This window comes from Aliiglaciecola sp. CAU 1673 (genome assembly GCF_029223185.1).
GTDB lineage: Bacteria > Pseudomonadota > Gammaproteobacteria > Enterobacterales > Alteromonadaceae > Bowmanella.
On record NZ_JARHUG010000026.1, the window covers coordinates 1 to 53227 of the forward strand.

At 50.3% G+C, this 53227-nt stretch carries 60 protein-coding genes; 36 read left to right on the top strand and 24 right to left on the bottom strand.

Going from position 1 to position 53227, the window contains the following annotated elements:
- Positions 1-756: 756 nt before the first annotated feature.
- Both P2G88_RS18650 and P2G88_RS18655 read right to left on the bottom strand, forming a co-directional pair.
- Entirely contained in the window at positions 757-1233 is a 477-nt protein-coding gene (locus P2G88_RS18650) for an Lrp/AsnC family transcriptional regulator (RefSeq protein ID WP_275798865.1), read from the bottom strand.
- Positions 1234-1363: 130 nt separating this feature from the next.
- On the bottom strand, positions 1364-1768 hold the full coding sequence (locus tag P2G88_RS18655; protein WP_275798869.1) for a hypothetical protein: 405 nt from the start codon (positions 1766-1768) through the stop codon (positions 1364-1366).
- Positions 1769-1945: 177 nt separating this feature from the next.
- Here P2G88_RS18655 and P2G88_RS18660 point away from each other — a divergent pair, with 177 nt between their 5' ends.
- The 7 genes from P2G88_RS18660 to P2G88_RS18690 all read left to right on the top strand — a co-directional run bounded on the left by P2G88_RS18660 (position 1946) and on the right by P2G88_RS18690 (position 7833).
- On the top strand, positions 1946-2632 hold the full coding sequence (locus P2G88_RS18660; protein ID WP_275798873.1) for a response regulator transcription factor: 687 nt from the start codon (positions 1946-1948) through the stop codon (positions 2630-2632).
- On the top strand, positions 2629-3924 hold the full coding sequence (locus P2G88_RS18665) for an ATP-binding protein (protein WP_275798876.1): 1296 nt from the start codon (positions 2629-2631) through the stop codon (positions 3922-3924). Before P2G88_RS18660 ends, P2G88_RS18665 begins: the two co-directional genes overlap by 4 nt.
- Positions 3925-3933: 9 nt before the next feature.
- Complete coding sequence (locus P2G88_RS18670) at positions 3934-4458, top strand: GNAT family protein (protein WP_275798879.1); 525 nt, start codon at positions 3934-3936, stop codon at positions 4456-4458.
- Positions 4459-4524: 66 nt separating this feature from the next.
- On the top strand, positions 4525-4986 hold the full coding sequence (locus tag P2G88_RS18675; RefSeq protein WP_275798882.1) for a Rid family detoxifying hydrolase: 462 nt from the start codon (positions 4525-4527) through the stop codon (positions 4984-4986).
- A gap of 101 nt (positions 4987-5087) precedes the next feature.
- On the top strand, positions 5088-5771 hold the full coding sequence (locus P2G88_RS18680) for a DUF4386 family protein (protein ID WP_275798884.1): 684 nt from the start codon (positions 5088-5090) through the stop codon (positions 5769-5771).
- Positions 5768-6445: a hypothetical protein gene (locus P2G88_RS18685; protein WP_275798887.1), complete on the top strand. Its 678-nt coding sequence runs from the start codon at positions 5768-5770 to the stop codon at positions 6443-6445. Before P2G88_RS18680 ends, P2G88_RS18685 begins: the two co-directional genes overlap by 4 nt.
- Positions 6446-6585: 140 nt before the next feature.
- On the top strand, positions 6586-7833 hold the full coding sequence (locus P2G88_RS18690) for a hypothetical protein (RefSeq protein WP_275798890.1): 1248 nt from the start codon (positions 6586-6588) through the stop codon (positions 7831-7833).
- A gap of 12 nt (positions 7834-7845) precedes the next feature.
- Here the strand turns inward: P2G88_RS18690 and P2G88_RS18695 are convergent, their stop codons facing one another.
- The 6 genes from P2G88_RS18695 to P2G88_RS18720 form a co-directional block, all read right to left on the bottom strand.
- Positions 7846-8760 carry an alpha/beta fold hydrolase gene (locus P2G88_RS18695; protein WP_275798893.1) on the bottom strand — a complete coding sequence of 305 codons (915 nt, stop codon included), beginning with the start codon at positions 8758-8760 and terminating at the stop codon, positions 7846-7848.
- Between the two features lie 259 nt (positions 8761-9019).
- Positions 9020-9793 (bottom strand): transporter substrate-binding domain-containing protein, encoded by a 774-nt coding sequence (locus P2G88_RS18700; RefSeq protein ID WP_275798896.1) that lies wholly within the window; start codon positions 9791-9793, stop codon positions 9020-9022.
- 181 nt (positions 9794-9974) lie between these two features.
- Positions 9975-10529: a hypothetical protein gene (locus P2G88_RS18705; RefSeq protein ID WP_275798900.1), complete on the bottom strand. Its 555-nt coding sequence runs from the start codon at positions 10527-10529 to the stop codon at positions 9975-9977.
- A gap of 68 nt (positions 10530-10597) precedes the next feature.
- The gene (locus tag P2G88_RS18710; RefSeq protein WP_275798903.1) at positions 10598-11848 is read right to left on the bottom strand and encodes a mechanosensitive ion channel family protein; all 1251 of its coding nucleotides are present in this window, start codon (positions 11846-11848) and stop codon (positions 10598-10600) included.
- Positions 11849-11851: 3 nt separating this feature from the next.
- Entirely contained in the window at positions 11852-12748 is an 897-nt protein-coding gene (locus P2G88_RS18715; RefSeq protein ID WP_275798906.1) for an acyltransferase, read from the bottom strand.
- A 3-nt stretch (positions 12749-12751) separates the two neighbouring features.
- Positions 12752-13630, bottom strand: a complete 879-nt coding sequence (locus P2G88_RS18720; RefSeq protein ID WP_275798910.1) for an acyltransferase — start codon at positions 13628-13630, stop codon at positions 12752-12754.
- 81 nt (positions 13631-13711) lie between these two features.
- Here P2G88_RS18720 and proB point away from each other — a divergent pair, with 81 nt between their 5' ends.
- Positions 13712-14833: a glutamate 5-kinase gene (proB, locus tag P2G88_RS18725; RefSeq protein ID WP_275798913.1), complete on the top strand. Its 1122-nt coding sequence runs from the start codon at positions 13712-13714 to the stop codon at positions 14831-14833.
- On the opposite strand, the gene P2G88_RS18730 is transcribed toward proB, so the two are convergent.
- Both P2G88_RS18730 and P2G88_RS18735 read right to left on the bottom strand, forming a co-directional pair.
- Positions 14826-16028, bottom strand: a complete 1203-nt coding sequence (locus tag P2G88_RS18730) for an Nramp family divalent metal transporter (protein WP_275798916.1) — start codon at positions 16026-16028, stop codon at positions 14826-14828. The two genes, proB and P2G88_RS18730, sit on opposite strands and share 8 nt — an antisense overlap.
- An 84-nt stretch (positions 16029-16112) precedes the next feature.
- On the bottom strand, positions 16113-16280 hold the full coding sequence (locus P2G88_RS18735; protein WP_275798919.1) for a hypothetical protein: 168 nt from the start codon (positions 16278-16280) through the stop codon (positions 16113-16115).
- A gap of 280 nt (positions 16281-16560) precedes the next feature.
- Here P2G88_RS18735 and P2G88_RS18740 point away from each other — a divergent pair, with 280 nt between their 5' ends.
- Positions 16561-17358 carry a transporter substrate-binding domain-containing protein gene (locus tag P2G88_RS18740; protein WP_275798922.1) on the top strand — a complete coding sequence of 266 codons (798 nt, stop codon included), beginning with the start codon at positions 16561-16563 and terminating at the stop codon, positions 17356-17358.
- On the opposite strand, the gene P2G88_RS18745 is transcribed toward P2G88_RS18740, so the two are convergent.
- From P2G88_RS18745 to P2G88_RS18760, 4 genes are all read right to left on the bottom strand, one after another.
- Positions 17355-17780, bottom strand: a complete 426-nt coding sequence (locus tag P2G88_RS18745; RefSeq protein WP_275798924.1) for a YqaA family protein — start codon at positions 17778-17780, stop codon at positions 17355-17357. The two genes, P2G88_RS18740 and P2G88_RS18745, sit on opposite strands and share 4 nt — an antisense overlap.
- Complete coding sequence (locus P2G88_RS18750) at positions 17780-18478, bottom strand: gamma-glutamyl-gamma-aminobutyrate hydrolase family protein (protein ID WP_275798927.1); 699 nt, start codon at positions 18476-18478, stop codon at positions 17780-17782. Before P2G88_RS18750 ends, P2G88_RS18745 begins: the two co-directional genes overlap by 1 nt.
- Complete coding sequence (locus P2G88_RS18755; RefSeq protein WP_275798930.1) at positions 18436-19428, bottom strand: amidoligase family protein; 993 nt, start codon at positions 19426-19428, stop codon at positions 18436-18438. The genes P2G88_RS18750 and P2G88_RS18755 overlap by 43 nt, the downstream gene beginning before the upstream one ends.
- Positions 19429-19496: 68 nt before the next feature.
- Positions 19497-20402, bottom strand: a complete 906-nt coding sequence (locus P2G88_RS18760) for a sensor domain-containing diguanylate cyclase (RefSeq protein ID WP_275798933.1) — start codon at positions 20400-20402, stop codon at positions 19497-19499.
- A 127-nt stretch (positions 20403-20529) separates the two neighbouring features.
- On the opposite strand from P2G88_RS18760, the gene P2G88_RS18765 reads away from it, so the two are divergent.
- The 4 genes from P2G88_RS18765 (at position 20530) to rplI (ending at position 22665) form a co-directional block, all read left to right on the top strand.
- Positions 20530-21411, top strand: a complete 882-nt coding sequence (locus P2G88_RS18765; protein ID WP_345798889.1) for a DMT family transporter — start codon at positions 20530-20532, stop codon at positions 21409-21411.
- A 158-nt stretch (positions 21412-21569) separates the two neighbouring features.
- Positions 21570-21938: a 30S ribosomal protein S6 gene (gene rpsF, locus P2G88_RS18770; RefSeq protein ID WP_275798936.1), complete on the top strand. Its 369-nt coding sequence runs from the start codon at positions 21570-21572 to the stop codon at positions 21936-21938.
- Positions 21939-21957: 19 nt separating this feature from the next.
- Positions 21958-22185: a 30S ribosomal protein S18 gene (gene rpsR / locus P2G88_RS18775; RefSeq protein ID WP_275798939.1), complete on the top strand. Its 228-nt coding sequence runs from the start codon at positions 21958-21960 to the stop codon at positions 22183-22185.
- A 27-nt stretch (positions 22186-22212) separates the two neighbouring features.
- Entirely contained in the window at positions 22213-22665 is a 453-nt protein-coding gene (rplI, locus tag P2G88_RS18780) for a 50S ribosomal protein L9 (protein WP_275798942.1), read from the top strand.
- Positions 22666-23034: 369 nt separating this feature from the next.
- Here the strand turns inward: rplI and P2G88_RS18785 are convergent, their stop codons facing one another.
- Complete coding sequence (locus P2G88_RS18785) at positions 23035-23553, bottom strand: DUF2244 domain-containing protein (protein WP_275798946.1); 519 nt, start codon at positions 23551-23553, stop codon at positions 23035-23037.
- 67 nt (positions 23554-23620) lie between these two features.
- Between P2G88_RS18785 and P2G88_RS18790 the strand changes: the two genes are divergently transcribed.
- Positions 23621-24034 carry an ACT domain-containing protein gene (locus tag P2G88_RS18790; RefSeq protein WP_275798949.1) on the top strand — a complete coding sequence of 138 codons (414 nt, stop codon included), beginning with the start codon at positions 23621-23623 and terminating at the stop codon, positions 24032-24034.
- Here P2G88_RS18790 and P2G88_RS18795 read toward each other — a convergent pair.
- A complete protein-coding gene (locus tag P2G88_RS18795; RefSeq protein ID WP_275798952.1) occupies positions 24031-25719 on the bottom strand; it encodes an NAD-dependent malic enzyme in 1689 nt (562 codons plus the stop codon). The two genes, P2G88_RS18790 and P2G88_RS18795, sit on opposite strands and share 4 nt — an antisense overlap.
- Positions 25720-26000: 281 nt before the next feature.
- Between P2G88_RS18795 and P2G88_RS18800 the strand changes: the two genes are divergently transcribed.
- The 4 genes from P2G88_RS18800 to dnaB all read left to right on the top strand — a co-directional run bounded on the left by P2G88_RS18800 (position 26001) and on the right by dnaB (position 29513).
- Entirely contained in the window at positions 26001-26555 is a 555-nt protein-coding gene (locus P2G88_RS18800) for an RNA polymerase sigma factor (protein ID WP_275799034.1), read from the top strand.
- Positions 26542-27030, top strand: a complete 489-nt coding sequence (locus P2G88_RS18805) for a hypothetical protein (RefSeq protein WP_275798954.1) — start codon at positions 26542-26544, stop codon at positions 27028-27030. The genes P2G88_RS18800 and P2G88_RS18805 overlap by 14 nt, the downstream gene beginning before the upstream one ends.
- 18 nt (positions 27031-27048) lie before the next feature.
- On the top strand, positions 27049-27996 hold the full coding sequence (locus tag P2G88_RS18810) for a DUF4097 family beta strand repeat-containing protein (RefSeq protein WP_275798958.1): 948 nt from the start codon (positions 27049-27051) through the stop codon (positions 27994-27996).
- 125 nt (positions 27997-28121) lie between these two features.
- Positions 28122-29513 (top strand): replicative DNA helicase, encoded by a 1392-nt coding sequence (gene dnaB, locus P2G88_RS18815; protein WP_275798960.1) that lies wholly within the window; start codon positions 28122-28124, stop codon positions 29511-29513.
- Between the two features lie 69 nt (positions 29514-29582).
- Here dnaB and P2G88_RS18820 read toward each other — a convergent pair whose 3' ends face one another.
- The 3 genes from P2G88_RS18820 to P2G88_RS18830 all read right to left on the bottom strand — a co-directional run bounded on the left by P2G88_RS18820 (position 29583) and on the right by P2G88_RS18830 (position 31845).
- Positions 29583-30611, bottom strand: a complete 1029-nt coding sequence (locus tag P2G88_RS18820; protein WP_275798962.1) for an OmpA family protein — start codon at positions 30609-30611, stop codon at positions 29583-29585.
- A 212-nt stretch (positions 30612-30823) separates the two neighbouring features.
- Positions 30824-31294: a chemotaxis protein CheX gene (locus tag P2G88_RS18825; RefSeq protein ID WP_275798964.1), complete on the bottom strand. Its 471-nt coding sequence runs from the start codon at positions 31292-31294 to the stop codon at positions 30824-30826.
- Between the two features lie 116 nt (positions 31295-31410).
- On the bottom strand, positions 31411-31845 hold the full coding sequence (locus P2G88_RS18830) for a transcriptional repressor (RefSeq protein WP_275798966.1): 435 nt from the start codon (positions 31843-31845) through the stop codon (positions 31411-31413).
- Positions 31846-32002: 157 nt separating this feature from the next.
- On the opposite strand from P2G88_RS18830, the gene dusA reads away from it, so the two are divergent.
- The 14 genes from dusA to P2G88_RS18900 all read left to right on the top strand — a co-directional run bounded on the left by dusA (position 32003) and on the right by P2G88_RS18900 (position 42731).
- Positions 32003-33031 (top strand): tRNA dihydrouridine(20/20a) synthase DusA, encoded by a 1029-nt coding sequence (dusA, locus tag P2G88_RS18835; protein ID WP_275798969.1) that lies wholly within the window; start codon positions 32003-32005, stop codon positions 33029-33031.
- 182 nt (positions 33032-33213) lie between these two features.
- Positions 33214-33474: a hypothetical protein gene (locus P2G88_RS18840; protein ID WP_275798972.1), complete on the top strand. Its 261-nt coding sequence runs from the start codon at positions 33214-33216 to the stop codon at positions 33472-33474.
- A gap of 5 nt (positions 33475-33479) precedes the next feature.
- Positions 33480-33611: a hypothetical protein gene (locus tag P2G88_RS18845; protein ID WP_275798974.1), complete on the top strand. Its 132-nt coding sequence runs from the start codon at positions 33480-33482 to the stop codon at positions 33609-33611.
- Between the two features lie 336 nt (positions 33612-33947).
- The gene (locus P2G88_RS18850) at positions 33948-34214 is read left to right on the top strand and encodes a hypothetical protein (protein WP_275798977.1); all 267 of its coding nucleotides are present in this window, start codon (positions 33948-33950) and stop codon (positions 34212-34214) included.
- Positions 34211-34354 carry a hypothetical protein gene (locus P2G88_RS18855; protein ID WP_275798980.1) on the top strand — a complete coding sequence of 48 codons (144 nt, stop codon included), beginning with the start codon at positions 34211-34213 and terminating at the stop codon, positions 34352-34354. Before P2G88_RS18850 ends, P2G88_RS18855 begins: the two co-directional genes overlap by 4 nt.
- 346 nt (positions 34355-34700) lie before the next feature.
- Entirely contained in the window at positions 34701-35378 is a 678-nt protein-coding gene (gene pspA / locus P2G88_RS18860; RefSeq protein WP_275798983.1) for a phage shock protein PspA, read from the top strand.
- A gap of 77 nt (positions 35379-35455) precedes the next feature.
- The gene (locus P2G88_RS18865; protein ID WP_275798986.1) at positions 35456-35656 is read left to right on the top strand and encodes a PspC domain-containing protein; all 201 of its coding nucleotides are present in this window, start codon (positions 35456-35458) and stop codon (positions 35654-35656) included.
- A gap of 8 nt (positions 35657-35664) precedes the next feature.
- A complete protein-coding gene (locus tag P2G88_RS18870) occupies positions 35665-35997 on the top strand; it encodes a hypothetical protein (RefSeq protein ID WP_275798989.1) in 333 nt (110 codons plus the stop codon).
- Positions 35998-36120: 123 nt separating this feature from the next.
- Positions 36121-36561: a copper chaperone PCu(A)C gene (locus tag P2G88_RS18875; protein WP_275798992.1), complete on the top strand. Its 441-nt coding sequence runs from the start codon at positions 36121-36123 to the stop codon at positions 36559-36561.
- 23 nt (positions 36562-36584) lie between these two features.
- On the top strand, positions 36585-37577 hold the full coding sequence (locus tag P2G88_RS18880) for a DUF2333 family protein (protein WP_275798995.1): 993 nt from the start codon (positions 36585-36587) through the stop codon (positions 37575-37577).
- Between the two features lie 3 nt (positions 37578-37580).
- The gene (locus P2G88_RS18885; RefSeq protein WP_275798998.1) at positions 37581-38339 is read left to right on the top strand and encodes a TIGR04219 family outer membrane beta-barrel protein; all 759 of its coding nucleotides are present in this window, start codon (positions 37581-37583) and stop codon (positions 38337-38339) included.
- 156 nt (positions 38340-38495) lie between these two features.
- Positions 38496-40307 carry an assimilatory sulfite reductase (NADPH) flavoprotein subunit gene (locus P2G88_RS18890; RefSeq protein WP_275799001.1) on the top strand — a complete coding sequence of 604 codons (1812 nt, stop codon included), beginning with the start codon at positions 38496-38498 and terminating at the stop codon, positions 40305-40307.
- Positions 40307-42004 (top strand): assimilatory sulfite reductase (NADPH) hemoprotein subunit, encoded by a 1698-nt coding sequence (gene cysI, locus P2G88_RS18895; RefSeq protein WP_275799003.1) that lies wholly within the window; start codon positions 40307-40309, stop codon positions 42002-42004. Before P2G88_RS18890 ends, cysI begins: the two co-directional genes overlap by 1 nt.
- On the top strand, positions 41997-42731 hold the full coding sequence (locus P2G88_RS18900; protein WP_275799005.1) for a phosphoadenylyl-sulfate reductase: 735 nt from the start codon (positions 41997-41999) through the stop codon (positions 42729-42731). The genes cysI and P2G88_RS18900 overlap by 8 nt, the downstream gene beginning before the upstream one ends.
- Here P2G88_RS18900 and P2G88_RS18905 read toward each other — a convergent pair.
- Complete coding sequence (locus tag P2G88_RS18905) at positions 42728-43627, bottom strand: TIGR03899 family protein (protein ID WP_275799009.1); 900 nt, start codon at positions 43625-43627, stop codon at positions 42728-42730. The genes P2G88_RS18900 and P2G88_RS18905 overlap by 4 nt on opposite strands.
- A 173-nt stretch (positions 43628-43800) precedes the next feature.
- On the opposite strand from P2G88_RS18905, the gene P2G88_RS18910 reads away from it, so the two are divergent.
- Positions 43801-46041 (top strand): EAL domain-containing protein, encoded by a 2241-nt coding sequence (locus P2G88_RS18910; RefSeq protein ID WP_275799013.1) that lies wholly within the window; start codon positions 43801-43803, stop codon positions 46039-46041.
- Here the strand turns inward: P2G88_RS18910 and P2G88_RS18915 are convergent.
- Positions 46031-46618 (bottom strand): uracil-DNA glycosylase family protein, encoded by a 588-nt coding sequence (locus P2G88_RS18915; RefSeq protein WP_275799037.1) that lies wholly within the window; start codon positions 46616-46618, stop codon positions 46031-46033. The two genes, P2G88_RS18910 and P2G88_RS18915, sit on opposite strands and share 11 nt — an antisense overlap.
- A gap of 198 nt (positions 46619-46816) precedes the next feature.
- Between P2G88_RS18915 and P2G88_RS18920 the strand changes: the two genes are divergently transcribed.
- On the top strand, positions 46817-47125 hold the full coding sequence (locus tag P2G88_RS18920) for a hypothetical protein (RefSeq protein ID WP_275799017.1): 309 nt from the start codon (positions 46817-46819) through the stop codon (positions 47123-47125).
- A gap of 46 nt (positions 47126-47171) precedes the next feature.
- On the opposite strand, the gene sthA is transcribed toward P2G88_RS18920, so the two are convergent.
- Positions 47172-48602, bottom strand: coding sequence for a Si-specific NAD(P)(+) transhydrogenase (gene sthA / locus P2G88_RS18925; RefSeq protein ID WP_275799021.1), 1431 nt, complete (start codon positions 48600-48602; stop codon positions 47172-47174).
- 79 nt (positions 48603-48681) lie between these two features.
- Entirely contained in the window at positions 48682-49803 is a 1122-nt protein-coding gene (locus tag P2G88_RS18930) for a fatty acid desaturase (protein WP_275799023.1), read from the bottom strand.
- Positions 49804-49941: 138 nt separating this feature from the next.
- Here P2G88_RS18930 and fabR point away from each other — a divergent pair, with 138 nt between their 5' ends.
- Positions 49942-50547, top strand: a complete 606-nt coding sequence (gene fabR, locus P2G88_RS18935) for an HTH-type transcriptional repressor FabR (protein ID WP_275799039.1) — start codon at positions 49942-49944, stop codon at positions 50545-50547.
- Here the strand turns inward: fabR and trmA are convergent, their stop codons facing one another.
- Entirely contained in the window at positions 50548-51645 is a 1098-nt protein-coding gene (gene trmA, locus P2G88_RS18940; protein WP_275799026.1) for a tRNA (uridine(54)-C5)-methyltransferase TrmA, read from the bottom strand.
- Between the two features lie 165 nt (positions 51646-51810).
- On the opposite strand from trmA, the gene P2G88_RS18945 reads away from it, so the two are divergent.
- A complete protein-coding gene (locus P2G88_RS18945; RefSeq protein ID WP_275799029.1) occupies positions 51811-53076 on the top strand; it encodes a DUF5610 domain-containing protein in 1266 nt (421 codons plus the stop codon).
- Positions 53077-53227 lie beyond the last annotated feature (151 nt).

Consider the following 53227-nt stretch of genomic DNA (forward strand, 5'->3'; position numbering starts at 1 on the left):
AGAGCGGCAGTCCCAACCCAACATCAAAATAAAGTGTAGCTATTGTTTTGACAAACGGGGGAGTCCATGTAGCTTAGTATACGGCAGGTGTCGGGCTAAGGGAGATAGGTAGCGGGTGTCGGTATATGCGCTATATGGCATAAAAAGCGACAGCTGTCGTCTATGTTCCCTGACCGGATTCTTGCCTGCCTTGGTCAAATCTCTGAATCTCAACTGTATTTCAGGGGTTGTCTGTTTTCCAGTTTTTTCAGCGACAGCTAATAAAAGCCTCATTTCAAAGGCCCGACAGCCTAGCACCTGCATTTATATACAGTTATATTCTGCGAAGTGATAAGAATAGATAAATGCTGTCTAAAAAGTGTTTTTATCACATCCTATTCAACGTCCGCAGTTCGCTCAAACCGGCCTACCAAACTGCCATAAGAAACTGCTTTCTCTTAGTGCACGGTCAATTTTGTAGCAGGCTTTGACCGCTGTAAATCGGTAAAGAGCCAAGTTTCAGCGGCCATCGGTGAAGCAGATGGTCCGTCTGGAAACCTTTTTCTTACAGATAGAGAAATGGGTGGGAGGTAGTGTCGGGTGGGCCTTCACAGACTCTCTGAGACAGGGACGTCGAAGAGAAGACCCCACGGACGGGTTCACGGCGTGTCTGTGAAGGTCTGCCCGGCGCTATCTTATCTCTTCTTTATTTGATTCAAATGGCTTTGGCAAAATGCAGCCTAGTTGCAGAAAGAGACATTCACTCCCGCCAAGTCCCTACTTCTTCTCAGAATTAAACAGCGGTAGCACCTTACTCTTATGGTGCTCAAAAACCACGGCGGTTTCGACATTGGCCACTTCTTCGCGGGAGGTGAGGGCGCGGAACACAAATTTGCGCAGGTGGTTGGTGTCGGACACCAGCACATGGATATAGAAGTCGTTTTCGCCGCCCATATGAAACAGGTTAATCACCTCGGGGATTTCCAGCATCTCGTCCCGGAAGGTATTCATCGTTTCTTCTTTGTGCTTATTGAGTTTGACTGCGCACATGGCTTCCAGGTGGGAGCCTAAGGCGGAGGCATCGAGTTCGTAGAAGGCGGTCTTTAAGACATTGGAGGCCTGCATTTTCTTGACCCGTTCCAGGGTCGTGGAGGGGGCAACCCCTACCTGCTCGGCCAGGGCTTTATTGTGAATGGTGGCATTGCTATACAAAATATTGAGGATTTTAATATCCAATTCATCCAACGGCTTCATCCTACCTTCCCTATTGACTGGTTGATGCTATTGCAAGGAACAATACAGTAAAGCATCAATCTGTCTAGCATAGGCAAAGGCAATACGCCCCGCGACATCTGCCGCTGGGCGCATTGGTTGTTTTACGCACTTACTTCGAACGCATTTTTTGGAAGGTTTCCATCAGCTCCTGGCGTTGCTCTTTGCTTAATTGCGAATGCAGTTTGGCCAGGGATTGCAGCGAGGCCAACACCTTTTCGTCTACCCCTGCTTGCCAGCTTTTGTAAGCTAGCATCATGGCCTCCACATCCAGTTGATCTTTCTCAATCAGCTCGGCCACATAGGCCTTTAACTCTTCCTTGGGCCTTTTAATCTCTGCGGCCAGGGCGCGGCCCGAGGCCAGCAGTTCAAACGCCAGCTCTTGCTGATATTCGGTGAAGTCATGGGCATCCATAATAAATTCAATCATGCGGTCATTGGCCGATGCTGTGGTGGCGCCCAGGCTGGCGAAGGTGACTGCGCTTGCGATTACTACGTTACGGATAATGTTTCTCATAGCCTTGTCCTCTTTGGTTGAACTTGCCTGTGCAAGTGATGAGTAGGTTATCCAAGGCGTTGCCCTCGTACTTTTCAGCCAGGCAACCGAACGTAACGAAAGGTAACTTTTGCTCCCTGTTGATTGCTATTGCTTGTCCCGCCCAGGCAAACTAAACATGGGCATTGAGGAGGGCAGATGAAAAACGTATTAATGATTGATGATGACCGTGATTTAAGTGCACGGCTTCAGCAGTACTTTTCCCAGTTTGATATCAAACTGCAATGTGCTGAGACTCCCTCTTTGGGCCTGAGTCTGTTGGCCAAGGGCCACTTCGATTTACTGCTTTTGGATGTGATGCTGCCGGAAAAAGACGGCTTTACTTTGTGTAAGGAAATCCGCCAACAGCATGATCTGCCTATTATTATGCTGACCGCCCGTGGCGAGCTGACCGACAAGGTCCTGGGCCTGGAAATCGGCGCCGATGATTATCTGCCCAAACCTTTTGAACCCCGCGAGTTGGTGGCCCGCATCGACGTGTTGCTGCGCCGCAATCGCGCCGCGCCCACGCAGGAGGAATGCTGGCGTTTTGATGAACTTTGCCTTTATCCGCAACAACATAAGGTGGAGCTAAATGGCGAGGAGATTAGCCTGACCGGCATGGAGTTTCGCTGCCTGCGGCTTTTAGCCGAACATCCCGGCCAGGTATTTAACCGTGATGAACTATTAAATGAACTGCGCGGTATTGATGCCGATGTGTACAGCCGCTCTATCGATATCCTGCTCAGCCGCCTGCGCCAAAAGCTTGGTGATGATGCCAATGCGCCCAAATACATTAAAACCCTGCGTAATGTGGGCTACTGCTTTGTAGGCAAGCGCCAATGAAGTTGCCCAAATTGGGCCTGTTTGCCCGGCTGTTTTTCCTTTTTGGCCTGACTACCATTTTGCTGGGGATGTGTTTTGCCGCAGCCAAAGCGGTATTTAGCGAAGACAAAGCCAAGGCCCTGGTGGAAGAGCGCCAGGACAAGCTGGTGAAGATGCTGGTCAGGATTGAAGAAAAATCTGCTAACCCCGAAGACGTGGAAAAGGTGGCCGATGAAATCAAGGGCGATATTCTGATTGCCCATGGCAATGAGCGCTTTAGCACCGATGCCGATTTCCCGGATCTGTCTGAACTGCTATCCAGGGCCGAGCCGGTCGGCAAGCCCATCGGTGAGCTGTATTTTGTCAAACACAGCAGCGGTTACTATCTGCTGCACCAATCGGACAAGGGCTGGGTGGCCATCACCTCCAATCCGCTTAATTACGCCATCTATCCCTGGTGGGCGGTGTATTGGCCCTGGATAGCCATGCTGCTGGTGATTGCCTGCAGTTATCTGATTTTAAGGCGATTGATGGCGCCAATCTTTGCGGCGGTCAATAGCGTCAGGGCCATCAGCACCGGTGATTTCAGCCGTAAGATTGCCCGTCACCCGCGCAATGAGCTGGCGGAGTTGACCCGCGGCATCAATCAAATGTCTGACGAGCTTAAGGCCATGTTTGATGCCAAAAACGAACTGCTACTGGCCATTAGCCATGAGCTGCGCACGCCGCTGGCACGCATGAAAATCTCCCTGGCCATGCTCGAATCCGACGAGGCCGCCAAAGAAATAGAACGGGATCTGCATCAGATGGATGTGCTGATTGGTCAGTTGCTGGAAGGCGAGCGGCTGGAGGCGGGGCACAAGGCCTTGCATCTGAAAACCCTGTATCTACCCAGTTTGATCGAGGAAATCCTGGCGGAGCCCCAGCTTGATGGGCGCATTCAACTGACCGCCAGTGTCCCTGAGCTAGCGCTGCCATTGGATGCAGGGCGAATTAAGTTCCTGCTACGCAATCTGCTGCTAAACAGCCTTAAGCATAATCCTGAGGGCACCACCGTCAGTTTACAGGTAAGCGAACAGGGCGAGCAGATTGAATTGGTGGTAGAAGATAAAGGAAAGGGCATTCCCAAAGAGGCGCTGCCCAGGCTGTTTGAGCCCTTCTTTTGTGTGGAAAACAGTAGCCATCGTGGCACCAAGGGCACCGGGCTTGGACTGTATCTGTGTCGTAAAATTGCCCTGGCCCATGGTGGCGATTTAGCGGTTCAGAGTGAGCTTGGCAAAGGCAGCCGTTTTATTTTGACCTTACCCCATTAGGAGAATGTGGTGATAGACGGAAAATTAGTCAGGATCCGCACGGTAAAAGAGGCTGATGTGGATGAGCTCTACAGTTTGTCCTGCGATTATCAGGATGCCGGTGAATATATGCCACTGAGTTTGGTGTCCGAGAGCGCCTTTAAGGCCGAGCACCGGCAAACCGGCTTTTGGCAGGACCATTGTGGCAAGTTGCTGGTGGAGGATTTGTCCGGGCGCATGGTCGGCGAAGCCGGCTTTTTTAAAACGGCCCACTATCTGGATGGCAGAGAAGTCTACTACCGGATCTTCAGTGGTTACCGGGGGCAGGGCTATGCCAGTGACACCCTGGCGTTGCTGGTGCAGCTATTTTTTGAGTCAACTTCGTTTAATCGTCTGCAGGCGGTGACTATTGAAGGCAACCAGGCCTCTGAGCATATTCTCAAGAAATCCGGCTTTGTGCTTGAGGGCACAGTGCGCCAGGCGCGCTATTTCAAAGGCCGTATTGTTGACCTTAACCTTTTCTCCTTGCTGCGCGGTGAGTATCAGGAAAGCTAGCGATAAACATCTGGTTTTATCACCTTGTGCTAGGCTTTTGCATATTGTCAGCTGCGGCCTATCACCATGAAAAACCCATGCATCGCGCTACTTTGTTCTTTGCTGTCTGCCGGCGTGTTTGCCGACGCACCCAAGCCCGTAGAACATTTGAATTCGCCACAACATGACGCGAATCTGCCCTTTTCAGAAGCGGTCAGGGTCGGCGACCTGTTATTTCTGGCCGGCCAAATGGGCTTTGATCCCAAAACCGGCAAGCTGGCCCCAGGGGGGATGAAAGCAGAAGCGCAGCAAACCATGAATAACATCAAAGCCACAATGGAAGGTTTCGGCTACACGATGAAAGACATCGTTAAGTGCACGGTGATGCTTAAAGACATTGGCCTTTGGGGGGAATTTAATCAGGTATATGTGACCTATTTTGACAAACCCTATCCGGCCCGTAGCGCCTTTGGCGCCAGTGGTTTGGCCGAGGGTGGGGCGGTGGAAGTGGAGTGCATCGCTTATGTCGGGGATAAGTCCAAAGACTAGCCCGTTACACTTTGTTACCTAGCGTTACCGCCGTTAAACCCGCTGTTTTTTGTGGCCTGTAGGATGGCGTTCATAGCAATCACCTACAGAGCGAAAAGCAAATGAACCCAGCAAACCCAGGCAAACTTATCGGCGGGCTGTTTTTACTGCAGCTGGTCGGCGGTATCTTCCTGAATTTCTTCTTTTTGGCGCCCTTTAAAACAGACTATGCCAGTGTGGATGTTGCGGTGCTTACCAGCACCCTGGGCATCGCCACATTATTGTCGTTGGGCTTAGTCTCCATCAACCTGCTGGTTGGCGCTATTGCTTACCAGATGCTGAAAACCTCATATCCCGTTCATAGCTTGTTGCTGCTGGCCGTTTCCATACTGGCGGTGGGGATGACAGCGGTGGAATCTAATGAACTGGGGCAATATGTGTCGCTGGTGACACACTTAAAAGCCCAGGGCATACAAGAGCTGGATGCCGGCATGGAGATTTTGCGCAAGAGTCTGGCTTTTAGCCGCAATGAAGCCCATTTTATGGCCATTGCCCTTTCAAGCTTCAGTTTGTTGTTGCTGTATACCCTGTTGTATCGCGCCACGCATTTGTCTCGCTGGTTGATGGGCTTTGCCATTGGCGCCTGTGTGTTGCAACTGATTGCCCTGGGTAACACCCTATTCCAGGGACCGGTGTTGGTGATGTTGCAATTGCCGCTGGTACTGACACAGCTTGTCCTGCCCCTTGTCTTTGTCTTCAAGGGCCTGGCTTTGACCAATGACAGTGACGTTAAGGAAAAGCCATGAGCCTGTTAATGTACTTTCATATTCTGGCCGGCATTGTCGGTGTGCTATCCGGCTTTGCCGTGCTACCGCTTAAAAAGGGTAGCGCCATCCATCGGCTGTTGGGCAAGACGTTTCTGATCTCCATGCTATGCCTGGGTTTTAGTGGCGCCATAGTGGCCTGGATTAGGGATATCCCCTTGTCTTTTCTTAACGGTTTGTTGATCAGTTACCTGGTGCTGACGGCCTATCAGGTCATCAAATCAGCAAACCACCAGGTCACAGCAAAGGACTGGTTACTGTCAGGCTTTGGCGTCGGTATTTTACTGGGCTATGGCTACTACATCGGGCTGCTGATAAGCAGCGGCGAGGCACAGTTGGGCGGCTTTGATGTGGGGACCTATAGTTTCTTTGCCCTGGTTACCGGCGGCGCCTTGCTGGGAGATGTTCGCTACTTGCTGGTAGGTGGCCTTGCCGGCAAAGCACGCCTGATCAGGCACCTGTGGCGGATGCTATTGCCACTTTTTATGGCCACCGCCGCGGTTTTCCTTGGCCAGGCCAAATTGTTCCCGATAGCCTTGCAGCAAAGCGGCCTGTTGTTTGTGCCGGTATTAACGGTGCTACTGGCACTGGCCTACTGGTTGTACCGCTCGCGGCAAATGCCGCAATCGCTAACAAAGGAGTTTGGCCAAAGCTGAAAAGAGCATGGACAGCCGTTGCTTTACCTGGATTGCCCGGCGGCACCGTTGTTTACATTAGGTATTCAGCGCTATCTCCCCGGGCGGTAAAGGCGCATACTGGTATGGTCAAACATTAACCACTGCGAGTCGTCAAACCCTTGAAAAACCCTCTTAAGCTCAAGCACGAAAAAACGGCGCCGACCCTGACTAGGGATATTTTGGCCATGGCGCGTTTGGGGGTGGATGCGGTCGAAGGGGTCACCGATATGGTTGAAGCCTTGCACCGCACTATCGTTACACTGGCCGGGTTAACGCGTCATGTGGGGCTGGCGGGTGAGCGACGGCCCAGCTCGCTGGTATACGGCACTATCCGCAAGGTAAATCGCCTGGTCGGAAAAGGCCTGGATGCGCAGTTGAACAACTACCTGGATGACACCGGGATAATGGCACGACCCCTGGCCCGCCATGCGGTGGTGTCTGCGTTAAACGGGGTTATAGGCGATCGTTTACATGCCCAGGGTAGTCCGCTGGCGATCAGGATGTCATTACGATACGCAGGACAATCTTTGCGCCCTGATGACATCGCCCCTTTGTTGCATCAGAGCAAAGGTAAAGTGCTGCTTATGTTGCATGGTTTGTGTATGAATGACATGCAGTGGCAACGACAAGGCCAAGACCATGGCAAGCAACTGGCTGATACCCTTGGCTATGTGCCCCTGTACCTGCATTACAACACCGGCTTGCATATCTCGCAAAACGGCCGTGAGCTGGCTGCATTGCTGGAATCGCTGTTCCCCGCCCAGGGGCCGCTGACTGAATTGCATATGCTCTGTCACAGTATGGGCGGACTGGTCGCGCGAAGCGCTTGTCATTATGCCGGGCATGCCGGTCAGGCGTGGGCCAACTCTCTGGAAAATATTGTTTTTCTGGGCAGCCCTCATCAGGGCGCCCCTCTTGAAAAAGGCGGTAACTGGCTGGGGCAATTGCTGACCATCAGCCCCTACAGTGCGCCTTTTGTGCCCCTGGCAACACTACGTAGCGCCGGGATCACGGATTTACGCCATGGCAGTCTTTGTGATGAAGATTGGCAGGGAAAAGATCGCTTTGCCGAGGATAAAAAGCCGCACCCGTTGCCACTGCCATCTGCGGCCCGTTGTTTTACGCTGGCCGGGGAGGCCGGTGAAAGCGGCGGCACACTGGCCCGTCATGTGATCGGAGATGGACTGGTGCCTGTGAAAAGTGCCTTGGGATGGCATAGTGACAATCGCCGGAATTTGAATTTTGCCAATGAAAATCAAAGGGTTATTAAGAAAATCAATCATATGCAACTGCTCAATGACCCGAGGGTTTACCAAATGTTGCAGCATTGGTTCAGTGATCGGGAGTCGGGCAGGACAGCCCTTTAGGTTTGACCTCAATTACTTGCCCAGTAAAAACAGCAAAGGCTTATGTAATCTCGCCGCCCAGGCATTTTCGCTATGCTCGGCGCCCTCGAATTTCAGGGTTTGCCACAATGATTCAGAATAACCCTTCTCTTCTATCAGCCTGTCTACCTTAGCTTGTAAAGGTGGATAGAGGGCATCCAGGGTTGCGGTGCCATAGTCAAAATAGATCTTATGCCCGGCAGGCATTGGCAGATGCTTATCCATATAACTCAGAAAGGCATTGGGGATAAGGTTTTCGGCATCATTTAGCGTGCCCGGCCAATGGGTCGACAGGCAAGCTGCCCCTTCAAAAATATCGGGGTACTCCAGTAAGGCGTACATGGAAATCAGTCCACCCATGCTGGAGCCCATCACATAGGTATGCTCGCGATCGCTATGCACTGCATAGTGGCTGTCGATATAGGGTTTCAGTTCGGTGACCAGAAACTTAAGGTAGGCATCTGAATACACCTTTTGGCTAAACAGCAGCTGGGTTTCGCCGCGCCTTTTTGCGTATTCCTGTTGTTGCTGAGCGGGAGACAGGGATTCGAAGGGCTTTTGTGGAAAGTATTCGCTATGACGGTTATCCCCTGCATTCCAAATACCGACCACAATAAAGGGCATGGTTTTGCCGGCTGCGATCAGCTCCGCCGCCACTTCATCCACGCGCCACTCCTGTTTATTCCAGGTGTTGTCGGCGTCATACAGCATCTGCCCGTCATGCATATACAGCACGGCATGTTTTTGCTTGCCGTCATAGCTTGGTGGTAACCAGATATCGATATTGCGGGCGGGGACATGCTCAGAGCTGAAGTTATCCAGACGTTCAATCTGACCGGTGCTGACGTTGGGCAGTGCCGCATTGGCGGTGTTAAACATCATGAGCAGAGCCAACAGTAGATATCGCATAGGGTGTTTCCCTTTATACCAAGTCTATTAATGATCTGGCCGCTCCCTGTGGGCGAGGTCAAAATACTCCCTGGCGGTGTTAGGGACCTTTTAGACCTGCAGGCCCCTGCCTTGCCACGGAGCATTTTGCTCCTCGCTGAGTGATCACATCATTAATGGACTTGGTATTATTTGTTTGCCAATGATAGTAGGCGATATTGACCTTTAAAGGGGATGAATTCGAATGCAATACAACAGTGTTTGTTGGTCGCCGGCCTTTTTACTGACGCGGAGCGCCCAAATGCACCAGATGATGCTTCTGCCAAATCTTATCTAATTGGCCAGAGGCTTTGAGACGTTCAAATAACGCATTCAGCCGCGCAAGGTCGAGCTTGATGCCTTGTCTTAGTAAGGCGCCATGGCGGTATTCCTGATCGAAAAAGTTGGACACGATCAGTTGTGGGCGTACCTCAGGATGATGATGCAGGTAGTTGTTCAGATAGGAATAGGCAATCAGGCCCATATCGGCGCGGTCTTGTAACAGCAATTCAATGATCTTGTTCTGGTTATCGACCAGATGCATATCGTAGTTCTGCCGCAGGTAGTCGGGATCGGAATTGAAGTTAGCAAAGCCATAGTGATAACCCAGCACCCCAAGCAGGGTTTTGTCGGTCATGTCGGTAAAAAAGCTTTGATCCCGGCCTGGTTCCACCAGGGCTACCCATACTTCGCCGCCATGAAAGACCGGTTCAGAGGCCTGCAAAGGATAGTCCTGCCAACCCCAGGCCTTGCTCTCAAAAAAGATCATATCGAACTTGCCGTCTGCAAAGTCCTGATAGCGTCGTCTGGAAGTGGTGGGGGTTAGCTCAAACTCAAACTCTTGTTGTTCGGTATTAAGCAAAGCCACTAAATCTGGGATAGGGCCAGCATGGCCCTCACCTATGGCTTGGTAGAAAGGTTGGTAGTCATACACGCCAACATGAACAGGCTCCCTTGCTTGCAAAGGCAAGGAGCACAGCAAAAACGTCAGCGAAAACAGGCTTGCTCGGATCATTGGGCGCGTTATCCACTTCTTGATGATCTCGCCTACAGGCAGCAACAATGTGCTCTACCCAAGACAAATATCCAACCATGACTAGCATAAGTCTTTTTTGTATCGGCGGTAAGTAGAAAATCATTTGCCCGGATCGCAGGATCTTCACAGTCCAACGTGAAGATCCTCTATTTTAGACGGGTTAGCTGGCGTCTTCATTGCTGGCATAGCATCGATGGCTTTGTTCTCCTGGGCCCTTGATATGCAGCTGGTCGAAGTCTGCATTTTTTAGCTGGGCATCCAGGCTTTGCTTAAATCGTTCAGCCTTGTCGCTGATGACCTTGCCATAAGCACCAAGCGCATCAAAGTCCTGTTGATGGGCGGCAATCAGGGCGTTGAGTTTCTGTGACGCCACTTTTTGTTCACTCAGGTGGGCCTTATTGATATACACACCCTGGTCTGTTTCCTCAATCGCCAGTTTGGTTAAGCGCTCTACATCGGCGGCATACTGGTCTAACTGCTCTTCAATAGCGTCTATGGGCGCTTGCAATTGTTCCATCTTCTTTTCGGTTTCCATCAGCTCCTGATAGGCCTGACGCTGTTCATCGGTCATCACAAACTCACTAACCAGTTGGCAATCCTTAAAGCTCTGCACCTTATAGTCGCTCGCCGTGGCCGGTTCGGACGCCGTTGCCGACATGCAGCCGCCAAGCAGCAATGGGAAGAGGGCTGAGAGGGCTAAAACAGATTTTTTCATGGGATACTCCTGTTGGTGGGTATCCCTTAAGTCGAGCGCGGCGGGAAAAAAGTTGTCCCGCCCGGTAATTATGATGGGCTGCGATCACTGACCCGCTGATAGGCCCGCAGGCCAAAGGCGGGCAACATGGAGAGGAAATGATCGAAGATATCCGATTGGATCCCTTCGTAATTCACCCAGTTTTTATCGGCGCTGAAGCAGTAGATTTCCAGCGGCAGGCCCAACTCGGTGGGCGCTAATTGGCGCACCATCAGGGTCATCTCTTTATTGAGCTTGGGGTGATTTTGCAGATAGCGCAGCATATAGGTGCGGAAGGTACCGATATTGGTCAGGCGTCTGGCATTAAGCAGGTCCTCGTCGGTGATCTGATGATCCTGATTGTATTTGGCCAGCTCTTGCTTCTTGTCGGCAATATAATCTTTGATAAAACGAATTTTTTCCCAGCTATCCAGCATCTTTTGATCGGCAAAACGTACCGATTGGATATCGATATTGATGGCCCGCTTAATGCGCCGTCCACCAGACTCCTGCATACCGCGCCAGTTCTTGACTGAATCGCCAATCAAGGAATAAGTAGGGACAGTAGAAATGGTTTTATCCCAATTCTGCACTTTGACCGTGACCAGGCCAATTTCAAGCACTTCGCCGTCTGCACCGTATTTGGGTAACTCTATCCAGTCGCCGTTATTGACCATGCGGTTAGCGACAATTTGCACCCCGGCCACAAAGCCAAGGATGGTGTCTTTGAAAACCAACAGCAAAATAGCGGTTACCGCGCCTAAACCGGATATCAAAATTAGCGGCGATTTCTCCAGCAAGCTGGAGATAATCAATATAACCGCCATAACCGCCATCAATAGCTTGCCCACCTGGATAAAGCCGGTGATCGGCACCCGTTTGGCCATGGGCGAGGCGTTATAAATATCCTCTGCGGTATTGAGCAGGGCGCTGAGCATGGTCAGGCCGGTAATCAATAAATAGATAAAAGCGCCTTTTTGTACCGTTTCCAGCAGCACCGGAGCGTGGGACAGGATTAACGGAGAGGCCATGTACAGCAGGATGGCCGGGACCAAATGGGCGCTGCGGCGGAAAAAGCCGTGGCCTTGCAGCTCATCGTCCCAGGTGGTGCTGGTGGCCAGGATCAGGCGGGTCAGCTTACTGGCCAGCAGATGACGGGCAACGCGATAGCCCACCCAACTGACGACAAACAACAGAATCGACGCCACCATGGCAAACCAGGGGGAACGGGCATCCATCTTCAGGCCCCAGTAGGCGAGGGAATCGAGAACTAGTTGAGTTAACTCGCTGATATGCTCCATCGCTTATTTGGCCTCCATCAAGCGGCGGATGTAATTGTCCTTATGCGCCCACAACTGATTAACCCATTGCTGAAAGCGTTCGCGAAAGCTTTCGTCTGCATGGTAGTCACCGATCAGCTCTTGCTGCACCGGCAGGACCCGGGCATGCAGGACTACTTTGGTCAGACGGCCGCTTAATACATCCAGCATCACATGCTCGCGGTTGTGGGGGTAAAGCAGGGTCATATCGATAATGTCAGAAAACAGATTGCCCATGGTCGCTAAGGTAAAAGCCACGCCGCCGGCTTTGGGTTTAAGCAAGTACTGATAGGGACTGCTGTGTTTAGCGTGCTTTTGCTCGGTATAGCGGGTGCCCTCGACAAAATTAATCACCGACGTGGGGATAGTGCGAAACTTCTCACAAGAGCGCTTGGTGGTCTCGATATCTTTACCGCGCAGGTGCGGATTTCTGGCCAAAAATTCGGCACTGTAACGGCGCATAAAGGGCATATCCAGGGCCCAGGCACCGAGGCCCACAAAGGGCATCCAAATCAGCTCCTGTTTGATAAAAAACTTGGTGGCCGGAATGCGTCCACCGGCAAAACGCATCAGCAGAATGATATCCAGCCAGCTGATGTGATTGGCCATCATCAGATACCAGCCATCTTGTTTGAGTTCGCCCTCGACCTGGTAGTCCCATTCCACCCGGTTGAAGATATTGATCAGACTGACGCTACAAAAAGCGAAGGCCCCCATAAAGAAGTTCAGCAGTTGGTTAAACATGCGGGTCAGCGGGGGGAAAGGTAAAAGCAGTTTGGGTATCCCCATCAGGATAATCAATGTTCCCCAAAGCGCCAGGTTAAGAATTTGCAGTATCACATGCAGCGGAAACTGAATAAAAACAGGCAGAAAGTTCAACATCGGTTAACGGCTCATACTCAGTTGGGAAAGGGTTTGATCTTTTAGCTGCCAGCGTTCATTCAGCCATTGCTGGAAGGCTTCGCGTTGTTTGGCATCTTCAAAATAATTACCGGGCAACAGGTTGTCCAGCGACATAATACTGATGCGGACCTGGACTTCCTTTACCTTGCCACAGACAAAATCCCAAAAGGTAGGGACGCCTTGAGGATAGTGAATGGTCACATCCAAGAGTTTGTGCAGCTTGTCACCCATAGCGCCAAGGACAAAAGCGACACCACCCGCTTTGGGCGTGAGCAGGTGCTTAAATGGCATGCCCTGGGCTTTCTGCTTGGCCGGTGTTCTGCGGGTGCCTTCAACAAAATTCATAATGCTGACCGGCTTGTGGCGAAACTTCTCGCAAGCTTTACGGGTGGTTTCCAGATCTTTGCCTTTGAGATGGGGCTTCTTTTCCAGAAATGCGCGTTTGTAGCGGCGCATAAAGGGGAAATCCAAAGCCCACCAGGCCAAGCCCAGAAAGGGTACCCAAATCAGTTCTTTCTTTAGGAAAAACTTCAAAAACGGGATTTTGCCGCTAAAAATGCGCTGTAATACCAGAATATCAACCCAGGACTGATGGTTGGCGATGATCAGATACCAATCTTTGCGGGACAATTGTTCCAGGCCAATGACATCCCATTTGGTGTGCCCCGTCAGATTCTGATTGATGGTATTTACCCGCACCCAGGCCGAGGCACAGCCGTCCAAACCGTGAGTTAACAGGGTTCGCCAGGCTCTGATGGGGATCAGCTTAAGCACCGAAAAAATCATAATGGGTACAAACCACACAAAGGTGTTCACGGCATACCCGAGAATGGACAACACACCAATCAGATTTCGTAGCATTTCTATTGCCTTGGAATAAACAAGGGACGTATTTTATGTGCAGCTTATCAAATAGACAAAACTTATGCGGAAATCTCAGTTATGAGTGATGAACAGGTGTCAGTGCAACAGAAATTCAATTGGCAGCGGGCGGTGATCAAAGTGGGTAGCGCCCTGATTGCTCCTGATGGCAAAGATTGTCGCACCGAACACCTGTTGTCTTTGGCGCAGTTTATCAACCATAGCCGCGCTAAGGGCAGGGAAGTGATCCTGGTATCTTCCGGGGCGGTTGCCGCGGGCCGTAGCGCCATGCCACTGCCGGGTAAAAGCACAATGGCACAAAAGCAGGCCATGGCGGCGGTAGGCCAGACCCGGATGATGGCGAATTGGGCCAGGCTGTTTGATTTTCCTACCGCACAGTTATTGATGACCCATGGTGATATTCGCGATCGCGACCGCTATCTCAATATCAAAAATACCGTGCGTGAACTGCTTACCTTTCACATTCTGCCGATTATCAATGAGAACGATACGGTGGCCACCGACGAACTCAAGTTCGGCGACAATGACAATCTGGCGGCGCTGGTAGCGCTGGTGGCCGAAGCGGATACCTTGTTTATCTGTACCGACGTGGATGGCCTCTATGATGCCGATCCCAGAAGAACCCCTGACGCCAAGCTCTTTGCGGAAGTGAGTGAAATCACCCCGCAAATTATGCAATTGGGCGGCGGCAGCGGCAGCAGTGTGGGTACTGGTGGCATGCAAACCAAGTTGCAGGCAGCGAAAAAGGCCGCGGCGAATGGGATTCAAACGCTGATTGTTAACGGTCACAAGGCCTCAGCCTTTGAACTGCTGGGCAAAGATATCGTGCCTGGCACCCGCTTCTTACCCAAGCAGTCGCGCAGCCGGGCCAAGAAAGAATGGTTACGTCATAGCCTCAAAGCCAAAGGCAAAATTTGGGTGGATAAAGGTGCCTGTGATGCCTTGTTGAATAAAGGCGCTTCGTTGTTGCCGGTGGGCGTAGTCAAAACTCAGGGCCAGTTCAGTGCCGGCGATGCGGTGGAAATCTGGTTCCAGGAGGCGCCCATTGCCACCGGTCTCAGTCTCTACGATGCCCCCGAGCTTGAAAAAATCAGTGGCAAAAAAAGCGCTGAGCTTGAGGGGATCCTCGGCTTTGCCGCCCATGAAGTGGTGGTGCACCGCGACGATCTGGTGATTATCTGACGAAAACTGTCCATAGCTTGTAGCCGCTTAGGGCAGTCAGTCCCAGCAGCACAAAGGACACCACAGCATTAAAGGCTCGCCCATTGACCCACTGTCCGAGCATGTCTCTTTGGTTCATTAACCACAGCAGATATGCGGCGATGATAGGCAATAACAATCCATTGGCGGCCTGCGCAAAAAGAATCAGCAATAATGGGCTGGTACCCATCATGGCGGTGCCCATGCCAAACAGCAGGATGCAGATCCACACCAAGCGGAATCCCGGTGCCGTTAATTGGCTGGACCAACCCAACATGCCGCATACTGCAAAGGCGCCGGCCAGCGGCGCCGTGATGGCGCTGGTCAAGCCTGCTGCAAAAAGTCCTAAGGCAAAGAACTGCCCGGAGAGGTCGCCAAGTAATGGCGCTAGTTGATCGGCGATATTGGCCGCATTGATACTACCGCCCGTTGCACCATAAAAAGCCACGCTCGCTGTGGCGAGGATAGCAAGGGTAATCAGTCCACCCAAGCCAATTGACAGACCCGCATCCAGTCTGGCCTGACGCAGTGCTTCTCGCTCTGCACCTGGCTTGGCTTGCTGCTTTGCCATCAGACTGGCATGCAGGAACAGGTTGTAGGGGACGATGGTGGTGCCAAACAGAGCCAAGACGGTGGTCAGTGAGCCTTCTGGTAAACTGGGACGGACTAATCCTTGCCACAATGCCTGCCAATCGGGCCCTGCCACAAACAAGGTGGTCACAAACACCAGGCTCATCAGCCCCACCAACCCAATCAGTGCGCGTTCAAGCCATTGCTGACGCCCTTGCCACAGCAATACGCCGGCCGCACCCCCTAAGACGGGGATCCAGGTGGTTGGCGGTAATGCGGTTAGATGGCTAAGCCCCATGGCAGCGCCGGTCAGATTGCCGGCTTGATAGGCCGCGCTGCCGATGCCGATGGCAGCAACCACCAAGAATACACTCAGCCATTTTGCCAATGGGGCCTGAATTCCTTCGCGAAGAGACTCAGCCAGACCCTGCCCACGAATAAGGCCAAGGCGAACGGCCATTTCCTGCAAAACAATGGTGGCTAGTACTGAAAACAGCAAAGCCCAGATAAGGCTGTAGCCAAAACGTGCGCCGGCCAAGCTGGCGGTGGTGATGGTTCCGGGCCCGATAAAGGCCGCGGTAACCAGAAGTCCGGGTCCCCAACGCATTGATATCTCATTGCTTTCTCGCTACAAGGTACAAGAGCATACCAGTAGTGATGGGGAATCAAAGGTTTTATTGAACAGACACGCCTAGAACAATGAGTCGCCCATACGCAGCGGTCTTTTCTTGAAGCTTGCCTCAGCCTTGGTGGCGGGCCGCTGGTTGCGAGAGTGGCGGGTATTTTTACCCGTATCTTCCCTTAATGCATAGAGTAAAAGCACAAATACGATAAGGAACAGTACTGAGATGACTAGCATGTTTTAAATCCTTTAACTTCTGCTGTGTTGGTTAACGCGGCACTAGTCTATTAGCGCCGAAAAAATTTGGTGTGAAAGTATAGTGAATTTTTTTTGAATCGTTAGGTTATTTTTAGTTTTTTGCCAAGATCAGCCGATTGAAAGCTGTAATATTCGCCGAAATGCTCAGACAAGCAGCAAGGTGAGAGTAGGTCATCAAACTGCAATTGTGTTAGTCCTCCTTGTGGTTTAGCGATATGCTGTTATTTGATAGCCGTGTGATGAAGGATTTCTTGCTTACATGCCGGTATTTAGAGCCGCCGATACTGTTTCTGCTGTTTTCACTGTTAGCCTGAAAACCCTTTTGCTGCTTTATTTTTTATTGCAGTCAGCAGTTGCCGAACCACTGATGGTGGCCTTTGGCCTAAGCCGCCCACCTTATGTGGATGAGCAAACCGGGGATGGCATCAGTCCCGCTTTATTTAAGGAAGTGGCAAACCGTCTCGGTTGGCAGTTTGATATGACCTATGTTTCCAACGGTCGTATGGAAAAATTGCTGCTCTCGGGGAATGTCGATATTGCCGTGGAAATGCCCCCCGGACACCTGGGCTTATATTATTCAAAGCCATTTGTGGCTTACCACAACTTTGCGATTCATCGCGATAATCCCGGTTTCACCCTGAGTAACATTGATGAACTGCAGGGCTACAGTATTTGTGCCTGGCAGCAAGCCAGTCAGCATTTGGGTAATGCCCAACAGATGTCCTTAAAGAAAGACTATTTCGAATATGCAGTGCAAAAGCAGCAGGTGGCTGACTGGGTCAGCGGCAAGTGTGATGTCATTTTAATTGATGACGCGTTGCTGGAATGGCACCTTAAATCATTTTCGTTTGCCTGGGGTGAAGGGCAGTTGGGACTTAACCGCAAACGCTGGGGCAAGGTGTTACTCCCCGTCACTAACAATCCGTTGTGGTTTTATGTTGGCTTTCGTGAGCAAAAGCTTCGGGACGACTTTGACACAGTTTTCGACGAATTGGTTGCTAAAGGGGAGTATGAGCGTGTCAGAACTCATTATATCAATACGTTAAGGACTAACTAGAATGACACTGAGGCTGAGATCCCCAGGATCACCAGATAGCGTATCCCTTTACCAAAGCCGACCAAAATCAGGAAAGGAACTATCCTGACCTTCATTACCCCGGCAATAAAAGTCAAAGCATCACCGCCTATAGGCAGCCAGGAAAACAGTAAGCTCCAAATCCCGTATTTCTGAAACCAGCGCTGGGCGGATTCCAACTGTTTGTCTTTGAAGTAGAACCAGCGCCTATCTTTAAAATGCAGCAGATATTTACCCAGCACCCAGTTGACCACGGCGCCTAAAGTGTTGCCCAGGGTCGCGACCAATACCAGCAGCCAACCCGGTTCCCCTTGTTTAGCCAGGGCAAACAAAAACACTTCGGAATAAAAGGGTAAAAAGGTGGCGGCCAAAAAGGACGCGCCAAACAATAGCAGGTAATCCATTAGCGTTGATGTCGCTCTCTGGCCTTATCTACCACCCACTTAAACAGATGGCGCTGGCCTTGCAGGTAAATAAGGTACTCAGGGTGCCACTGTACGCCTATCACTGGCAAGTCAGCGTGTTCAACTGCTTGGATAAAATGATCAAGATCATGGGCACTGACTTGAAACCCATCGCCGCTTTTATCCACGGCCTGATGGTGCAGGCTGTTGACCATGGCTTTTTGTTTACCTAACAGTTTGCCGATCAGGCTTTGCTCTCGTACCAGCGCCGTCTTGCGCGGCAGGATAGTGCCAATATTGGAAGTGCGCTGGCGCATCGGACGGATATCCTGATGCAGTTTGCCACCAAAAAACACATTGAGTAACTGATAGCCGCGGCAAATCCCCAGCATCGGCAAGTGTTTGTCGACGGCGTGTTGGATATATTCCAGCTCAAGGGCATCTCTGGCCTCATCGTACTCGCCTATTGGTACAATTTCCCCTTCGTACAGGGATGGATGAATATCATCGCCACCGCTGATAATCAGGCCATCCAGCCATTCCACTGGTAAGGCATGGCGCACGCTGATGCGCCTGGCATGGCCACCAGCCAGGTACACCGCCAGCCTGATAAAATGCCAGGAAGGTGAGAAGCGCCTGGCGTTACCCGTTACGCCTATAACAGGCCGGTATAGAGACGATCGAGATCTTGATGCCATGGGGGAGTTCCCAAGGGGATACCTGCCTGAAATTCTTGCCACTGGTCAATCAGGCCTGAGCGTGTTTCCTCCGAGTCGGCTAAATATTCCACCAGGCACCAGATATTCCAGCTTTGGTTCAGATGCCAACCGGTTTTTTCTATCTCACAGTTGGGTAGGCGGTAATGAAAGGTAGGCCGTGCCTTAATCCGAGGGTCAGGGAGTGCTTCAACTATTTTTTGTTCATTCATGAATTTAAACAGCGGCAGCATATCCAGAGCACGGTTGCGAGTTGGGTTATGCGCAAGGTAATCATCAATCAATTGCTCGAGGCTGACTGCATCTGAATAATCCATTACCTGACGAAGATAACTGCTTGGATACTTGTCAATGTAAGGTGTTAAGCGACGCACCAGATCCACATTATGGATATCGATCAGCCAATCCTGTGCCAAGCCGTAAGCCTGCAAATAAGCGGCCAGGGTCTCAGGCTCCTGATTCGGAATCTCAGGGTTGATATGTACACCAAAGGCATAGTGGGGAGCATCGCGGGTACCCACCGCACCGGACCGTCGCATGGCTTCTACCATAGCGTCTAACTGCTGCAACTGATCCATGGGTATCGGGGGGCATACCACTTCCAGAGGTACAATTTCCTGTGCCACCTTAGTCAACCACCTCATCCACTGATCATCTTCCTCTTCACCCTCTTCCTTGCGTGCTTGTGCGCGCTCTTTGGCGATGCGTTTGCCAAATTGCCAGTCGAGCTCTAACTGGAACTCACCCAAATCGGTGTGCACAGTACATTCGGCTTCGGTTTTGAATTCAACCTTTCCTTGTAGACTTTTGGCCACAATTTGCGCTGTTTGATGCAGCGATAAACCGGCAAACTCCAATTCAAACCCGACCCGTCGCATGTCACCTTGATGGTTTTTGCAGCGGCTGGGCTGAACATATTTAATTTCACTCATCGATATCCTTAGTGCGTTCTCGTCAGCAATTTCGAAAGAGGAAAGTTTGAGTACAGACCTTAACGCACTCAGGCCGGCATGCCAAAGGCAACAACCCGATTACGTCCTGATTCTTTGGCATGGTAAAGCGCCTCATCCGCCTCTAGGTAAAGCTGTTCAAAATTTGCCTCATCCTTTACGGTGGTAATACCAATGGATGTCGTGAGCTCAAACTGCCCTTTTTCATAGATGATGGCTTGCGCGCTCACAGCCTCACATAGTCGCTGGGCAATTTCCATTGCTTGTTCATGACCGGTGTTGCCCAAGAAAACGGCGAATTCCTCACCGCCGATGCGCCCGAAGATATCGTATTGACGTAAGGTTTCACGAATGGTTTTGGACACGCTTTTCAACGCTTCATCACCGACTTGATGACCGTAGTTATCATTGACCTGTTTAAAATGATCCAGATCCAAAAGCAATAAGCTGACCGGCTGTTGTTCACGCCGACAACGGCTCAGTTCCGAAGCGACTGAATCTACGAAGCAGCGTCGATTTGCAATCCCCGTAAGTGGGTCTGTAAGCGCCATTTTTTGCAATTGGTTTTCAAGTAACTTTTGCTTGGTGATGTCTTTAGCTTGCACCAGTAAATCACCTTGGTTACCTACTTGTTCTGAAAACAAATACCAGCGGCCATCCTCCATATCCACTTCAAACAACCTAAAGGGCCGGCTTCGGCGTCTGGAGTGGGCATAAGACAACCAAGAATCGATATCATCGGCGTCAATTTTGATACCGTACTTTTGCTGATGTGCCAGTCGGATCACGTCATCGAAGCTCAGTCCTTGGTAGTCCGCGGGAATACAAAATATTTGCCTGAAGGCATCATTTGCATAAAGCAAACTGTCATCTGCACAATAAATAGCGTATCCATCCTGACTTTGGTGAACGAAAACCAGCAACTGCTCTGCGATGGACTCTGTGGAGCTGATCATAAATAACTCCGAAATTAGAGTTTCAAGCATAGCCAAAATATCAAGAATAAGAATCAGCCCGATCTGGTGTTTATGCCGGTTAGCCAGTACCCTAGCGCCCCCAAAATGTTGCCAGGAGAAGACGCTTGTGATTGGAGAGATTGCTGCCTTAAGTACTGCCTGCTGCTGGGCAGTGGCCGCCCGCCTATTCCGCCAATTGGGCGCCAGTTTTTCACCTTTGGCCCTGAATTTCTGGAAAGGGGTCGCTGCGATCATCATTTTATTGCCTCTGACCTGGTACCTGCCGCCAGCAGTAGAACTGAATCAAACGCAAATGATGTGGCTTTTGGTCAGTGGTGCTATCGGCATCGGCTTGGGTGATACCTTCTTTTTTCAAGCGCTGAATAAAATCGGCGATAGCCAATCCATCCTGATTGCCGAAACCCTGGCGCCTATATTTACTGCATTGCTGGCCATGGCCTGGATTGCCGAATGGCTGACCTGGCAGCAATGGACCGGAATTGCGCTGGTTATCTTTGCAGTGGATATGGTCATCAAGCTGCATAAGAAGCAGATTGACCGGCCCTTTGAATTGTCGGGTTTTGTGTATGCAGGTCTTGCCGCTTTATGCCAGGCCGTGGGGGCGGTGATCAGCCGCGATATTCTTACCAGCACCGGTATCGACCCGGCCAATGCCAGTCAGCTGCGCCTGGTGGGGGGGATGGCCATTATTGTGGTATTGATGGTGCTTGGCCGTCAGCGCTGGTTGCCAAAAACTCACGATGCTGTGCATACCTGGCGTTTGTTCGCGCTGGCCACCATTATCGGCACCTTTGCTGCGCTTTATCTGCAAATGCTGGCCTTTACCCATACCAAGGCGGCGGTGGTACAAACCCTGTTTGCCACCAGTGTGATCTTGTCGTTACTGGTAGCCAAGGTGCTGGGCGAAAAAGTCAGTGGCCAGTCCTGGCTTTGGTCTGGAGTGGCGCTTTTAGGGGTTGGCATGCTGGTAGGTGCGGAGCATCTTTGATGGCGCGCCGAATATCCCGGCACTGGGCGCATTTTCTCCTTGTTTAAGGCGCGCGCTTTATATACAATGCGCGCCCTCAATCAGCCTGAATAACTGAGTTCCTTGTCTTAAGCAGCACCGGGCTGAGCTGCAAGAGGCTACAACCGTAAGGAGCGACAATGCGTCATTACGAAATCATTTTTATGGTTCACCCGGACCAAAGTGAGCAGGTTCCTGGTATGATCGAACGTTATACCGGAATCATCAAAGCCGATGGTGGACAAATTCACCGCCTGGAAGACTGGGGCCGTCGTCAACTGGCTTACCCCATCGAGAAGCTGCATAAAGCACACTACGTGCTGATCAATGCTGAAGCTTCTGCCAAGGCTATCGACGAGCTGGAAACAGCTTTCCGTTACAACGACATAGTTCTGCGTAACCTGATCATGCGCACCAAGCACGCTGTGACTGAGCCATCTCCAATGGCCAAAGAAGAGCGTCGTGAAAGGCGTGAAGAGCGCCCAGCATTCGATGCTGCCGCAGAATAACAGATTAGGAGACTAGACAATGGCTCGTTTTTTCAGACGTCGTAAATACTGCCGTTTCTCTGCCGAAGGCATTGAGCAGATCGATTACAAAGACACCGGCCTGCTGAAGAACTACATTACCGAAAGCGGTAAGATCGTTCCTAGCCGTATTACTGGCACCAGTGCCAAGTATCAGCGTCAGCTGTCCAGCGCCATCAAGCGTTCACGCTTCCTGGCTCTGCTGCCTTACACTGATTCTCACAAGTAACCCTTGGCGTAAATAGAGGTAGCAAAGATGGAAATCATTCTACTAGACAAGATCGCCAACCTGGGCGGCTTGGGTGACAAGGTCACTGTAAAATCAGGTTATGCTCGTAACTTCCTGTTCCCTCAGAGCAAGGCTGTGCCTGCTACTAAGGCCAACATTGAGAAGTTCGAACAGCGTCGCGCCGAACTGGAAGCCAAGCTGGCTGACCAACTGGCTGCCGCCGAAGCCCGCGCTGCCAAGGTTGCCGAGCTGGCCACTGTTACTATCGCTGCCCCTGCTGGTGACGAAGGTAAACTGTTTGGTTCAGTGGGTACTCGTGATATCGCCGATGCACTGACTGCTGCTGGCGTAGAAGTTGCCAAATCCGAAGTAAAACTGCCTCACGGCACCCTGCGTGAGTGTGGCGAGTTCGAAGTGGATCTGCAACTGCACTCCGACGTACACGCAACCGTTATGGTTAAGATCATCGCCGAAGCTTAATTGCTGTTGGATTGATGTTCTGAAAAAAACCGCCTTCGGGCGGTTTTTTTATGTCCAGGGATGGACGGTATGCCGAAGCTGCCAGGAGCGTTGCTTCGGCGATGGTGGGCTTCCTGCCCGCCACCCTTCGGGCCGTCGTGGTGCCTCCGACGTTGCTTTGCTCCAGGCAAACCTTTTATGTCCAGGGATGGACGGGCAGATGGTTGCGTCCTGCACAAACTGCACTTCCGCCTTCCATGGCGGTCGTATGTCGAAACTGTCCGGAACGTTGATTATTCAACACATCCGTGTGGCTCACTTGCTTTGCAAGCCAGCTAAAGCTGTTGATGCTTGCTCCGCGCAAGCATGCTCAGCGATGGCGGGGCGATATTAATCAAAAACATCCAGAGACCGGATCTTATGCTGGCCACCCAGTCGGCAGGGTAAGTCTAATCTTTGCAGTAGCGCGATTAACTCCTGGTTGTCAGCCTTATTCAATCGTTCGCCAATGGCAATCCGTTGATAGCCGTCATCCAGAAAAATGCTATCCGGACTGAGTGAATGTCTGGCTTTATTAATTCTGAACAAACAGGCTTCTCGCACAAAGCGCCAACGTCTTTCCAGCCGGTTTCTGCCCCACTGAACTTCTATGCTGTCTTCATCAATCAGTAGCTTTTGTTTGCTGTAGGTATGCGAACACACATGATGAGCCAGCAACCACAATAGTCCCACTTCCAAGCCGGCAAACGGCAACACCAGATAAGCGCCAAGAAAAGTCCAGGCCAAAGCAATAGAGAGGCAAACAAAACCCAAAAAGGCGACCAGCCACTTGGTCTGACGCCAGGTGGCAGAGCGGTTGGGTATCAGACTGATCTCTATCAGATTATGGTTGCGACTCAGGGTTACCATGCTGCGCTAGTTACAGATATGATATTTTTCTTATAGCAGTGAATTGTGTTTTTGGACCATTAATAAGATGCAAGGTGAATCGAATCTCAACCAGTTAATTGCCAACATGCAGCCGGTGCTGAAAGAACCGGTATTTGTGTTTGTTACTTTGCCTAAAGGCCAATCCTGGCGTGCGGATGTTCATCCGAAGATGGTGTTTATGGAGGAAGAAGGCACAACCCTGATTGTTGAGCGTGAAGTGGCAGAAGCACAACGCTGGGACTATGCATTTCCGTGCAGAATGATCACTTTGAATATCCATTCTTCATTAGAGGCGGTGGGCTTTTTAGCCAGGATCACTGCGGTGCTGGCCAGGCTTGAGATGGGCGTAAATCCGGTTTCGGCTTTTTATCATGATCATCTCTTTGTGCCAGAAGATAGGGCCGATGAAGCGGTAACGGCACTGCAGCAACTGTCGCTACAGTGCCGACTAAAAGATTAGAGGCTGGCGCGACGATACTGGCGATATTCCGGGGTCCAGAAATTGGACTCGATCTTGGCCTGTAGCATCTCATCGCTCATTTCCAAAGCCAGCCCTTGTTGCTGGGCCACCTTGCCTACTTCGAAGGCGATCTTCTTGCTTAAGGTGGCAAGCTCGGTCAACGGCGGTAGCAATGAGCCTTCACCCTTATTGGCCAAAGGGGAAGCCGCCGCAAGAGTGCTGCTGGCGGTCATCAACATCTCATCAGAAATCAATCGAGCCTTGGTGGCCAGCACGCCTAAGCCGATCCCCGGGAAAATATAGCTGTTGTTACATTGGGCGATGGCGTAGGTTTTACCGTTGTATTGCACTGGGTCAAAGGGACTGCCAGTGGCGATAATGACCTTGCCTTCTGTCCACTCAATAACTTTCTCCGGTCGCGCTTCAATCTGTTTGGACGGGTTACTCAATGGGAAGATAATCGGCAGGGCGCAATTTTGTTTCATGGCACGAATGACCTGCTCGGTGAAAAGCCCGGCTTGGCCAGATACCCCAATTAAGATATCCGGCTTGGCGCAGTGCACCACATCCAAAAGCGATGGATATTCACCGCTGAAGCTCCACTGGGCGAGTGCTTGCTTGGATTGACACAGGGCTTGTTGGAAATCACGCAGTCCCTCCATGCCCTCGGTCAGCAGACCGTATCTATCCACCATAAAGATTTGTGAGCGGGCCTGGCTGTCTTCCAACCCTTCGGCGCGCATCTGACGAATCACCTGTTCGGCAATACCACAGCCGGCAGAGCCTGCCCCAACAAAGGCCACCTTAAGTTCTGAGAGTTTCTTACCTTTAGTGCGACAAGCGGCCAGTAGGGTGCCCACAGTGACCACCGCGGTGCCTTGGATGTCATCGTTGAAGCAGCAAACTTTGTTGCGATAACGATTAAGCAATGGCATGGCGTTTTGCTGGGCAAAGTCCTCAAACTGGATCATGGCATCGGGCCAGCGGCGTTGCACGGCGCGGATAAAATCTTCCACGAAGGCGTCATATTCTTCCTGACTGATGCGCTTATGACGGGCGCCCATATACATAGGATCGGCCAACAGTTTTTCATTGTTGGTACCCACATCCAGCATCACCGGCAAAGTGTAGGCTGGGCTGATGCCGCCACAGGCGGTATAGAGGGAGAGTTTACCGATGGGAATACCCATTCCACCGATGCCCTGATCGCCCAGACCCAAAATGCGTTCACCATCGGTGACGACGATGACTTTCACCTTACGCTTGGTGGCATTGTGCAGAATATCGTCCATATGCTCACGCTCGGCATAGGAGATAAATAAGCCTCGGGAACTGCGATAAATATCGGAAAACTGCTCGCAAGCATCCCCTACGGTGGGGGTATAGATAATCGGCATCATCTCTTCCAGATGATCCTGCAACAAGCGGTAGAACAGGGTTTCGTTGTTATCCTGTATGGCACGCAGGTAAATATGCTTGTTCAGAGGCGTATCGAAACTGGAATACTGCATGTAGGCACGGCTGACCTGCTCTTCGATGGTCTCGTAACGGGGCGGCAACAAACCGTTCAGGTTGAACGCTTTGCGCTCCTGCGCACTAAAAGCACTGCCTTTATTCAGCAATGGAGTTTCCAACAAAGAAGGACCGGCGTATGGGATATAAAGGGGACGCTTGTTGTTGTTCATTTCGTCAATCCAAATCAGCATTGGGCTTTATTTTGCCGCGGATCATCCCCCATTCGCTGCCGGATTACCAGTTACGGCTCGTTGGACCAGCTGGATGATGCCCATATTTTTAAACCATAGCCCACAATGTGAACGACAAAGCTATCAGGACGGGCAGGGCAATGGTGATGGCGTAAATATAAAAATATTTTTTGCCTCTTTAAACCTTGCCCCGCTACCCTACGACTAATCTCATAACAACGACATTAACCGGGACCTAAGTGTTGAATTCACAAGGAGAATTGATTGAGGCCAGTGACCAGTTCGCACAGCGGGCAACACTGACCTTAGTCGAATCCGCCAAGCGGGGCGACCGTCAGGCGTATCAACAGCTTTATCAGCAGCATGTGGGCAAGGTGTATTCCTTATGTCTGCGGCTGACAGGTGACCGGGCGTTGGCAGAGGATGCCACTCAGGAGGTGTTTTTGCAGCTGTGGCGCAAGCTGGATAACTATCGTGGCGATAGCAAGTTCAGCACCTGGCTGCACTCGGTGACCTCCCATGTGTGTATCTCCTATTTGCGTAAGCAGAAAGGTTGGATAAAGCGAATGTTCAATATTGAAGACACCGAAGCCATGTATGAAGTGGCAGAGGCGTCTACCTCAGAGGTGGATCTGGATGCCTATATCCGGCGTTTACCTGAACGTGCCAGAGTGGTGTTTGTGTTGCACGCCGTAGAGGGCTACCGACACGAAGATATTGCCGATATGACGGGGATGGCCGTGGGCTCGAGCAAAGCCCAATTCCATCGTGCCAAGCACTTGTTGCAGGAGTGGATGGGTTATGAAGAACACTGAGTTTGAAAAAGCATTGGCCGTGCAACTTGAGCAATTGCCCCGGGAGCAGCAGCCCGAGCGTGACTTATGGCCCGGTATCGAACATGCGCTCAATCGCCAAAGCCATGCGCCCCTGGAGCCTACAAAGCGAAATGGACAATATTGGGGGATGGCGGCAGCGGTAGCCATGGTGGGGATGCTTAGTTGGTTTGGGGTGCAGCAGATAGGCCCAGATCAAGATGATTTGGCGGCCAGGTTAAGCGCCCAGCACCAAGCACAAAAACAGGCCTTGCTGGCTAAATTCACTGACCAGCCAGCCCTGACAGAGAACTGGCAGCAGCAACTGAAAGAACTGGATGACGCAGCAATGGCCATACGCAAGGCTCTGGAAAATGACCCAGACAATATGGCGATGCTGCAAATGTTGCAGCAAGTGTATCAACAACAGATTGACCTGATTGAGAAGGTCCATGCCCCTAAGTGGCAACAAATTTAACCTGTGATGGGGAAGACGATGAATAAAGTATTGTTAGTAGTAGGTCTGTCCATGACCGGATTCCTGGCTTTGGCAGGCGAACGGGTTGACCAGACGCTGGATATGAAACTGCCTGGCAGGGTGAGTATTGAGCATCAGTCAGGACATGCCCGGATCCATGGCTGGGACAAGCCGCAGGTTCAGGTTGTGGGTGAGTTGGATGACAGGGCTGATGGACTGGAATTTATCGGCAAAGAAAATGAAGTGCGCATCCGGGTGAAAATGCCTAAAAGTAACTGGGGTAGCTGGGGCAATGACAAGGGCGATGACCTGGATATTTATGTGCCCAGAGAAAGCTTTGTTGAGTATCAATCGGTTAATGCCCAGCTGAAAATCAGTGATGTGAAGGGCGGTACCGATCTGTCAACGGTTAATGGCGATATCAATATGGCTGATCTGGCCGGACGTATTCACGCCGATGCCGTAAACGGTGACCTGCGCAGCGAACGCTTAAATGGTGATATCCGTCTGGAAACGGTCAATGGCGATATACATGATAGCGATTCTCAAGGCGAAGAGATCCGTTACGAATCGGTAAATGGTGATATCCATGCCAACTCCTCCATCAGCAAGATCGGTGTGGAAACCGTTAACGGTGATGCCGAATTCAAGTTTGCCAGAGTGGAGAAACTAATACTGCAAACTGTAAGCGGTGATGCCGAAGTGCAACTGCAATTGTCTGACAATGGTGAAGTGGATATTGGCTCGGTCAGTGGTAGTGTGGACCTGCTGTTTGAAGGTGAGGTATCTGCCACTTTCGATCTGGAGAGCCATGCCGGCGGTAACTTCCGCAATAAATTGACCGCGGATAAACCCAGCCAGGCAAAATATGGCCCAGCCCGCTGGCTGAAGTTCTCCACCGGGACGGGCACTGCCAGAGTTGAAGCCTCCACTGTCAGCGGACGTGTCACCCTCGACAAACGCTGAGTCCTCTAGAGCCTGCCCTTGGTGGCAGGCTTTTTTATGGCAGCTCCCTTACCCAATTTGCTTCAATCCAAGGCCTGGATCGCGCATAATGATCGCCGAATCCGTTTTGTTATTTTTGGTGCCTGGTGAAAGCAGTTTCCCCTAAAGAGCGTGACCCTAAAGTCGAAAAGCTGAAGATCCCGCCTCATTCTATCGAGGCAGAGCAATCTGTCATCGGCAGTATGCTGATCGCCCCCGATTGCTGGGACAAAGTAGCTGAGATCCTGATTGAGCAGGATTTTTATAATCGCGCCCACCAGACCATCTTTCGCGCCATTATCCGTTTGCTTTCCAACAGCCAGCCAGTGGATCTCATCACCGTGTCAGATCAACTGGAGCAACAGGAAGAACTGGAACAAGCCGGTGGCTTTGCTTATCTGGGCGAGTTAGCCAAAAATACGCCCAGCGCCGCCAACGTGGTGGCTTATGCGCAAATTATCAAAGAGCGCGCGGTATTGCGCGAGCTGATTGGGGTTGCCCATGAGATAGCTGATACCGGCTATAACCCCGAAGGCCGAAATAGCGGCGAAGTGCTGGATCTGGCCGAAAGCAAAGTCTTTGAAATTGCCGAGAAGCGCACTTCCAACAATGAAGGGCCGCAGAATGTGGAGTCGGTACTGACCCACACCATCGACCGCTTGGAAGCCCTGATCAAAACCAACAAGGAAGTAACAGGTGTCACCACCGGTTATAAGGATCTGGACAAGAAAACCAGTGGTTTACAGCCTTCCGACTTGATCATTGTCGCGGCCCGTCCGTCCATGGGGAAAACCACCTTCGCCATGAACCTTTGTGAAAACGCCATGATGGCCGAAGAAAAGCCGGTATTGGTCTTCAGCCTGGAGATGCCGGCGGAACAGATCATGATGAGGATGCTGGCATCCTTGAGCCGGGTCGATCAGACCCGCATCCGTACCGCACAACTGGATGATGAAGATTGGGCGCGCATCTCCAATACCATGGCCATGCTCAAAGACAAGGACAACCTCTTTATTGACGATTCCTCCGGTCTGACGCCAATGGAAGTGCGCACCAGGGCGCGTAAGCTGGCCCGTGAGCGTGGCGGCCTGTCGATGATCATGGTCGACTACCTGCAATTAATGCAGGTACCGGCGTTAAGCGACAACCGTACCTTGGAAATTGCCGAAATTTCCCGCTCTTTGAAGGCCCTGGCTAAAGAACTGCAAGTGCCGGTAGTGGCACTGTCGCAGTTGAACCGAAGCTTGGAACAGCGCGCTGACAAACGTCCGGTTAACTCAGACTTGAGGGAATCAGGCTCTATCGAGCAGGACGCCGACTTGATCATGTTTATTTACCGTGATGAGGTCTATCACGAAAGCAGTCAGGACAAGGGCATCGCCGAGATCATTATCGGCAAGCAGCGTAACGGCCCAATCGGTACCGTACGTCTGACCTTTCAGGGACAATATTCGCGCTTTGACAATTATGCCGGTCCGGCCATCGCTGACGAATACTAATCTGCTTCTGCTCCCCGATTTCGGAAATAGAAAAGGCGCCGTAAGGCGCCTTTGTCTTGCTGAATAACCTTATTTGGTTACTTTGCTCTTTTCCATGGCTGTCACGTTGGCGTGAATGCGACGGTTTTTGGCATGAGCCTGAGCGTTGTCGGCTTTATCCAAAGGACGGCTTTCACCGAAGCCAACCGCTTTCAAGCGCTCAGCAGCAATACCGTAGCGGCTGATCAGCAGTGAACGTACAGCATTGGCACGCTTTTCAGACAATTGCTGATTGTAAGCATCGCTGCCTACCAACGAGGTGTGTCCTTCGATAGTCGCCTGTGTGTTAGGGAAACGACGCATAAAGTCGACGAATTCTTTGACCTTGGCCGAGTCTGGGTTAGTGACCACATAGCTGTCATTAGCAAACAGAATATCCAGGGCAATCTCGACCTGCTTCTCAGTGAAGATGCTGCAGCCTACATTGTCTACTTTGTCTTGTCTTGGCGTATTCGGGCAACGATCCTGAGCATCCACGACGCCGTCCAGATCAGAATCAACTGGCATCACCGGAGCTGGTGCTGCGGTCACCGGTGCCGGTGCAGATTTGGCTCCAAAGGTGTAGGCCACGCCCAGTTTAAAGCCGTAGTCATTCAACTCCTGACCGAAATCGTAGTAGCCGGCCACTTCAGTGATCAGCTTCCAACGAGGCGCCAACGTCCAGTGGTGGCCCATACCCAGGTTGGCCAGACGATAGCTGTCACCCAGGTTTTCGTGTTTTACACCGGCAAAAACATAAGAAGCATTGCCATTGATAAAGTACAGTGCATCAACACCGATGCGATCGCCTGACTCATCTTCGAAGCCGGTACGGGCATTGATGTCCAGATGTGACCATTCGATACGGGTAGCCCAATTAGGAGACAGTCTGAAACCCACTTCAGCACCGTAGCCAAAGCCATCTTCCAAACCGCCTACTGGCAATGGTTTGTCAAAATCAACATTGTAGTATTCAGCAAACCCGGCAACCCAGCCTTCATTTTCTTGTGAGTCGGCAGCCAGAACAGGAGCGTATCCCAGGCCTAAGCCCAATGCGCAGCACAGTGCGATCTTTTTCATTGTCAGTCCTTAGTGTTGAGTGATGCATTTTTCCCCAAGCTAATTACAAGACATGCGCAGAAATTCCCGAACTGTTGCCAGACCGGAAGGTTTTACTGCTTGAATATCTTGTCAGAAGCGACTGTCAGCCCAGAGTGGGACTCACATTTTGGGGATTGGTCAAAATTTGGCGCGCAGCATACTGTAATACGCGATACTGCGCCAGAGGGGGCTCACTCTATTTTATCAAAGCAGATTTCCAGATGGACACTGCCTACATCACTTTTAAAGGGCAGAATAATTTTCGGACCATCTACTTTATGTGTAATGGTATGTTGTTTACCACTGACTACGATGGGGGTGGCCATATCAAAGTCAAAGCCTTTGCTGCCCAATTCCAGTTTGGCGCCGCCTGTCACCATATTCGTGATCTCGCCCACCATATCGGTGACTTCAGCATTTATTTTCGGCGGCCGCTCACCCAGCATTCGGTGCATGATTTCAAGGGCCAATGCTTCGTCAAAGCTGATGGAGAAAGAGCCCTTTACTTGTGGCCCCACCATACCAATTAATCCCGAAACATCGCCATGCGCCACTTCACCGGCCTTCTTCGACGGCTTGCCGGGCGAAAGCTTAGTTTGCGCCATGGTGTCCAAAACATTCAGCAACGAGCTGATAAACGGATTGATAAATTCAACATTCATGGTGTTTTTAGTGTTTCTCAGTGGCCCTTCGCCAATAACTATGGCTAAAGACGCATCAAGTGTCTAGCTCAACTGAGCGCTAAGTTGAGAATAAATCTAATAAAAGTTGCTGTTTTTTAGTTCTGGCAGGCCGCACAGATACCATGGGCTTCAATGGTTTGCTTGGAGACTTTGAAGCCATGCTCTTTTGCCTGCCGGTCCAATGTTTCTTTGAGGCCCTCTGATTGGATTTCCTGCACTTCACCGCAGCGGTCGCAAATTAAGAATTGTACCGGATGATTACAACCAAAGTGGTGACAAGCGATAAAGGCGTTACTGGATTCCAGTCGGTGTACCAGACCAAACTCCAATAAGAAGTCCAAGGTGCGATAGACGGTCGCTGGCTTGGCCGAATTTTCGGTCTCTTTGAGGTTGTCGAGCAACTCATAGGCTCCGGTTGCGCCTTGTTTTTGTAACAGCAACTCATACACCTTTTCCCTCAGGTGAGTGAATCTTGCCCCTTGGCTTTCACAGTGGTGGCGGGCCTTTTCGACTAATGCTTGTTGCTTCATGCGGTGTTGGTCACTGGTTATCTTAATCTGAGTTTATCATAGGCGTGGCGCGGCAACAGCCCAGCCGTTACGGTTGCTCAGGATGGTCGTCAGCGATGCTTGTTTACTGTATAATCCGCGACCTTCTTATTCAAGTGCAGTATATAAAGTGAGCAACATGGTGCAGCAATCCACATCCCATCAGCAAGATCTGGCCAACAGTCGCAGGTTGTCGGTTGCCCCTATGCTCGATTGGACAGACAAGCACTGTCGTTTCTTTTTGCGCCTGTTGAGCCGTCATGCTCTGTTATATACCGAAATGGTGACAACCGGCGCCATCATTTTCGGCAAAGGTGACTATTTGGCTTTTAATGCCGAGGAGCACCCAGTGGCCTTGCAGTTAGGTGGCTCAGACCCTGGCGCTATGGCTGAGTGCGCCGCTCGTGCGCAAGCTTACGGCTACGATGAAGTGAATATCAATGTTGGCTGCCCTTCAGATCGGGTACAAAACGGCCGTTTTGGTGCTTGCTTGATGGCTGAGCCGCAAACCGTGGCTGATTGTATCAAAGCGATGCAGCGTCAGGTCAGTATCCCCGTTACCGTCAAATCCCGTATTGGGATTGACGACATGGATGAATTTGAAGATCTGACTCGATTTGTGCAAGTGGTCGCCGATGCTGGTTGCGACACCTTTATTGTGCATGCTCGCAAGGCCTGGCTTCAGGGCCTCAGTCCAAAGGAAAACCGTGATATTCCGCCGCTCAACTATGAAAGGGTGTATCAGTTGAAGCAACAATTCCCCACGCTGCATATCAGTATCAACGGGGGAATTAAATCATTGCGAGAAACCCAGGCCCATTTGCAACATGTGGACGGGGTGATGATTGGCCGCGAAGTGTATGCCAATCCCTATCTGCTCGCTGAAGCGGACAGTTCTTTGTTTGGTGAAATACTACCGGTGCCGTCCAGACTGGCTGTTGTCGAGAAAATGATCCCCTATATCAATCAGCAAGTGGCCGAAGGTGCCCGCGTCTGGCACGTTGCCCGGCACATGCTTGGCTTATTTCAAGGCCAACCGGGCGGGCGCTTATGGCGTCGCTATTTGAGTGAACAAGGTCCAAGAGCGATCAGCGGGGATCTCTTATATGGAGCGCTTGAGGCCATGCAGGGAGGTCAGAAGCAGCACTTCTTGCAACAGGCTGGTTAATTTCACCAACCCTTTGGCGAAATTAACCACTAGTTATATTGGCATACTATTAGCCTTTACTTCGCGATCAGATATTTCTTATTTAAATTCAATAAAAACAATGACATATAAATTTCTCTGAGGTTGGCACAACTATCGCAATACCTACTGCGACTTAGTTAAAGAGCCAATGGAGAAATGTCATGTTAAAGAAAATTACTATTGCTACTACCCTGTTGTTCGCGGGCACTCTGAGTGCCAACGTTCAAGCCGAACAAGTCAGCCTGAAAGAATATGTCAGCTATATGCTCAAAGCGGCGGTTAGCGTGACTCAACAGGAAATGCAAAAAGGCGTAGAGCAAGCAGTCGTTGAAGCGGGCCAAGCTTTTATTCTGGACTCTGCAAATACCGTAGAGTTGGCAGAGAAAGAAAGCGATGCCGTGATCCTGGCTAAGGCGGAATAGAACTGATGCCTAGTCAAGCAGAACTGCTCAGCCTGTTACTGCTGCCCTTGGTAGCCTTTTTGATCGGCGCCTTGGTGATCACCCTGCTGGAAAAGCAAGTAGCCAAGGCCCAACATCCAATTCGACAAGACGGCTAGCAGTCTTCCAAAGCCGTCTTTTTCCTTTTTTTGTGTCTCGCAAACCAATTCCTTTCTTCTTTGCAAACCTGACTTCATCGTTTAGCGCTTGTTTGCGCCGCAATCCTATTCAAAGTATTTCAACCAATTCGAAACGCTAGTTTGGTGAGTTCCACTATTAGTGTGGTCAAAATCGCTACATGTTGTCCCGGAAATGGGACTGCCCTATTTCCAGGTTATCCACCAACTTTAAAAAAACATATTAAATACAATGGTTTATAGTTTTTGTTCGAGTTGGCACAACAATCGCAATAGTTATCGCGACTTAACCATTAACCTAAGCGTTCGGAGAACATCATGTTTAAGAAAATGACCATTGCCGTTACTTTTGTTGCTGCTAGTAGCTTTATCAATGTTGCACAGGCCCAGGAGCTGCCAAGTCTGAATGAATTGGCCAGTAATCTGCTAAGCGCAGCAGTAACTGCGACCATGGCCGAGATGCAACGTGGTATCGAGGAAACTGTTATCGAAGCCGGTGAAGCCATGTTTGCAGAAGATGCCAATCAAGAACTCACCGCAGCTGATGTTGCTAAGCAGGGGGATAGCGAAGGAAAGGTTGAATGAGTTTTCTACCGAGCCATCTGGAGCTTGCCAGTCTGCTGTTGTTACCTCTGCTGGCGTATATTTTCGGTGCAATGGTGATTTCCTTACTGGAAAAGCAGTTCACCAAAGCTCCTCCTCACTTGCAACAAGACGGTCTGTAATCAATACAACCGTCTTCTTTTTTTTGCCTTCTCCCCGACTTATTTCCTTTTTCCTTGCGCAAATCTTCTATTCAATCGCCTCATTGCCTGGTGGCTTGAATCTTTCCTTGAATGGCCATCATTTTTCTTGTTTGGCTAAATTCGCCAATTTATAGCGATTTCACCCATATCTATGAGTTTCTCAGTAACCCGCTCGCTCAACGGGAGTTGTTGTTTTGGTAAAAAATCAATAAAAACAATGTCTTAATATGGGTTTCTGAGTTGGCACAAGGCTTGAAATGTATTTTGTAACCCAATCGGAATTGTAAAAACCAATTCAAAGTATCAAGCGTGGAGGAATTTAAAGATGGGTATTTTCACAAGAATGAACGACATCGTGCAGGCCAATATCAATGCCATGTTGGACAAGGCCGAAGATCCGCAAAAGATTATCCGGCTGATCGTCCAGGAAATGGAAGAGAGCCTGGTGGAGCTTCGCTCAGTAGCCGCCCGCAATTTGGCGGCCAAGAAAGACATCGAACGCCGTATGCACAACTGTCAAAAGCAGATGAATGACTGGCACGAAAAAGCAGAACTGGCATTGACCCGGGAGCGCGAAGACTTGGCCAGGGCGGCATTGGTGCAAAAAGACCAGCATGCTCAGCAGCATCAAAGGCTGCAACAGGAGCTTGCTCAGTTAGACGAAGCCGTGCAGCAACTGCAGGAAGACAGTGGCAGATTGCAGCAGAAGCTGAAAGAGGCCAAAGCCAAGCAACAGTCATTGATGGTGCGTCAGCAGTCGGCAACAGTGCGTCTGAAAGCCAAGCACCAGCAGGAAGTGCACAATGTTGAAGATGTGATCCAGCGCTTTGAAAGCTATGAGCAGCGCATCGACAACCTGGAAGCCGAGTTGGAAGCCTACGATATGGTTAATAAGCCGTCCAACCTGGCTAGCCAGTTTGCCGAGCTTGAAGGCAATGACAGATTGGATTCAGAGCTTGAAGCACTGAAGAAAAAAGTGTCAAAAGAGAAGAAAGCAGCATAGGGGTATATGCCAGGGACGGCGCATGTTGGGATGCAGAGCTTAGTCGCTGCACATCATATTTATCCGGGAGTAAGTAAATGAGAACGGTATACGACGACAATAGAATTCGCAAAGACGTGCTTCGCAAGAAGATTTCCGGTGTCTGTGCCGGCTTGGCCAGACATTGGGACACGCAGCCCTGGTTGGTAAGACTGGTTGCGCTGTTGTGTTTCTTTAGTTTTCCGATGGTGACGGTGGTTGCCTACGCTGTGATGGCGCTGGTATTGCCCAACCGCTAGGAGGGGATATGTTGCGCAATATTGCAATAGCTGTTTTGCTGGCAAGTTTGTTTATCCTTTGCGTTGACCAGCTATCACTACCCTGGTGGGACATGCAGATCTACTTCGACGACGATCTACTTAGTCCTGTTGCCACCTTGCTGGTCGTGATGGCGGTGGGAGCGTTTTTCGTTGCCATTGGCGTACTGGTGGCGCTGAGCCTGGCCAGTATTGTGTTGATGGTCTTGGCGCTGGTGTTTGGAGCCTTACTGATGGCGGGCATCGGGGCATTTTGGCCATGGCTGTTGATGGCACTGGTGGTCATCTGGCTGGTCAAGGACAAGCGTCATACTGCGCAATAAAGGGCTGTTAGAGCCCCCTTAATGACAGCTGTTGTTTTTAACCTTTCTCAACAAGTTTGGCTTAGTCATTGGCATTAAAGCATTTTTCCTGAATAATTTAGTGATATTCGAAGAGGAGAGCACATGCGAATTCTTGCCTTGATATTGTTGTCTGGCCTGTCTTTTTTCAGTTATGCGGCCACCAAAGTTGAAGGCGCTTGGGTTCGCCTTTTGCCGCCAGGAGTGACCAATACCGCAGGGTATCTCACCATTCACAATGACTCTGATACAGACAAAGTATTAGTGGCTGCCAGCGCTTTGGTGGTGGACAGGGTGGAACTGCATGAGCATGTGTTGGAGCAAGGCATGATGAAAATGACGCAGCGCCAGCGTGTCGATATCCCGGCCGGGCAGCGCGTTAGTTTTCAACCCGGGGGCTTGCATCTGATGATGTTCGGACTAAAAGCCCCGCTCAAGGCCAAGCAATTGGTGCAAATTCAACTTGAGTTTGCTGACGGTGAGCGAATCGAGGTGGATGCGCAGGTCGCGGAAGCGCCGCCTGCTTCAGAGCATCACCATCACTAGTGCAAACGCCAAGGTAGGAAATTATGACTAAATTCATTAATGGTCGCTGGGCGCTTTTCATCGCAGCCATCTTGCTGCTGCTGGCGTACATCTTGTCTTTATATTGGAGCACCGAGCCAGAGGTGTTCGATGTACGTCAGGTAGCCAGTCAGGAAGCCCAGCAAAAAGGGGTGAGCCCGGTTCCTGGCTATTTCCTGACCACTGCGCTTATTAACGTCGGGCAGACCATGCTGGATAAGCCGGGGGGCTATCTGTCCAATGACGTGCTGCCTCCATCTGTGATGATGGACAATATGCCCGCTTGGGAATTTGGTGTACTGGAGATGGTCAGGGATTTGTCATTGGCCATGCGCAAGGACTTCAGTCGTTCTCAGTCTCAATCCCTGGAAAATCCTGATTTGGTTGTTGCGCAGCCGAAGTTTAATATCGACCATCGCAGTTGGCTTTTGCCCTCAGCCGAATCTCAGTATCAGGAGGGGATTAGGGCCGTTCGTCGCTATCGCAACATGCTGGCCGATCCCGAAAGTGAGGGGGCCCAGTTTTATGCCAGGGCAGACAACTTGCGGGATTGGTTGAAACAGGCCGAAAAGCGTTTGGGCAGCCTGTCGCAGCGACTTAGCGCCAGTGTTGGACAAGAGCGCCTGAATACCGATTTGGCCGGCGATCCCAGCGCCAGACAATCAACCCCTGCCAGTGATTCTCAATATTTGAAAACCAGTTGGTGGAAGCTGGATGATGTGTTTTATGAAGCCAGGGGCTCAAGCTGGGCACTGTTGCATTTCCTAAAGGCAGTAGAAGCCGACTTCGCTGATGTATTGGAAAAGAAGAACGCCAGTGTCAGTCTCAGACAGATTATCAGGGAATTGGAAGCCACCCAGGATATGGTTTGGAGCCCGATAATTTTAAACGGCAGTGGTTTTGGTCTGCTGGCCAATCACTCACTGGTCATGGCTAATTATATCTCCAGAGCCAACGCGGCACTAATCGACCTGACCGAACTATTGAGTCAAGGATAAAACATGAAAAGCGCACATTTATTTGCTATCAGCCTTGCTGCAGCCAGTGTTACTACAGCGCAGGCTGATACGTTGTTTGGTGTTTATGCCGGCGCACAAGGCTGGCGGATGGATACCAGCGGTGGTTTTGCCAATACTGCGGATCTCACCAATTTCAACTTCGATAATCAGAATCAGGCCGTGTTTTATCTGGCTGTGGAACATGCTGTGCCACTGGTGCCCAATCTGAAAATCAGAAACAGCAGCATGGACACAGAGGGTGCCGTTACCCTGACCTCCAACTTTGAGTTTGGCTCGCGGATCTATTCTGCCAATACCTCCGTGCTGACCGATGCCACATTGGATAGCACCGATATCGTGCTCTACTACGAGTTGTTTGATAACAATCTGTTTAGCTTTGATTTGGGACTAAACGGCAAGTATCTGGATGGCGAATTACTGGTGGTTAGCAGCACAGACAGCAGTATTCAGGCTACTGAAGAGTTTTCCGGCATTATTCCCATGTTCTACAGCCGCCTCGAAGCCAATTTGCCATTAAGTGGTTGGGGATTGATGGCTGAAGGCAGCTTTCTCTCTATCGATGACAGCAAGTTACTGGATTACCAAGCCGCCATCACATACAGCCTGCTGGACAACCTGGCTTTGGATATGAAATTTGAATTGGGTTACCGCTCTTTCCAACTGGAGTTGGATGATGTGGATGACATCTACACGGATCTTGATTTCAAAGGCCCTTACGCTGGATTAGAAGTGCATTTCTGATCCAACCTAAAAGCAAAGGCCCACAACGGGCCTTTCGTATTTTTATATCAAACCGACATTTAAGCACATTCAGTAATAACGAATTTGAAATAATTCTTTCCTGAATTTCGTCTCACTCGCTAACCTACAGTGAATATTGTCGGGTTAGTAGCATCTATGTCATCTTCAACACCACAGACAGGTTGGCCTGTCTCTATGCTGAGCGACGCTCAGTGGCAAGAAATCAGCAAAGCGGTTGCGCCGCTAAACGCCGCTCAGTTGACCTGGGTAAGCGGATATTTGGCTGGTTTGGCACAGTCTCAAAGCGGACAACTGCAGCCGTCCATGGCAGCCGTGCCTCAGTCTAATGCTGTATTGACCATCCTCTATGGCTCACAAACTGGCAATGCCCGTGGCGTTGCCGAGCAATATAAAGCCTTTGCCGAGTCCGCTGGGGTGCCGGTCCAGCTATTTAATATGGCTGACTACAAAATTAAAAAGCTTAAAGATGAAACCCATCTGGTGATAGTCGTCAGTACCCATGGCGAGGGTGAAGCTCCTGATGATGCCGTGGAATTGCATGAATTCCTGGCCAGCAAGAAAGCCTCATCCTTGTCGCAACTGAATTACGCTGTGCTGGGCTTGGGTGACAGCAGCTATGAGTTTTTCTGTCAGACCGCTAAAGATTTCGATCAGCGTTTAGCCGCGCTGGGGGCCAAGCGTATTGCTGAGCGGTTAGATTGTGATGTGGATTACGCTGGGGATGTAGACGCCTGGAGTGAAAAGGTCACGCCATTGTTTAAGGCTGAACTGTCACAGCAAGGACACGAAGCGCAGGTGGTGGCATTACCCGGCATTCAGGTTGCCTCGGTTACTAAATATGATCGCAAGAACCCGTTTGAAGCGCAGATGTTGCTGTCGCAAAAGATCACTGGCCGTGATTCCGTTAAGGATATTCGCCATATCGAAATTTCCCTGGAAGGCTCTGGCTTAACCTATCGCCCTGGTGATGCCCTTGGCGTGTGGTTTAAGAACGCGCCAACTTTGGTTGAGCGACTGTTGTCGGCACTGTCACTGGATGCGGATTCGCAAGTGCAGATAGCAGATGAAAGCCTGTCTTTGGCAAAGGCACTCACCGAAAAGCTGGAGCTAACCCAAAGTTATCCCAGTTTTGTTAAAGCCTATGCCGAGCAGACGCAAAACAGCCAACTACTGCAGTTGGTGGAAGATAAGACGGCACTGCGTGAATACCTGGCTACGCGGCAGATCATCGACATTGTCAATGAATATCCCAAGCCCGTGGAAGCACAGCAACTGGTTTCCATGCTTCGCCCCTTAACGCCAAGGTTGTATTCCATCGCCTCCAGCCAGGAGGAAGTGGAAGACGAAGTGCATCTGACTGTGGCGCTGGTGGAATATGACGCCTTTGGTTTCAGTCATCAAGGCGGTGCATCCGCTTACCTCGCTAACGGTCTGCAGGAAGGTGAAAGCCTAAGTGTGTTTGTCGAGTCCAACGACAACTTCAAATTACCGCAAGATCCCAATACCCCGGTCATTATGGTGGGCCCGGGTACCGGTATCGCGCCTTTCAGGGCCTTTATGCAGCAGCGCGAGGCCGAAGATGCGGCCGGCAAAAACTGGCTGTTCTTCGGCAACCCCAGTTTTACCCAGGATTTCCTCTACCAGGTGGAATGGCAGCGCTGGGTTAAAGAAGGCTTGCTAACCAATATCAGCCTGGCCTTTTCCAGGGATCAGGCCCATAAGATTTATGTTCAGCACCGATTGGCTGAGCAAGGCGAAGAAGTCTTCGAGTGGTTGCAACAAGGCGCCCACTTTTATGTGTGTGGGGATGCCAATCATATGGCCAAAGATGTTCATGATGCCCTGCTCAAACTTGTGGCTGAGCATGGCAAGATGGACAGTGCGCAGGCCGAGGAATATGTTGCGGCGCTACGCAAGGCAAAACGCTATCAAAGAGATGTGTACTGATGAGTGATAACAACGACGTGAAATTGTCCGACAACGAGCGGATCAAAAGCCAAAGCAACTTCCTGCGTGGCACTATCACTGACGATCTCAAAGATAGTCTCACCGGTGGTTTTAACGGTGATAACTTTCAGTTGATCCGTTTTCACGGCATGTATCAGCAGGATGACCGAGATATCCGCGCCGAGCGTGCCAAGCAGAAGCTGGAGCCGTTGCACAATGTGATGCTGCGTTGTCGTCTGCCCGGCGGCATTATCACGCCCAAGCAATGGCTGGCCATCGATGAGTTTGCCAAGGAGCACACGCTGTATGGCAGTATCCGCCTGACCACCAGACAGACTTTCCAGTTCCATGGTGTGCTCAAGCCAAAGATCAAGATGATGCATCAGATGTTGAATCGCATTGGTCTGGATTCACTGGCAACAGCAGGCGATGTGAACCGAAATGTGCTTTGTACCTCCAACCCGGTGGAGTCGGTGGTGCATCAGCAGGCCTATGAATGGGCCAAGAAAATTAGTGAGCACCTACTTCCTCAGACTCGCGCTTATGCTGAGATTTGGCTGGATGAAGAAAAGCTGGAAACCACAGATGTGGAGCCCATCCTAGGTGCTACTTATCTGCCGCGTAAGTTCAAAACCACAGTGGCAATCCCGCCGCAAAACGATGTGGATGTGCATGCCAATGATCTGAACTTTGTGGCCATCGCCGAAAACGGTCAGTTGGTTGGCTTTAACGTGCTGGTGGGTGGTGGTTTGGCCATGACCCATGGCGATAAGAGCACTTACCCACGCAAAGCAGACGATTTGGGTTTTATTCCACTGGATAAGACTCTGGCAGTGGCCGAGGCAGTGGTAACCACACAGCGTGATTGGGGCAATCGCAGTAATCGTAAAAACGCGAAGACCAAGTATACCCTGGAAAGGGTGGGCGTCGATGCGTTCAAGGCCGAAGTAGAGAAGCGCGCGGGTGTGACTTTTGCGCCCAGCCGGGCTTATGAATTTACTGGCCGCGGTGACCGCTTCGGTTGGGTTGAGGGGGTGGATGGCAAACACCACCTGACCCTGTTTATTGAAAATGGTCGCATTCTCGATTATCCCGGTAAGCCGCTAAAGACCGGCTGCGCCGAATTGGCCAAGGTGCATAAAGGGGATTTCCGTCTCACCGCCAATCAAAACCTGATTGTGGCCGGTGTTGCCAGCGAAGATAAGGCACAGATTGAAAAGATGGCCAGAGAGCATGGCCTGCTTGAGGACAATATCAGCCTACAGCGTAAACACTCTATGGCTTGTGTTGCCTTGCCTACTTGTCCCTTGGCGATGGCCGAAGCCGAACGCTATCTACCCGATGCAGTGACGGAACTGGAGGGGTTGATGAGCAAACATGGTGTGGGCGAAGAGCATATCGTGTTCCGGGTAACCGGTTGTCCTAATGGTTGCGGTCGCGCCATGCTTGCCGAAGTCGGTTTGGTGGGCAAAGGACCAGGGAAATACAACCTGCACTTGGGGGGCGATGCTATCGGTACCCGTATACCTCGCATGTATCGTGAGAATATCGGTGAGCGCGAGATCATGAATGAACTGGACCAGTTGATTGGTCGCTGGTCAAAGGAAAGAGAGGCCGGCGAATCCTTTGGCGATTTCACTATCCGGGCCGGGATCATCAAGCCGGTGGTTAACTCCGCTAAGGATTTCTATGACTAGTATCACCTCGGTATTGGATAGCAAAGTCGATCCCAAGCAACTGCCAGAACTTAATGAGCAGTTGGCCAGGATGACGGCGCTTGAGCGGGTGGAATGGGCATTGGAGAATTTGCCAGCTAACCATATGCTGTCTTCCAGCTTCGGGATCCAGGCGGCAGTGATGCTGCATCTGGTAACCCGGTTGCAGCCTGATATTCCGGTGGTATTGACCGACACCGGCTATCTGTTTCCCGAAACCTACGATTTTATTGACGAGCTGACCCAAACATTGGGATTGAACCTGAAAGTGTTCAGTGCGGATATGTCCCCAGCCTGGCAGGAACGTCGTTTCGGTCAGTTGTGGGAGCAGGGGATTACTGGTATCGAAGCTTACAACAAGATGAATAAGGTAGAGCCTATGCAACGGGCACTAAAGTCACTTAATGTTGGTACCTGGTTCTCTGGATTACGCCGCAGCCAATCAAGCAGTCGGGAAAAGTTGCCCTACCTGCAATGGACCGATGGCCGTTTTAAGGTATTTCCGATCCTTGAGTGGTCAAACAAAGATGTGCATTACTATCTCAAGGAGCATGGCTTGCCATACCATCCGCTATGGGATCAGGGCTATGTGTCGGTTGGCGATTGGCATACGACCAGGCCGCTGGAGGCCGGCATGAAAGAAGAAGATACCCGATTCTTCGGCTTAAAAAGAGAATGTGGCCTGCATGAATTTGGTGACGGCATTTAATTCACTTCGAAGACACTGCTGAGCAATTGTCTCAACGCCGTTAAATAGGCTGAGTTCCCTTTGCTGGGTACCAGCCTGCATAGTTCTGCTCCAGCAGAGGTAAACTTGTAGTATTTCAAAATAATGCCTTTGCTCCTGGCTGCCAGATGAATGCTTTCTCCCCCGCAGCGCCATTCTGTTCTGCTGCTGGTGTCCATTTCCCCGGATTCGATCTCGCTGCTATAAATCAGACCCAAATCCATTAAAGAGAGTAGGTCTGGATAAGCCAAACCATATTGCGCGAGGTTTAACTGCTGGCTGCGATGTAAAGACAACAAGGAGAGAAAGCTGGGTTTCTGGTAGTACCCATAAAAGATGCGCGGGCTGAAATCGCCTTTACGACGGCTGGCCATACTGGTCGCCAGAGCAAATATCTTGGCATCCTTTTGAGTAAGCTGTTTGAGGATATTCAGGCTACGCAGTGAAAAGCTGCCTGGCTGGCTAACTTCCACAGCAAATATTTTGCCCCAAAGTTCTTGCATGGCAGGAGAGTAGATATCTTCTGCCATTTGAATAAAGCTGAAAAACCAGTCCGGATCTAATGCTTCTTCTTTGTATTGGCTGGGGCTGAACTCCAGAGCCAGTTCCATAATGCTCTCAAGATTTTTCAATTGCCGCTGCTGTCGCATGGCTTGGCGCCTGGCGACGCGTTCGCTTGGACTGTCTTCAAGCAAATTCTTGTAACCAGCGCGAATACCTGCCTGGGCAAACCATTGGCTGATGCGATTGCGTATCTGGTTAGGATCAGAGGTTGGCGTTGCCTCAGCCTGTTCCGGTGCCGCGCGCGCGGGAGACTCCGTTTTCGGCGCTCTGCTGGGAATCGGCGGTGGTGTATTGAGAGAATCGATTTTTGTCATGCAGCTCACAGAATGCCAAGGCTTAGTGCTAACTTTATCGATAAGGTGATAAAACAGGCAAGTTTGCTAAATAACAGTACAGTACTTTCAGTTTCGCTTTAATAAATATTAGGATATTGTTAATCCAAAGCGCATGGCGTTAAAAATTCTTGGTGTTAATTGCGGATAGCTAGATGAATCCAGCCGAATACGACAATGATGAACTGATCTTTTTGGAAGAAGAAGAAGGTCAGCAGGAACATCACGAAGACAATGATACCTGGAATGTGTTGATCGTTGATGATGACGAAGAAATTCATACGGTAACCCGTTTGGCTTTGTCTGACTTGGTGGTTAACGGTCGTAAGCTGAGTTTTTCCCATGCCTACTCTGGTGAAGAAGCTATCAAGGTTCTTTCAGAGCATGGCAGCTCCATCGCCATTGTGTTGCTGGATGTGGTCATGGAGACAGATGATGCGGGCCTGCAAGTGGCCAAGCGTATGCGTGAAGAACTGAATCTCCACGAACCCAGAATTATCTTGAGAACCGGTCAGCCAGGGTACGCTCCTGAAGAAAATGTCATTAAGGAATATGACATCAATGATTACAAGACCAAGACCGAGCTGACCCGCAGTAAACTACTTACCACTATCATCGCTTCTCTGCGCTCTTATCAGCAGATCCTGACCATTAATCAAAGCAGGGTAGGGCTGGAAAAAATTATTGCATCCGCCGCCAACCTGCTGGAAGAGCATTCGATTAAAGGCTTCTGTGAAGGTGTGGTTACCCAAATCAGTTCTTTGATTGGACTGGACGCCGGTGGCGTGGTCTGTGCCAGGGCCGGTTCGGTATTGGACAGAGAAGATGATGCGGTTTATGTGCTCGGCGCGGCAGGCCAGTTCGCCACGTACATCAACAAGCGCTTAGACAGCCTGCATGACGACAAGATTATTCGCGAAGTCAACCTGTGCTTACAAAAACGCGATCATATCTATGCCGAAGATTTCTCCGTTTTGTATATGAATAGCAGTGGCTATGAAGCTGCCGTTTACGTGCAATTAGGGTCATCCATTAACGTGGTTCACCGACAACTGCTGGAAGTCTTTATGACCAGCATTTCGGTGGGCTATGAAAACGTTAACCTGTTCCATCAACTGCGTAATGCTGCTTTCAGGGATATGCTTACTAAGCTGCCTAACCGCAACGAATTCATCAATATGCTGGATGAAATCGAAGACAGTAGTGCAGATATTGAAGACCTGGTGGTGGCACTGGTCGATGTAAACCACTTCTCCGACATTAACGACGGATTGGGGCAGGATGCCGGGAACCTGCTATTGATTGCTATCGCAGAGAGAATGCAAAACAATCTCGGTGATGCGGTACGCATGGGACGTATTGGGGCCGACGTGTTCGGTCTTATCGGCAGCGGTGATGTAGTCAATCCGGATACCATTTCTGCACTTTTCACATCACCATTCAAAGCCGGTGACCATACGCTTCCTGTTAATGTCACCATGGGCTTTTGCCGCTTGATGTCTGAATGTTGCAATGGCCTTAATATTCTCAAGCAGTCCAATATTGCTTTGAACCGGGCTAAGCGTAGCTTGACCGCCAATTACGAATATTACGCCCCCGAGATGGAAGAAAAAACCACTTGGCGTTTGGGCATGATCCGCCAGCTTCGAACCGACTTTGCTGAGCGTAAGCTGCAACTGTGGTTTCAGCCACAGGTGGATTTAGTCAGTGAATCTGTGGTCGGTATGGAAGCTTTGTTGCGCTGGCCCGCTCCTGAAGGGGGCTTTATTTCCCCCGTAGTCTTCGTTCCTCTGGCCGAATACAGCGGACTGATCATTGAGATCGGTGCCTGGGTGCTGGAAGAGGCTTGTTCCAAACTGAAGCAGTTGCATGACCGTGGTCTTGATAAGTTGCGGGTGGCGGTCAATATCTCCATGCCTCAGTTCAGGGATCCCCAGTTTATCGACTTAGTGAAAAATGCCCTGACCGAGAGTGGTATCGATCCTAAGTGTCTGGAATTGGAAATCACCGAGAGTGTGGTGATGGATGAGCCGCAAATTGTGGTGGACTCGCTAAAAGCATTGAAGGCCTTTGGCGTTAGCATTGCCATCGATGATTTTGGCACGGGCTTTTCTTCGCTTAGCTATTTGCAGAAGCTGCCTTTGGACAGACTCAAAGTGGACCGCTCCTTCGTTAATGATGTGACATCAGGCAAGAGTGCATTTATCGCAGAAACTATCGTTACTCTCGGCAATAAGCTTGGTTTACAGACTATTGCCGAAGGCGTGGAAAAACGCGAACAAGCCAGTCATATGCTCAGATTAGGATGTGATGAAGCGCAGGGCTATTTGTACGCTAAGCCTATGCCGTTTGACGAACTCAACCATTTCCTCGATAACTACAGCCCTAGAGCTTAGCCTGGGGCTCCAGAATCTCCAAAACCTTAGATTTCAGTGCTGGGATCACCTCCTCTTCAAACCAAGGATGCTTGCGAAGCCATAAATTATTCCTTGGTGATGGGTGGGGAAGCACCAGATATTCAGGGAGATAATCTTGCCAGTGTTGCACTCTTTGGGTGAGGCTTCGTCTATCCTGCAGGTAATAGGCTTGAGCATATTGACCAATAAGCAGAGTCAGCTTGATATTGGGCATGGAAGCCAGTAATCGTTGGTGCCAGGTGGGCGCGCATTCCTTTCTAGGTGGCAAGTCACCACTTTTCCCTTTTCCAGGATAGCAAAACCCCATGGGCATAATGGCGATCCGGGTATGATCGTAGAAAGTTTCGCGGTCTACTCCTAACCATTCCCTGAGCCTGTCGCCAGATGGATCGTTCCAGGGCACTGATGTTTTGTGGACTTTAGTGCCAGGGGCCTGGCCAATAACCATCAGTCTTGCCTGCTGGCTAGCGCGCACCACCGGATTGGCGCCAAGCGGCAAGTGCGCCTCGCAGAGTCTGCAACTGCGGATTTCCTCTAAGATAAGAGCTGTTTCAATATGCATCAGTATTGTAATGAAGTGGCTTCAGCGGTAGATTGTTTAACAGACAATAAGTTCGCCCCATAAAAAATTTCAAATATTTCACCACTGTCATAATCCTGTCACAAAACTATGATCTAAAAAGATCTTGATGGCTGACCTGTGCTCGTGTATAAAATGTATATACGCTAAACCCAGCATTGTTAGGAGTCCGCCATGCGTAAATTGTTAACTGCCGTATCTTTAGTGGCGTTCGCCGGTTTGTCTCAAGCGGGTGAGCAGCCAAAGAGTCTGTTTAAATGCGTCGAAGCTGAGAGTTTTACGGTGAATGCATCCTGTATGGAACGGCAAATCAGCCAAAACATTCAGTTTCAGGATGTTCAGCGCAATATCGTTCAACAAAGTGCCAACCAAAGCGATGCGGTGATGGCTACGATTAAGTTCTATCCAGAGCGTCATCTTATCGAGATTGTTGCTCATCGTGATGCCTTAGAGAACAGTGCGCTACTGGCCAGTAATCGCTAATTAATGTGTTTATTAAAAAAACCGGGCCTTGCCCGGTTTTTTGTTTTTAGAAAAGTCTGTTTAGACCATTGATTGCGGCAACCCGGTAGGCCTCGGCCATCGTCGGGTAGTTAAAAGTCGCATTAACAAAGTACTCGACCGTGTTGCCCTCGCCTTTCTGATGCATGATCGCCTGGCCGATATGCACAATTTCTGAAGCCCTCTCTCCAAAACAATGAATCCCTAATATTTCCTTGGTCTCCCGGTGAAACAGTATCTTCAAGCTGCCTACCTGGGTATTGGCTATCTGTGCCCTGGCGAGATGAGTGAATTGTGCCCGGCCAACCTCGTAAGGTACTTTCATGGCAGTCAGTTCTTGCTCATTTTTACCCACTGAGCTGATCTCAGGAATGGTGTAGATACCAGTGGGAATATCTTCTAGCAGATCGGAGGGGACACTGCCGGATAGCATGGCTTGTGCGGCATAACGCCCCTGATTGTAAGCAGCAGACGCGAGACTGGGATAACCGATAACATCACCCACAGCGTAGATGTTGTCTACTTCGGTTTGGTAGTTTTCATTGACAGTGACTTGCCCTCTTGAGTCTGCCTTCACACCGACGCTCTCTAGATTCAACATATCGGTGTTGCCTGTTCGGCCATTGGCAAATAATAAGCAGTCGGCTCGCATCTTCTTACCAGATTGCAAATTCAAGATGACACAGTCATCCCTGCCTTCCACAGAGTGATAAGCCTCGTTGTGGCGAATAACGGCGCCGTTATTCCATAGGTGATAACTCAGCGCATCCGAGATTTCCGCATCCAGGAATGACAGCAATCGATCACGCATATTCACCAAATCTACTTTAACGCCCATTCCACGGAAGATTGAGGCGTACTCGGTGCCGATCACCCCGGCACCATAAATAATGATGGATTTCGGATCATGCTTAAGAGAGAGAATGCTGTCGCTGTTATAAATGCGCGGATGAGAGAAATCGATATCTTTTGGAGTATAGGGGCGCGAGCCGGTCGCAATCACCATCTGTTTGGCAGTGATCTGATCGATGGAACCGTCTCGTCTGGCTACTTTGATGGTGTTTGGGTCAACAAAAGAGGCGATGCCATGGATAACCTTTACCCCATTGCGATCATAGAAACTGCCCCGTAAGCGGCTTTGTGTGCGTATTACCGAACTGGCATGGCCAAGGATTTCACGAAAAGTCAGGTGTCTGGATCTGTCGCTGTCATTAAAAAGGGGGTTGCTGTTGTATTCGATCAGACGGCTGACGGAATGGCGCAGTGCTTTAGAAGGGATGGTGCCCCAGTGCGTACAACCGCCGCCCACCGAGTCATGGCGTTCAATCACAGCCACTCGCTTACCGGCCTTGGAAAGCTGCATGGCTGCACCTTCTCCACCTGGCCCGGTGCCTATGACGATGGCGTCATAGTCAAAAGTAGACTTCGATTGTACTTTTTTTGTTTTGCTTGTGGCCATGCTCCACTCCGATATTTACCCACAATTTCATAGCCTTGCCGAGTTCTGTGGGAAAAGCAAGTGGCGCGATGGCAGCCGATTAAGCAAACTGCAGGCGATGCACTTGAATCCAACGTTGTTTCGCCAGCATCCAACTCTGCTTCAATTCTTTGTACTTGAAATCCAAATCCAGCTTCTCGTAGCTTCTGACCAGTTTTCGCTTCTTCATATCCAACAGGCGCTTACGCGTTTCATAGTAAGCCGTCATTTTTTGCAGCAAGGCTTCATATTCCTGTTGTACTCGGCCTATTACCACTTCCGCATTTGGCAGGGTTGCAGCACGCGCTTGGGCGCGCTTTAGCTGCATCTCTAAACGGGCCTTTTCGATTCTCTCTTCAGGACAGCGTCGTAGATTCTTGGCAATACCTACCCAAGAGCAGGCATTTATCAGCCATTTTGTGGGATCAAATTGCCACCAACGAATGCCGTTGCGATAGTCGTATTCGAATATATGGTGGAAATTGTGGTAGCCCTCGCCAAAGGTCAGCACTGCCAGCAAACCATTATCTCTGGCGCTGTTTTTATCGGTATAGGTTTGTTTGCCCCAGATATGCGCCAGCGAGTTGATAAAAAACGTCACGTGATGGACCACAAACAAACGAAATACGCCCGCTAACAGAAGCATGCCCAGCACGTCACCGTTTAACCAGCCAAGTAGTGCAGGAATTCCGAGGTTAGCCGCCAACATAATAGGCAAGTAGTGATTGTGCTGCCACATTACCACTTTGTCCTTCTGCAAATCTTTGCAGTTGTTGTAATCACTGTAACGGTGAGATTGGTATTCCCTTAGCATCCAGCCGATGTGTGAATACCAAAATCCACGCCCTGCTGAATAGGGATCTTTGTCATTGTCGTCGACATGCTTGTGGTGAATGCGATGGTCAGATGCCCAATGTAAGATGCTGTTTTGCAGTGCCATCGCCCCGCCAACGGCAAGGATGACCTTAAGAACAGGATGAGCATCGTACGCCTTGTGTGACCATAAGCGGTGATAACCGGCAGTGATGGATAAACCGGAGAACCAGATAAGCGCGATGCAAGCGCCGATTTCAACCCAGTCAAAACCAACGGTGAGCGCCAGGTAAGGCACCACGACCAGGCTTATCAGCGCCGTGACGCTGAACAGAATGAGATTCGTAAGGATAAAAGCAGGTTTTTGCATGACCGGTAAATTTGAGCGTACAACTGTGCGCCAATTTATCCATTTCAGGTCGCTTAGGCAAGCAGATTGTCCCAAAAGCACAGCCTGTGAAAAGGCAAATAATGCTAAACTGCGGCAAATTTTATGGGTTTCAGTAACATGCGACGCCAGGAACAAAAACAAAAAACACGCCGCGCCATAATCGATGCGGCATTTTCATTGCTGGATGAACAGCGAAGTCTGTCCAATTTAAGCTTACGTGAAGTGGCCCGTGTCGCTGGAATTGCACCAACCTCTTTCTATCGCCACTTTAAAGATATTGATGAGTTGGGGCTGACTTTAGTGGACGAGGCTGGGTTAGCTCTAAGACAATTGATGCGTCAGGCCCGTTCACGTATCGATGCCGGTGGCAGTGTTATTAAGACCTCGGTAAACACCTTTATGGAGTTTGCGGTAGAAAACAGTAACGAGATTAGACTGCTGCTGAGGGAATATTCAGGCATATCACCTGCCTTTCGCGCGGCAGTTTCCCGAGAGATACAGCATTTCACTCAGGAATTGAGCGACTACACGGCTTCCCATACAGGCTTGAGCCGCCAACTCGCCAACCTGCAGGCCGAAGCCATGGTTCGTCTGGTGTTTAGTGCTGGCGCTGAAGCTATCGATGCAACGCAGGTACAGCGAGAGCTACTGGGCCAGCGTCTGATCCAGCAGCTCAAGTTTATCGCCAAAGGTGCTGTCCATTATGGTGGGAGCAACAGGTAGTCACTTTTTCATCAGGAATACACCACACTCCGCATGGTGCGTGTAAGGAAACTGATCAAAAAGGGCGAAGCGCTCAATTCGGTGAGTTTTTGTTAACATTTGTAGATTCTCAAGCAAAGTATCTGGATTGCATGAGATATATAAAATATTGTCGAATCTGCTGATCATCGCACAGGTATCGTCGTCTAAGCCGGCCCTTGGCGGATCAACCAAGACGGTACGGCAATTAAACGCCGCCAAATCCAACCCCTCCAAGCGCTTAAAAGTCTGCTCACCGTTCATGGCCTGGCTGAATTCTTCACTGGATAAACGCAGGACTTTAACGTTATCTATGTGGTTGGCATCGATATTCCACTGCGCGGCGGCAACGGAGGATTTGGATATCTCTGTAGCCAATACCTGATCGAAATGTTGTGCCAGCGGTAGAGTAAAATTGCCAAGCCCACAGTACAGTTCTACAAGATCCCCACCTATTCCCTTGGTGCAATCCAGTGCCCATTCGATCATCTTGCAGTTCACTACGGCGTTTGGTTGGGTAAAGCTATTTTCTATCTGCTTGAATTGATATTGCCTGTTATGGACAGGCAAAGACTCCACCACAAAATCCTGATCGAGCAGGACTTTCTGTTTGCGGGCGCGGCCTACCAAATCCAGGTGGAATTTTGCTCTCAGTTGTTCTTTTAGTCCACGAGCCTCTAATTCCCACTGTTCATCCAATTGGCGATGATAAATCAAGCTAACTAAGATTTGCCCGCTCATGGTGCTGAGATAATCGATTTGATAAAGCTTACGTCTGAGTGTTGGATTGGGGCGCAGCAAATCTATCAGTTCAGCCATGACCTCATTAATCAACTTGCTTGCTGGCGGGAAGTGGTCAACACGATACTTTTCTTTGTTTAAAGGGTCGAACATGATATGAAATAGATCATCTCCCTGATGCCAGACCCTGAACTCAGCGCGCATTCGATAGTGAACGGGCTCAGATGCATACACTTGGATGGGAGGAGGATTAAATGTTGCAAACTGCGCAGTGATGGCATCACGCTTTTTTTGCAACAATGAATCATACTGGCTGGTATCTATTTCTGTCGGTCTCATTGGGGCCCCTTGGTCTCAGGCCGCAGATTGTAAAGTCATACAACGGTCGAATAAAGCATGTTCCCTAGTATTCTGTGTAGACGCTATCTGGAGAATGATGGCATAAAGTCTAAAAATTGAGCTTGGGGTGCCGATAACCAAATAGAGGTTATGGGGGATTTTGTCATGAATTTAGGCGAACTTAAGGCATTTCTCGGTGAGAGAAAGCAACCAGTTGGCCGATCAGAGTTGCCTCGCCAGGCTGAACAAGCTGCGGCGCAACAAGCGAACGGTCAACAAAGCAGCTCGGTGTCACTCAGCAGCGGTGCGCAGTCGAAGCGCTTTATCGGCGTGAAAATTTTTGTTGGCGCGCTTAACCAAAGTCTTCAAATAGGAGACAGGCAACCAAAGCTGCCTGAACCCACGGGTGAACAGAAAAGTCTGTTCGACTTTGAAGAAATCGCCAAAAATGTGCTGCGTTTTGTCGGCGGTGCAGTCAAGCAGGCTAAAGCCAATGGTGCATCTGAGGACAAGCTCAAAGAGATGTTCACCCAAGCACGCAACGGTGTGCTTAAAGGCGTTGAGTCGGCAAAGAAAGAACTCGGTGATTTGATGTCCGATGAGATCTCCGACGGTATTGAGAAAAGCCAGCAGGCGATTGAGAAAGGGATTCAATCCCTTGAGGACAATCTGTTCGGACGAGTCGGTTCTGCTGATTCTTCCCTTCAAGCTGTGTCGCAGACTGCTATGAGTTACAGCAGGCAAGATGCAGGGGCTTTGGTGATTCGCACCCGGGATGGAGACGAAGTGACAATCCGTTTCGAAGATGCCCGACAATTCGCCGCGAGTCAGTCAGTTAGACTTGAATCATCTGCTGGCGATGAAGAAGGTACTGGTGGACAACGAGTTTCTTCCGAACAGCAAGCTCTTTTCTTCCAACGCTCCAGCTTCTCCTATTCAGTTAATGGTGACTTGGATGAGGAGGAGTTAAAAGCAATTGGTCAGTTAGTGGCAGATGCTGCCGATCTAGCCGATGAGTTCTTCAATGGTGATGTAGAGCTGGCATTCAATCAGGCTTTGGAACTTGGGTTTGATGAAAAGGAGCTAACTGGATTCGCGTTTCAGTTAAGCCGGCAAGAGCAAGTGAAGGTTATTCAGGCTTATGAAGCGGTTTCTCATTTTCAGGATGGAGATGCCTCTTCTGATCCTGCTGCAAAAGTTAAACCCATTGCGGAATATGTGCAGCACATGTTGGACTTGGTTGAAGAGTCACGTAATCATCTTGAAAGCGGTGCCGCTTACGAGAACTTGGTGAATGGTTTGATTAATAAGGTATTAAAAATTGAAGTACCGGAATTGATAGAAGCCATTAACCGCTTCCATGGCTTTAATCAACGGTTACTCGATAACCTTCCATCATCAGCGACAGCTCAAGCTGAAAAGGCTGAGTAGAGCTTAAAAAAGAAAGCCTGGTTAACCAGGCTTCAGATTGATGATAAACCCCACCATTTTGGTGGGGTTTTGTTTTTTAGGGCCATCCAGTGAGTTTTCCGTGGCTCCTTACCTATTGATGGGATCGGCTGATTTTTTCTTAAGCGTGATT

What these genes read in the sequence shown, in the direction of transcription:
- rplI (WP_275798942.1), top strand. Translation starts at nt 22,213, where the DNA reads ATGGAAATCATTCTACTAGACAAGATCGCCAACCTGGGCGGCTTGGGT.
- P2G88_RS18655 (WP_275798869.1), bottom strand. Translation starts at nt 1,768, where the DNA reads ATGAGAAACATTATCCGTAACGTAGTAATCGCAAGCGCAGTCACCTTC.
- sthA (WP_275799021.1), bottom strand. Translation starts at nt 48,602, where the DNA reads ATGGCCACAAGCAAAACAAAAAAAGTACAATCGAAGTCTACTTTTGAC.
- P2G88_RS18855 (WP_275798980.1), top strand. Translation starts at nt 34,211, where the DNA reads ATGAGTTTTCTACCGAGCCATCTGGAGCTTGCCAGTCTGCTGTTGTTA.
- P2G88_RS18660 (WP_275798873.1), top strand. Translation starts at nt 1,946, where the DNA reads ATGAAAAACGTATTAATGATTGATGATGACCGTGATTTAAGTGCACGG.
- P2G88_RS18825 (WP_275798964.1), bottom strand. Translation starts at nt 31,294, where the DNA reads ATGAATGTTGAATTTATCAATCCGTTTATCAGCTCGTTGCTGAATGTT.
- P2G88_RS18710 (WP_275798903.1), bottom strand. Translation starts at nt 11,848, where the DNA reads ATGGAGCATATCAGCGAGTTAACTCAACTAGTTCTCGATTCCCTCGCC.
- P2G88_RS18795 (WP_275798952.1), bottom strand. Translation starts at nt 25,719, where the DNA reads ATGAACAACAACAAGCGTCCCCTTTATATCCCATACGCCGGTCCTTCT.
- cysI (WP_275799003.1), top strand. Translation starts at nt 40,307, where the DNA reads ATGAGTGATAACAACGACGTGAAATTGTCCGACAACGAGCGGATCAAA.
- P2G88_RS18810 (WP_275798958.1), top strand. Translation starts at nt 27,049, where the DNA reads ATGAATAAAGTATTGTTAGTAGTAGGTCTGTCCATGACCGGATTCCTG.
- P2G88_RS18880 (WP_275798995.1), top strand. Translation starts at nt 36,585, where the DNA reads ATGACTAAATTCATTAATGGTCGCTGGGCGCTTTTCATCGCAGCCATC.
- P2G88_RS18715 (WP_275798906.1), bottom strand. Translation starts at nt 12,748, where the DNA reads ATGTTGAACTTTCTGCCTGTTTTTATTCAGTTTCCGCTGCATGTGATA.
- P2G88_RS18885 (WP_275798998.1), top strand. Translation starts at nt 37,581, where the DNA reads ATGAAAAGCGCACATTTATTTGCTATCAGCCTTGCTGCAGCCAGTGTT.
- P2G88_RS18910 (WP_275799013.1), top strand. Translation starts at nt 43,801, where the DNA reads ATGAATCCAGCCGAATACGACAATGATGAACTGATCTTTTTGGAAGAA.
- P2G88_RS18785 (WP_275798946.1), bottom strand. Translation starts at nt 23,553, where the DNA reads ATGGTAACCCTGAGTCGCAACCATAATCTGATAGAGATCAGTCTGATA.
- P2G88_RS18805 (WP_275798954.1), top strand. Translation starts at nt 26,542, where the DNA reads ATGAAGAACACTGAGTTTGAAAAAGCATTGGCCGTGCAACTTGAGCAA.
- rpsR (WP_275798939.1), top strand. Translation starts at nt 21,958, where the DNA reads ATGGCTCGTTTTTTCAGACGTCGTAAATACTGCCGTTTCTCTGCCGAA.
- P2G88_RS18850 (WP_275798977.1), top strand. Translation starts at nt 33,948, where the DNA reads ATGTTTAAGAAAATGACCATTGCCGTTACTTTTGTTGCTGCTAGTAGC.
- P2G88_RS18930 (WP_275799023.1), bottom strand. Translation starts at nt 49,803, where the DNA reads ATGCAAAAACCTGCTTTTATCCTTACGAATCTCATTCTGTTCAGCGTC.
- P2G88_RS18705 (WP_275798900.1), bottom strand. Translation starts at nt 10,529, where the DNA reads ATGAAAAAATCTGTTTTAGCCCTCTCAGCCCTCTTCCCATTGCTGCTT.
- proB (WP_275798913.1), top strand. Translation starts at nt 13,712, where the DNA reads ATGAGTGATGAACAGGTGTCAGTGCAACAGAAATTCAATTGGCAGCGG.
- P2G88_RS18900 (WP_275799005.1), top strand. Translation starts at nt 41,997, where the DNA reads ATGACTAGTATCACCTCGGTATTGGATAGCAAAGTCGATCCCAAGCAA.
- P2G88_RS18865 (WP_275798986.1), top strand. Translation starts at nt 35,456, where the DNA reads ATGAGAACGGTATACGACGACAATAGAATTCGCAAAGACGTGCTTCGC.
- P2G88_RS18845 (WP_275798974.1), top strand. Translation starts at nt 33,480, where the DNA reads ATGCCTAGTCAAGCAGAACTGCTCAGCCTGTTACTGCTGCCCTTGGTA.
- P2G88_RS18665 (WP_275798876.1), top strand. Translation starts at nt 2,629, where the DNA reads ATGAAGTTGCCCAAATTGGGCCTGTTTGCCCGGCTGTTTTTCCTTTTT.
- P2G88_RS18870 (WP_275798989.1), top strand. Translation starts at nt 35,665, where the DNA reads ATGTTGCGCAATATTGCAATAGCTGTTTTGCTGGCAAGTTTGTTTATC.
- P2G88_RS18740 (WP_275798922.1), top strand. Translation starts at nt 16,561, where the DNA reads ATGCCGGTATTTAGAGCCGCCGATACTGTTTCTGCTGTTTTCACTGTT.
- P2G88_RS18755 (WP_275798930.1), bottom strand. Translation starts at nt 19,428, where the DNA reads ATGAGTGAAATTAAATATGTTCAGCCCAGCCGCTGCAAAAACCATCAA.
- P2G88_RS18760 (WP_275798933.1), bottom strand. Translation starts at nt 20,402, where the DNA reads ATGATCAGCTCCACAGAGTCCATCGCAGAGCAGTTGCTGGTTTTCGTT.
- P2G88_RS18650 (WP_275798865.1), bottom strand. Translation starts at nt 1,233, where the DNA reads ATGAAGCCGTTGGATGAATTGGATATTAAAATCCTCAATATTTTGTAT.
- P2G88_RS18945 (WP_275799029.1), top strand. Translation starts at nt 51,811, where the DNA reads ATGAATTTAGGCGAACTTAAGGCATTTCTCGGTGAGAGAAAGCAACCA.
- trmA (WP_275799026.1), bottom strand. Translation starts at nt 51,645, where the DNA reads ATGAGACCGACAGAAATAGATACCAGCCAGTATGATTCATTGTTGCAA.
- dusA (WP_275798969.1), top strand. Translation starts at nt 32,003, where the DNA reads ATGGTGCAGCAATCCACATCCCATCAGCAAGATCTGGCCAACAGTCGC.
- P2G88_RS18920 (WP_275799017.1), top strand. Translation starts at nt 46,817, where the DNA reads ATGCGTAAATTGTTAACTGCCGTATCTTTAGTGGCGTTCGCCGGTTTG.
- P2G88_RS18695 (WP_275798893.1), bottom strand. Translation starts at nt 8,760, where the DNA reads ATGCGATATCTACTGTTGGCTCTGCTCATGATGTTTAACACCGCCAAT.
- P2G88_RS18720 (WP_275798910.1), bottom strand. Translation starts at nt 13,630, where the DNA reads ATGCTACGAAATCTGATTGGTGTGTTGTCCATTCTCGGGTATGCCGTG.
- P2G88_RS18750 (WP_275798927.1), bottom strand. Translation starts at nt 18,478, where the DNA reads ATGGCATCAAGATCTCGATCGTCTCTATACCGGCCTGTTATAGGCGTA.
- P2G88_RS18680 (WP_275798884.1), top strand. Translation starts at nt 5,088, where the DNA reads ATGAACCCAGCAAACCCAGGCAAACTTATCGGCGGGCTGTTTTTACTG.
- fabR (WP_275799039.1), top strand. Translation starts at nt 49,942, where the DNA reads ATGCGACGCCAGGAACAAAAACAAAAAACACGCCGCGCCATAATCGAT.
- P2G88_RS18905 (WP_275799009.1), bottom strand. Translation starts at nt 43,627, where the DNA reads ATGACAAAAATCGATTCTCTCAATACACCACCGCCGATTCCCAGCAGA.
- P2G88_RS18875 (WP_275798992.1), top strand. Translation starts at nt 36,121, where the DNA reads ATGCGAATTCTTGCCTTGATATTGTTGTCTGGCCTGTCTTTTTTCAGT.
- rpsF (WP_275798936.1), top strand. Translation starts at nt 21,570, where the DNA reads ATGCGTCATTACGAAATCATTTTTATGGTTCACCCGGACCAAAGTGAG.
- P2G88_RS18685 (WP_275798887.1), top strand. Translation starts at nt 5,768, where the DNA reads ATGAGCCTGTTAATGTACTTTCATATTCTGGCCGGCATTGTCGGTGTG.
- P2G88_RS18735 (WP_275798919.1), bottom strand. Translation starts at nt 16,280, where the DNA reads ATGCTAGTCATCTCAGTACTGTTCCTTATCGTATTTGTGCTTTTACTC.
- P2G88_RS18730 (WP_275798916.1), bottom strand. Translation starts at nt 16,028, where the DNA reads ATGCGTTGGGGACCCGGACTTCTGGTTACCGCGGCCTTTATCGGGCCC.
- P2G88_RS18675 (WP_275798882.1), top strand. Translation starts at nt 4,525, where the DNA reads ATGAAAAACCCATGCATCGCGCTACTTTGTTCTTTGCTGTCTGCCGGC.
- P2G88_RS18830 (WP_275798966.1), bottom strand. Translation starts at nt 31,845, where the DNA reads ATGAAGCAACAAGCATTAGTCGAAAAGGCCCGCCACCACTGTGAAAGC.
- P2G88_RS18700 (WP_275798896.1), bottom strand. Translation starts at nt 9,793, where the DNA reads ATGATCCGAGCAAGCCTGTTTTCGCTGACGTTTTTGCTGTGCTCCTTG.
- pspA (WP_275798983.1), top strand. Translation starts at nt 34,701, where the DNA reads ATGGGTATTTTCACAAGAATGAACGACATCGTGCAGGCCAATATCAAT.
- P2G88_RS18820 (WP_275798962.1), bottom strand. Translation starts at nt 30,611, where the DNA reads ATGAAAAAGATCGCACTGTGCTGCGCATTGGGCTTAGGCCTGGGATAC.
- P2G88_RS18840 (WP_275798972.1), top strand. Translation starts at nt 33,214, where the DNA reads ATGTTAAAGAAAATTACTATTGCTACTACCCTGTTGTTCGCGGGCACT.
- P2G88_RS18790 (WP_275798949.1), top strand. Translation starts at nt 23,621, where the DNA reads ATGCAAGGTGAATCGAATCTCAACCAGTTAATTGCCAACATGCAGCCG.
- P2G88_RS18890 (WP_275799001.1), top strand. Translation starts at nt 38,496, where the DNA reads ATGTCATCTTCAACACCACAGACAGGTTGGCCTGTCTCTATGCTGAGC.
- P2G88_RS18745 (WP_275798924.1), bottom strand. Translation starts at nt 17,780, where the DNA reads ATGGATTACCTGCTATTGTTTGGCGCGTCCTTTTTGGCCGCCACCTTT.